The sequence below is a fragment of the Legionella wadsworthii DSM 21896 = ATCC 33877 genome (genome assembly GCF_000701265.1).
GTDB lineage: Bacteria > Pseudomonadota > Gammaproteobacteria > Legionellales > Legionellaceae > Legionella > Legionella wadsworthii.
On record NZ_JNIA01000022.1, the window covers coordinates 1 to 57,671 of the forward strand.

Sequence of the window (57,671 nt, forward strand, 5' to 3'; positions counted from 1 at the left end):
TGGGACGTGAAGTCATCTCTATCTACTCGCGCGAGGGTAAATCAAGTTTTGAACATTGGACGATGAATTCCTCTCGCCAACGTCCCGCGGCTCGTCCGCGGGATCCAGAAGATTTACCTTAAATTCCCAGACCCCGCGGACAAGCCGCGGGGCGTAGGCAGTGATTTTGAAGAGTTAGATTTGATTAAGAACCAGTGCCCTGCCTTGTAAGTTTATTATTTGATCGACATAATCCTAAATGGCTAATTAGAGTCGCTGCAAATCATTCATCAATAGGTGGACCAAGAGAACGCAAAAAACAATAACGACGAGTCGATGCAACAAAAGCTCCATAGGTACGGACACTGCTTTCCCCCTGATTTTTTCAATAATCGCGTAGACGATTGAGCCCCCATCAAGTCCTGGAACAGGAAACAAATTCACTACAGCAACCGCGAGGCTTAAACTGGCAATAAAAAACAGGAATACCACTACACCTTGGGTCAGCGATGCCACTGAAGCAGCGAAAATACCAATAGGCCCTAGTAAAACTGAAAATGGGATCACGGCAGTCAATAATTGTTTTAATATCATGATAAAAAAATAAATCATGTTCACGATGAATGAATTTGCCCGATGGATTGCATCCATAAAAGATGAAGCACGCAATATACTTTTGGTCGCATTTAAATCAGGTTTCATGCCCAACTGCGTCAATAAAGATCCTTTGACTCCATGAAATTGTTCATGGCTTAAATCAAGCATTCCTTTTGATTCTTTACCATCTGCTCGTAAGAGGGTCACTGGGATGTCTTTTTTTCCCCACAGAATTATGAGTCTCATGCCAACGTCGCTCCAAGTGGGAGTCGGTGAATTGCCTATGGAGACGAATTGATCGCCAGGTAATATTCCGGCTTGAGCTGCAGTACTGTTAGGCTGTACTTCTTTGATTTGAGGCAAAGTGTAACTTAGCCCTATACTATAGACGAGGACAAAAGCCAACCAGGCAGTAATCAAATTTGCAACCGCTCCAGCTAATAAAATAAGAATACGCTGCCAAACGGGTTTTTTATCAAAACATATCGAATATTGGGCGGGTTTAACGGGGCTTATACGGGTATTTTCCAATTGGACGTATCCTCCTAATGGAAAAAATGCCCATACCCATTCACATCCGCTTCGGCTTTTCCAATGCAATAGGGGTTTACCAAAACCTATGGAAATTTTTTTGATTTTTACCCCGAAAAAACGCGCTACTATTGCATGCCCACCTTCATGAATCCCTACCACTAAAATTACAGTTAGAATTATGGCGATAATGGCCAAAAGCATAAGCTACTCCTTCATCTTGGGCGTGTATTATCCACTATTAATTCTAAAACGGGCGTTCCTTTTTTTCCATTTAACTCATAACCTTGGCGGTATACTTCAAAAACACGGTAGGCCTGATTGGATTCACTATCCACTAGTTCAACATCATCGCCTTGTTCATCGATTAGGGTAACGGTTAAATGAATCTCACGGAATCCGGCAATATGATATCGCTCTTTAAATAATTCTAAAACACGCGCCAAACTTTGTGCCGCTTCTTCACCACTATGCTGCCCTTTTAGGATTATATCCATGATTCTCTCCCCATAATTTGGGACTTTGTATTAAACCCTCTACTCTTGTTAGCGACCAAATAAAAATGTACTTTAATTTAACAATAGCTTCTTTTATACCAAGGGTAAAGGTAAAGCGGTAATTTAAGTTACTCTATAGATATTCGGTATGATGCGACACAAATAAAGAAATAAGAGACGTGCACTACAAATTTAATGCTCAATCGTTTACAATCCCACCATTAAACCCTTAATCATTTCAAATAATTTATCTATGGTGTTTGTTGCTTGCGGGCTGAATCATAAAACTGCTCCAATAAACGTGCGTGAAAAAGTCGCCTTATCTCCGGCTACCCAGGATTCCTTTATGCTTCGCTTATTAAAGCTACCGGGAGTCCATGAAGCGGCTATTTTATCTACCTGTAACCGCACAGAAATTTATTGTGAAACTCAAGATCCTCAGTCCATTGCACATTGGCTTTCTAAGGAACATCAAATACCATTGAATTCCTTATCCCCTTTTTTATACATGCATAAAGGTTATCAAGGCATCAAACACCTATTGCGAGTGGCCAGTGGGCTTGATTCGATGATGATTGGAGAACCTCAAATTCTCGGGCAAATGAAACAAGCCTATCAACATGCCTGCAGCCTGGAAACAATAAGAACTGAACTACGCCCTATTTTTGAATATGTTTTCAGTGCATCAAAACGTGTGCGTACGCAAAGCGGTGTCGGCAATAACCCTGTTTCAGTGGCTTATGCAGCAGTACAATTAATAGGGCAACTTTTTACAGAATATAAAACGCTGAACGTTTTTTTAATTGGTTCAGGTGAAACCGCTGCCTTAGTTGCAAAATATTTACGGCAGCAAGGTGTTGAACGTTTTATGGTTGCAAGCCGAACATTGGAAAATGCCGAAAAGCTTGCTCATTCATTTAATGGTAAAACGGTTCCAATTACCAACATCGCCGATTATTTACCTCAGGCAGATGTAGTGGTTTCTGCGACAAATTGTCCCGTTCATTTTATCGATAAAAATTTGGTGGAACATGCCCTCCAACAAAAAAATAAGCCCATGTTCTTTTTAGACTTATCTGTACCTCGGGATGTGGAAGACCGTATTAAAGAATTAGATCAAGTGCAACTTTATAATATTGATGATTTGCACTTTATGACCACCCGGGGGATGGAAGAAAGACGCCATGCCGCGTTGCATGCAGAAAAATTAATCGATGATGAATTAAATAAATACATACGTAAGCATCGTTCCCTCAAAGCAAAAAAAGTCATTTGCGATTACCGCAGCCAAATGCAAGACCTGGCACAAAAAGAACTGGAACGCGCCTTGAAAAAACTATCTGCAGGACAATGCCAGCAGCTTGTTTTAAATGAATTTAGTGAACGTCTCGTTAATAAACTGACACATAATCCCACTGCCGGCCTGAGGCAAATCGCTAAAGATGGACGTGAAGATTTATTTACCTTGGCACAATACCTTTTTAATACAACGACACATCGATCATCTTATGAAGAAATCTCTTGAAGTCAAACTGCAGCAAATGCTCGAGCGGTATCAGGAAGTAGGTCGCTTATTATCTGAAGCATCTGTAATAGCTGATCAGAATCAATTTAAAACACTTTCCAAAGAATATGCTCAATTGGAACCTGTGGCGACATGCTATGAAGAGTACATGCAAGCTAAAGAAAATGTGACATCCCTGAATGAAATGCTCGAGGGTGAAGATAAAGAACTGGCATCAATGGCTGCTGAGGAATTAGAGGATTGCAAAAACCAGGTGGAAAAGCTTGATGAGCAATTACAGTGGCATTTAATTCCCAAAGATCCCGACGACGAAAGGAACGTTTATCTTGAAATTCGAGCCGGAACCGGTGGTGATGAAGCGGCCATATTTGCAGGAGACCTGTATCGTATGTACAGCCGATATGCCGAAGGCCGAGGATGGCAACAGGAATTGATTAGTGCCAATCACGGGGAGCATGGTGGATACAAAGAAATTATTGTGCGCATTAGCGGCAATGCGGTTTATTCCCAACTTAAATTTGAATCAGGAGCACACCGTGTACAACGAGTTCCTGAAACGGAATCTCAGGGGAGAGTTCATACTTCAGCATGTACTGTAGCAATTATGCCTGAAGTGGAGGAAATTGATGAGATTCAAATTAATCCAGATGATTTACGCATAGATACCTACCGCTCTTCTGGCGCTGGAGGCCAGCATGTTAACAAAACCGATTCGGCCATCCGTATCACGCACATCCCCACAGGAGTCGTCGTGGAATGTCAAGATGAGCGCTCCCAGCATAAAAACCGTGCTAAAGCCATGTCCTTATTAAAAACACGTTTGTTGGATGCAGAACAAAGCAAACAGAAAAAAGAACAAGCACAAACTCGCAAATCGCTTGTGGGTACCGGAGATCGTTCCGAGCGAATTCGTACCTACAATTATCCTCAAGGACGACTTACAGATCATCGGATAAATTTAACCATTTATCAATTAAGCGATGTCATGGAAGGAAACTTAAGTTTGGTTGTTGAGCCCTTAAAGCGTGAATACCATGCAGAGCTCCTCGCAGAGCTGGGACGAAATGATTAGTATTCGAGCAGCTCTGGGAAATAGCCCGGATCTGGAAGCAGAAATCTTACTCTGCCACATTTTAAAAAAAAACAGGGCTTATCTTTTTGCTTATCCTGAAACAGTATTAACACCAGAACAATGGCAAACCTTTCAAGATTTAATGACACAAAGAGCAGAAGGAATACCTATTGCCTATCTACTTGGCGAACGTGAGTTTTGGTCGCTCCCACTCAAAGTGAACGAGCATACTTTAATTCCCCGGCATGAAACCGAACGGTTGGTGGAATTAACTTTAGAACTTGTTCCGAATCAACCAGACACCTTGATACTTGAATTAGGGACAGGAAGCGGCGCAATTGCCATTGCGCTTGCTAAAGAGAGGCCTAACTGGCATATCGATGCTGTAGATATTAGCCAAGAAGCTTTATCTGTTGCAAAGCAAAATGTACAAACCCATCAATTAAATAATATCACATTATATCAATCCAACTGGTTTAGCCATCTGCCCCGCCGTCAATACCATGCTATAGTCTCTAATCCCCCTTATATTTCAGAATATGATCCGCATTTACAGCAAGGCGATCTTCGATTTGAACCACGAAATGCTTTAGTGAGTAGTCAAGAAGGACTAGCTGATCTACAATGTATTATTAACCAGGGTTACGAGTACCTTTTCCCAGGTGGATTATTGTTACTTGAACATGGATATGCTCAAAAATTTCAAGTACATACTATACTTAATAAATTACAATATAAAAATGTGCAGGGTTGGCAGGACATCGAGGGAAATGACAGAGTAAGTGGGGGTTGGCGATAATTTTATTGATGATACAATAGTTTTTTGGTATACCTAACCGCTTTCTGAAAACCCCAAGTTGTACTCAAAATGGGGACGGAGGCTTTAATGACCGAACAATTAATTGATAAAACCAATGAGAGACGACACAACGTGAAAAATGACGCGATAGGCAGTATGGGAATTACCCCCTATAAGGAAGCACCAGGGGAAGAATATATGAATGAAAAACAGCTGGCACATATCGAAAAGATATTGCTTGCTTGGCGTCAGTCGTTGATGGAAGAGGTTGATCGGACCGTGACGCACATGAAGGATGAGGCGGCGAATTTTCCTGATCCTTCAGATAGAGCCAGTCAGGAAGAAGAATTCAGTATTGAATTACGTACTCGTGATCGGGAGCGGAAGCTCATCAAGAAAATTGAAGATGCTTTGGAGCGCTTGAGAAACGAAGATTTTGGCTATTGTGAAGCTTGTGGTATTGAAATAGGTCTGAAACGTTTGGAAGCAAGACCCACTGCAACTTTGTGCATTGATTGTAAAACGTTATCTGAAATCAAAGAAAAACAAAATCAAGGCTCTTAGTTAAAATTTTAATTCTCTAACAGAGGTTTGAGGCATTCTGCATCTAACCTCTGAATATCACACCACAGAATTACAACAATTTTTTATATTTGGGACTCGCTGTTATGCGAGCTATTTCTAAATTCTTTTTTAATTGGTTTATGCTTCTGGGCATCGGACATCTAGTGCGATACCTCAGACACCAAAGGTTGTAGAAATTGATTGTTTGGATTGAATCCATATAAAAAGAAATAAAATCAAAAATGCTTTTCAATTTCCTGTAAATGCCGCATTACTGAACCCTTATTTTTTTCAAAGACAGCAGTAGCGTTTTGAACCATTTGTTGGCGGAACTCCGCCTCTTCATATAGTTTAATAATCCCGTCGATCACTTCTTTCGCCTCATATACTATCAAAATCCCCTGAGCAAGCTGTAATTCATTGCAAATGGCTTTAAAATTATGGATTTGATTACCACTTAACACAGGTATTTTCATGGCAATGGGTTCCAATACATTATGTCCGCCCACTGGCACCAAACTCCCGCCAACAAAGGCACAATCGCTGATATGATACATTCCAAGCAGTTCACCCAAACTGTCTAAGACTACCACTTCATTTTCAGGATTTAATGTTTTGATATCTGAGCGTAACCCCGTTTTAAAACCCATCTGCTCACATAACTGGTAAACACTCTTGAATCGCTCTGGATGTCTGGGTGCAATAAGTAATATTACATTGGGAATTGTTTCCTGCAAACGTTTGAGATGGGCTAAAATTTGAGCTTCTTCATTCTCATGAGTACTTGCTATAATCACTGTAAAACGATCGGCCCCCCATTTACTTTTTAAATCAAGAAACAAGTTGCTGTTTTTTATATTCGTTTGCAAATCAAATTTCATATTTCCCAAAACCTGAACTATATCTTCTTTGGCGCCTAAAGTGATATAGCGACGAGCATCCTCTTGGCCTTGAGCTAAAATACTAAAAAACTGATTTAAAATAGGTTTGATAAAAAATTTAATCTTTTTATACCCCCTTAATGAATGATCGGATATCCGTGCATTGGCTAATAATAGAGGGATTTGTGCAGCGCGTGCTTCATAAATTAAATTCGGCCATATCTCTGTTTCCATAATCACGCCTACGCGAGGTTGAATTTTGTTGAAAAAACGTCGGAGTATATTAGGAAGATCATAGGGCAGGTAATGATGTGCTACTTTATCACCAAAACGATTTTGAACTCGTTCAGAGCCGGTGGGGGTCATGGTAGTGACCAATAAAGACCAATTTTTCTCCAACATAGCGTCTATTAAAGGGATAGCAGCAATCACTTCGCCTAAAGAAACTGCATGAAGCCATACATCATATGGTTTATGATCAAAGTTTCCCATGAAAAAACGTTCTTGCATTCGCTCTCGGTAAGCAGGTAAGCTTCTTCCTTTCCACCACAGACGAATAAATAAGAATGGGGTAAGTAAATACATTAAAAGAGAATAAAAAAATCGCATATAAAACCAAACTCAAAAGACGACAGTATATACTTAATATGTGGTATAAAGCGATAAAATCTATTAATTGAGGGATCCTTATCCATGTCATTCCGGGAATTCTTTACAGTTTCAAGTTGGTGGGGCAAGATTATTGGCGCAATCTTTGGCTATTTAATCGATGGCGCTGTAGGGGCTATATTTGGCCTTTTAGTTGGCAATTTTTTTGATCGGGGTTTATACAGTTATTTTTCTAATCCTCATTGGCTCTACTATGCAGAAAAGCGCAAAGCAATTCAAAAAGCTTTTTTCGATGCGACATTTTCCATTATGGGCCATTTAGCAAAAGCAGATGGGCGTGTCAGCGAACGAGAGTTGGATATGGCACGCTTATTTATGGATGAAATGCGTTTAAGTTATGAACAAAAAAAGAATGCAAAACAGTTATTCAATGAAGGAAAACAAACGCAATTTAATTTAGATGCCGTGCTAGAGGAATTAAAAAAAATCTGTAAGGACAATCGAGATCTTTTGCGCTTATTTATTGATATACAGTATCGAGCAGCTCAAGCTGATGGACTTGATTCGAATAAAATCAAAGTACTTGATAAAATTTTTTCAAAACTGGATTTTGCACCGCTTCACAAACAATATCGCTTTTATGAAGATTTCGGTACGAGCTATTCTTCAGATGAAGAAAACAACGAGAAACAACAATCACAACAGTCACAGCAATCCCAACAATCACAAAGCTCCTATTCTTCAGACTCTTATTCATCTTACAGCAGATATAATTATCGGCCGAATAAAAGCAACCTGGATTATGCTTATGCCATTTTAGAGATATCACCAGAGGCCAGCAAGCAAGAAGTGAAAAAAGCCTACAGACGTTTGCTAAGCCGGAATCATCCCGACAAATTAATTTCCCAAGGCTTACCTCAAGAGATGATAAAAATGGCCAATGAAAAAACTCAAAAAATTGTCAAAGCCTACGAACTGATTTGTACCAGTAAAGGGTGGTAAGTTTTTACGAATACATTATTGGCGGGGGGGAAGGTTTTAACTTGGGTAACTTCACCATCCATCCATGAATGAATGAAAAGAGAAGCTGGCTACTTTCATTATAGTCATGGTGAGCACCTGGTATTTCTAGAGCCAAATAATTCTTTTTATTGTTTTTATACTCTTTCTTCCTTTGTTCCACTTCTTCTTTAGTTTTAACTAAATCAAACTGACCTACTATATCAAAAACCGGCATATTTAAATCTGTTTTCTCTTGAATTGGGGGTATATTGTATGCAGACAGAAGAATCAAACCTTCAATTTCAGGAACTGGTGGTTTTTCTAAAAAATCGAAAGTACGTTTTAACTGTTCCCCATAGTGCACAAGAATTACACGTTGGCTTTTTTTAGCCCGTAATGCAGCGATTATTTCTGAGAATTGTTTCTCCCAAGGAACAGAAGCATTGTTCTTTCTATTGAGAAATCCTACATTCCATCCATATTGTGACAATTCTTTTGCAAGACGGGTTAATAAAATTGAGGATTGCTGTTGGACATCCCCATTTATCAAAAGTACTGAGCCATAATTCTTTTTTAATGCCGCCCAATAAGGTAAATCAATGCTTTGGCCATCAATTTTAATCTCGAGGTTGCCTGCAAAAGCAGTAGATAAGATTAAAAAAAATATCAGAACTATCCTTGTCATGTAATACATCTTAATCTCGCCCGGGATAACCAAAAGAATTGTGTAGTCCAGTACAGTGAATCAGAAAACGGATCCCCCACACTGCTTTAATGCGGTTCCACCTGCCTTTACCCATAATATTTTTGACTAATCAGCCAGTTCTATACCTGCATCATCTAACATGGTTCGTGCTCTTTCACCCAAAATTTTATGAGCCAGCGCTGTTGGATGAACTAGATCAAAAAATAAATATCCGGTACATGCATCTGAATTGATGGAAGGTTTGACCGATGCAACCATCTTTAAAACAGAATTTTTGGTTATATCATCCACTACTGAATTAACGCAAGTCTCTGTTATATTGTTAAATCCATAATCTTGAGGATGCGCCATCATTTCATCAAACGCTTGATACAGATCATAATACAACCATTCTACATCAGGATACTCATGTTTCAGATCATCAATGGATTTACTTAATAAGTTATTATGTTCTCGTGTATAAGCTGTCATGGTTTCAACTGAATCAAATTCAATGGCAGCAGGAGTCCGCCCTAAATCTGGTAAATTAACCACTAAAATATGTTTCGCGCCCTTTTGTACTAAACGTTGCATACTGTGGATAATACCGGTGTTCACATTATGTAGTGTTTCATCCATATCAGAAGGAAATGCCAGATAGTTATTTGCGCCTATCCATATCACATAAAGACTGTCCTCACTTGCTTTATCCTGATGATCGGATAAATAATCATTCACCTCCCTTCTTAAGGTAAACAATACTTCATCATCCCCTTCTTCCTCGGAGACACCAGCGCCACCATAGGCATAATCTAATAAATGAGCTGAGGGATTTTCAGGAAAATAAGAATTAATGAGATGCTCAATCCAAAGGGGACCATTAGAAAACCGGCCTTCAAAATAAGGGGGTGAAGGAGGTAACTGGAATTTCATAAATCGATATAAATTACCGTTATCAGACAAACTATCCCCAAAAACCACTATATTATGAAGAGGTGTAGCCCAAACAAGCCCAGAAAATAATAATGCCCCTACGGTTGCTAACAGTTTCATGAATACCCTTAAGTTCTTATCCTAAAAAAAGCAGTGACATCTATCATGAATGGCTACTGCGCTGAATTTTGAAGAGTGTATCTGGTTATTTTAAAAACAAAGCCATCCGCATTATAGTATGAAAGATAATTCATAAGCAATTTTTTTGCTTTTCGGTAATTCACGATATTTTATTCTATTTTTCAACAACTTAGATTGGATTCATTCGACAAAAAACCCTTTAAATCAAAACGGCGCTCCCTTCATGGGTATAAAAACAATGGAAAAAGATTTTTCGATTGCCCTGTCTTGAAAAGGTATTTATATTATTATTTTTGCCACGGAGGCTTGGATCATGTCTTTTAAACAAACTTTTATACTCAAATGCCTGGATTACATGGAAAAAATTCTTGCGGATGAGCAGGAACTAGAGCAATCAATATGTCATTTTATTGAAGATAAAAATCCAGGTTCACGTTACCAACTCAATACAAAAATAACTGAAGCGTCTCAATGGTCTGAACAGGATAAATTAAATTTGAGTGCTGCTGTATTTGAAGCAATAGCCCGTACTACCCAATACTTTTATGTTGAAGATGATGAACGGGCCCAGGAAATCAATAAGGGCAGCTCAGTTTTTTTGGAACAATATTTATTCAGCTTAACTGAGAATACCAATCCAGAAAATCGTTTAATGTCGGTAAAAAACAACATCCGACGTATTAAGGATGAGATGAAAAATAAAATGGAGCACAATCTGGAAAACCCTTATGCGTTTTTTTCTCCAATTACATCGGGTCTGGTGTTAATGGCTGCGGCGACAACAGTGGCATTGTTGGCTTATAGATCATAAAATTTTTAAAACGACAGGTTCTTTGCCTGATTAATTATTTGTCTTTAAGACTAAGTTTTGTCAAAGCGGTGTTTTTTTCGCCTTCATCCACTGCGGGTAAAACACCACTTCGCCACCTCACCAGCTGTTTGGGTTTTTAATGTAACCCCTGCTGTTATCTCAAATATATCGAAAGATTTCTAATTGCTTGAGAATTAAGCACTGCCAATTAAGGTTATTTTAAGCTGTCGACCACAAACCCAGGCTTTGGTCAAATCACTCATGACTTCTTTAGGCATACCTCTAGGCAAACGTACTGTGGAATGATCTTCATGTATTTTTAAGCCAGTAATGTGTTTACTGTTTAGTCCAGCTTCATTCGCTATAGCACCCACAATATTACCAGGTTTTACACCATGTATTTTACCCACATCAATACGGAATAAATCTTGTCCTGGAACTTCCTCATAGGATTTTTTACGCCCATCGCGAGGACCTTTTTTGTCTGCGGCATAACCCTTCCGATCATCTCCTCGAGAACGCTCAAATTTACCGCCGCGTTCTACTCGTTCGACTCGGCCTTCTTTCTGTGAACGCGTTTGTTGCGGTGCTGCCCGTTCTTTTTGCCAAGGTAAATCTTTGTTTAAAAGTAAAGCGAGCGTTGCAGCAACATCCACAGCAGAAACATCGTTTTCTTTTATGTATTCTTCAATAATACGTTTGTATGAGGGTAAATTCTCATGTTCTAAACGTTCCGTAATGTTAGCCATAAACCGTTGTTGGCGTGCGACTTGAATCATATGGTCATTAGGTATGGATACCTTGGTAATACGCTGACGTGTATGGCGCTCTACACTGGTTATCAATCGTGATTCTTTGGGTGTCACAAATAAAATGGCAACTCCAGAACGCCCGGCCCTGCCTGTTCGACCAATGCGGTGAACATAAGTTTCATTATCATGCGGTAAATCATAATTAATGACATGAGTGACTCTTTCCACATCCAGACCTCGTGCAGCTACATCAGTAGCGACTAGAATATCAATTGCCCCCTGTCTGAATTGGGCAATAATACGCTCGCGTAAAGCCTGGGTAATGTCTCCATGAATGGCCATAGCACGCAATCCCTCTTGCTGTAATACTTCAGCAACCTCTTCGGTACTGCTTTTAGTACGGACAAAAACAATAACGCCCTGATATTCTTCTACTGCAAGCACGCGCAATAAGGCATCAGGCTTTTGATGTCCTGAAGCGAATAAAAAGCGCTGCTCAATACTTTTTACTGTTGCAGTCTCAGAACGGATTTCAATAGAGACAGGATCATGTAAATAGGTATTGGCAATTTGACGGATACGGTGGGGCATTGTGGCTGAAAAAAGACCTATTTGTTTCTTCTCAGGCAATTTTGCCATTATGGTTTCTATGTCCTCAATGAAACCCATACGTAACATTTCATCGGCTTCATCAAGAATAAAAGTACGTAAATTATCGAAATGCAAGGTACGTCTTTCGATATGATCTAAAATACGGCCTGGAGTACCCACAACTACCTGAGCACCACCTTTTAATTGTTTTAACTGACGGCCATAATCTTGCCCGCCGCATAAAACAGCCACAGTGATACCGCGTTGATTCGCACTTAATAATTCAAATTGTTCTGCAACTTGAATGGCTAATTCACGAGTAGGAGCCAAAATCAAGGCTTGAGTATTTTGAATTTTTGGATCTAAATTTTGTAAAATTGGCAAAGCAAAAGCTGCAGTTTTTCCTGTTCCTGTTTGCGCCAAGGCAATTGCATCCCGTCCTTCCATAAGCAAAGGAATAGTTTGGACTTGAATTGGAGATGGGGTGGTAAACTTCATATCCTCTAGCGCTTTATTTAAAGCATCTGAAAAATTAAAGGATGTGAAGTTTGTTATTTCTTGAGACATAAAAATCCTGATCGGTTAAATGATAACCAATAAATGGTTAAATGATACTTATTTGTACAGTATAATAACAAAATAACCAGAAAAATGCACTATTTTTATGAAATTATCGAATAAGGATCATATAAAGTGATTATTTATAAAAGGTTTGCTGGTCAGTTGAACTTAACGGCACTAAGTTTAAATTTATTCAAGAGATTATACCTTAATTTGCATATGCCATCACCTGGTTTCGCTCGAGCAAATATAATCAGGATAAACAGATAATTAGGCTTAGGGAATAGCATACTAAAGAAGATGAATGTTTCTAAAGAAGATGAATGTTTGATTGAACGCAAAAACCCCCATCCAATTGAGGTCTGGCCCTCTTGGTTGCAAGCAACCAGCTAGGATGGAGGTGTTTAAAAGAGCTGGCTAAATCAAAGCCGCCAAACGACATGCTTGATCTATGGCATGACGTGCATCCAATTCTAGAGCTTTATAAGCACCCCCTACCAGGTGCACGGATTTCCCTGATTCTTTTAAAGGTGCAAATAATTCAGCCAACTCAATTTGCCCCGCGCAAATAACGACTGAATCTACGGGCAAGATCTGAGGCTTATTTTCAATTTGTATGTGCAATCCCTCATCATCAATTGCATCATACTGAACTCCTGATATCATTTTAACGTGTTTGTGCTTCAAGCTTAAACGATGAATCCATCCCGTAGTTTTACCGAGGCGTTTACCCATTTTTTCTTTTTTTCGTTGTAATAAATAAACCTCGCGGGGGCTTGGGGTAATTTCTGCAGGTTTTATGCCGCCACGATATTTACCGTAAATATCAATACCCCATTCATTATAAAACTGTTCTTCCGGAACAGGGTGTTCATGGGTCAGGAACTCTGCAACATCAAAACCGATTCCCCCCGCGCCTATAATTGCGACTCGCTTCCCAGCCTCTTTTTGTCCAGTAATCACATCGACGTAACTCATGACTTTGGCATGTTCTATACCCTTGATATGGGGAATTCGCGGCTTAATACCACTGGCTATCACAATCTCGTCAAAATCCTGTAGTTGAGCGATTGTTGCTTCGGTATTTAAGAGAATAGTGACATTGAATTTTTGTAGCTGATAATTAAAATAGTCCAATGTATGTTGGAAAATTTCTTTACCAGGAATTTTTTTAGCCAGATTAAATTGCCCCCCTATCTGATCTTTCTTTTCAAATAAAGTGACCTTATGCCCACGCTCTGCCGCAACCGTAGCAAATGCCAGCCCTGCAGGACCTGCACCAACAACGGCAACTGATTTGGGTTGCGGTGTGACTTCATAAATTAATTCGGTTTCATTACAAGCACGCGGGTTCACGAGACAAGAAGCTGTTTTGTTTACAAATACTCGATCAAGACAAGCCTGATTGCAAGCAATACAGACGTTTATCGCTTCACTTTCTCCCTTTTTGGCTTTTTCAGCAAATAACGGATCGGCCAGGAAAGGTCTTGCCATAGACACCATATCCGCGATGCCGGATTCAATTAATTCATTGGCTAATTCCGGCGTATTGATACGATTGGAAGTAATCACTGGAATAGTCACTTCAGGTTTCAAATGATGCGTTAAATGGGTAAATGCTCCAGCTGGAACCATGGTGGCTATTGTAGGGATTCTTGCCTCATGCCAGCCTATCCCTGTATTAATTAAAGTAGCGCCCGCCTTTTCAATTGCTTGGGCCAGTATCACGAGTTCCTCCCAATTACTGCCCTCAGCAATTAAATCCAGCATGGACAAACGAAAAACAATGATGAATTTCTCGCCTACTGCTTCTCGTACACTGCGAACAATTTCTATAGGAAAACGAATGCGATTTTCATAAGAACCGCCCCACTCATCCTGCCGTTGGTTCGTGTGAGTCACGATAAATTGATTAATTAAATACCCTTCACTACCCATGATTTCAATTCCATCATAACCCGCTAATTGCGCCAGTCGGGCACAACGTGCAAAATGTTTGATGGTTTTTTTAATGCGGTATTGACTCATAACCCAAGGTTTAAATGGACTAATAGGCGATTTGATGCCGCTCGGTGCGACAATAAATGGGTGATAGCCATAGCGGCCGGCATGCAAAGCCTGCAGAATAATTTTACCACCCGCTTCATGTACGGCATGGGTAATTAATTCATGCCTTTGTTGCTCTTTACTGTTGGTTAACTTGGCTGCAAAAGGCGCCAGACGCCCTGCACGATCCGGTGCGAAGCCACCTGTGGTAATTAAGCCGACTCCCCCTAACGCCCTTTCACGATAAAATTGCGCCAAACGGTTTAAACTTTCTTTATCTTCTTCAAGCCCTGTATGCATCGAGCCCATCAATATTCGGTTTTTGATCTGTGTAAAGCCTAAATCTAAAGGCTTAAATAAAGCTTTAAATGGGGTGTTGTCAATTCTCAATTCCATGAGCACTCTCACAAAGGACATCAAAAGCAAAAGTATAAACCCAGTTTCGCTCTTTTCACAGAGAATAAATGAGAAACTTATTCCAATACACCAATCATCATTGATGAAGGACTATGAATAAAATCAGGGATTTATCCTGAATGGAGCATCTTAACTGGAAAGTTGTTTTTCTCTAAAAGAATGGCGTATTTGAAAACGATTGGCGATGAATGCACCCAATAAAGTAATACCACACCCAGTAAGAGAAATGATGGAAGGTTGTTCATTTAATAGAAGAAACCCCAATAATGTAGACACTATAGGAAGTGCATACAGCATAATCGCAGCGGTGGAAGCAGATAAATATTTCAATACATATACCCATGCTAAATAAGCAAGTGCAGCAGGAAAAATTCCCATATAAACAATGGCAGCAGTAGTTTGTAACTCAGCCAGGGCAATCTGGTGTATCAGATCCGGCAGGAACATGGATAACAACAAAGTGCCGCCCCACATAATCCAGGAAATAATGGCCACAGGGTGATAAGTACTGACAAATTTTTTTTGAATGATGGTTAATATCGCACCCATGAGCGCGGAAACCAAAATTGCCACTACTCCCAGCTGCATCCCGGGTTCTGAGTTCTCCCCAACAGTCAATATCCCTAACCCCAACAAGCTGACAGTCATTCCCAACCAAACACCTGGTGCGAGTTTTTCACGTAGAAAAATCATGGATAAAATAACAGTTAATACAGGCATCAAACCCATAATGAAGCTGGCTATACCAGCAGAGACACTCAACTCTCCATAATTCAAACAAATATTATAGATGCCTATTCCTGCCATCCCGGCAATAAGTAATTGAAAACGATCACGCCAGGCCACTTGTTTTTTGATACCAAGGCTGTAGTAGATGATAAGCATACACAAAGAAGCAACTAAAAAACGTAATAGGGCAAGTGCTCCTGGCGAGTACCCGTTTAAGCCATAACGTATGCCAACGAACGCAGAAGCCCATAAAATAATAGAAAAAATAATGACACAGCTTACTTTAAAAGATTGCATGCCTCACCATTATCGAAAAAAATTTATTGTATCAGAAATGACTCAAAAGGATTACTAGACTATGGACTTAGGGTAAAAAATAAAAGATTTTTATTAATCAAGTAATATAATTACCCATAAGGTTTAATTTCTGCCACATCAATCACTATAAAGATCATCATGTAAATTTTCTTGGCAATTTCTTTTTTATCATCTACATTTATAGAAGGGCCTGTTCCTACTGAGGATAACCTATGGATGACCCTTTTTCCGCTTTGAAAAAAGCCCTTGAACCCGTTTGTTCTTTGATGCCGCAAAGAACTTATACAGAAATAAGGCAACTTAAAGAGGCTGCTGATAATTATCGCCCTGATGAAAAAAGTTCGTTCATAGAACTGGTAAAAACATTAGGAGAAACATTACGGTACTTTGAAAATAGGGGGATTCATGTTGAACCTATTTTTGAACCATTAAAAAATTTGATTGATGAACTGGCACAACAACATGATATGGCAGCGGTCGACTGGGGTATTTTTCTTTCGAAGCCTAAAAATTCGTCCCGATTCCAATTTCAGCAACCGCAACATGATGGCGAGTTCGTTCCCTGGCTCGACGCAATGTCTCAACAAATACCCGATCAAGAAGATTCCAGCTTGCATTCAAAATTAATTGCGCATAAGGAGCGTCTGGGATTTACTCAAAGATTGATTTCTCACTTAAAAAAAGATCCAGAGTTTCTCTCGCGGTTGATTATGGAATCAAAGGATAATTTTACGCAGATTTCAAGAACTCGCTTAATTTTGTATTTAACCGACGTACAATTAGCCCAAGCTATCATTAAATACTTACCTCATTTTCTTCAAGAAAATTTAAACTTGAATGAAATTTTATCTAATGGACGTTCGATTTCTACAATTTTACGTAATTCAGATGCAAAAACAATTTTAGATAATTCTGAATCTTTTCAATTATATCAAAATGAGGCAGATAAAAACCTTAAAGATAATGTTCAATATATGGACGAAGATTATATGAAGGCATCATTTAAATAAAATAATGCCCTTATATGAAGTTATCCTGGCTGCCAGCAACCAGGCAAAGATTTAAATTTTAGTGATATTAATCCAGCAGACCCAAAGACTTCACTGTATCGCGCTCTTGTCTTAACTCTTCTAATGTTTTATCAAACATCTCTTGCCCATAGTCGTTAAAAGATAAGCCTTCAACTACTTTTAATTCATTCTGCTCACGCCGGCAAGGGAATGAGAAGATTAAACCCTCATCGACACCATACTCACCTTTAGAGCTACGGCACATGGAGAAAGACTCTCCACTTGGCGTATCATTCACTAAATGACTCACACCAGAAATAATTGCATTTGCAGCAGAGGCAGCTGAAGAAGAGCCACGTGCTTTAATGACTGCAGCACCTCTTTGTTGCACGGTGGATACAAAAGTATCTTTCAACCAAGACTCATCGATAACTTTCGCGGCAGAAACGCCATTAATTTTGGCATTGTAGAAATCAGGATATTGGGTTGAAGAATGATTACCCCAAATGGTCATTTGGGTTACTGCAGTAATATCCACATTTGCTTTTTTGGCCAATTGGGTACGGGATCTTAGTTCATCCAAAGTGGTCATAGCATAAAATCGATCATTGGGTACATCTTTAGCATTATTCATTGCAATGAGACAGTTTGTATTGCAGGGATTACCCACAACAAAAACGCGCACGTCATCACTGGCAAAATCGTTAATTGCTTGTCCTTGTTTGGTGAATATTCCTCCATTAATTTGCAATAAATCAGAACGCTCCATCCCTTGCTTGCGGGGTACAGACCCGACCAACAGAGACCAATTCACTCCATCCATAGCCACTTTTAAATCGGAAGTACAAACCACACGTTTTAATAAAGGAAAGGCACAATCATCTAATTCCATGGCGACACCTTCCAGGGAAGGAAGCGCCGCTTCTAATTCAAGTAAATTTAACTCAACCTCAGTATTTGTACCAAACATTTGTCCCGAAGCAATGCGAAACAATAATGCATAACCTATTTGTCCAGCTGCCCCAGTTACAGCAACTCTAACTCGTTTATTAGCCATGTGATTTCCTCTTATTTTTCAAGGTAATCATTGAAATTCTCTCTTTCTTAATAAGAAAAAAAGCATAGAAATGATTACATTTTTTGTTTGAAAACTCGCAACATGATACTATTGCATTCCCAAACAAGCCAGTCCAAAAGAGTAATGATTCCTTTATCGTTGTATATTCATATTCCTTGGTGTATCCGCAAATGCCCTTATTGTGATTTTAATTCCCATAAAAGCCCCGAGGTATTGCCGGAAAAAAATTATGTCCTAGCGCTGATTGCTGATTTAAAAAATGATTTGCAACATGTAGAATCTCGAGAAATTGGCTCTATCTTTATTGGCGGCGGCACACCGAGTCTTTTTTCCGCCGAAGCTTATGAAATTTTAATCACAGAATTAAGACTCCTTCTGACCTTTTCACCAGATATCGAAATCACACTTGAAGCAAATCCTGGCACCGTAGAGCAGCAACGTTTTCAAGAATACCGGCAACTCGGTATCAATCGCCTGTCATTAGGAATTCAGAGTTTTAATCCAGAACACCTGCGTGTATTAGGCCGAATCCATGATGCACAACAAGCGCACCGCGCCATTGAATCAGCCCGTGTTGCGGGCTTTGACAATTTGAATCTTGACTTAATGCATGGCTTACCCCAACAATCTGTCTCCCAAGGACTTGATGATTTACAATGTGCCCTTACCTATCAACCCGAGCATTTGTCCTGGTATCAGCTGACCATTGAACCCAATACAATATTTTACAAACAGAAGCCTCCTTTGCCGTCCGAAGACGATGCCTTTTTTCTTGAAGAGGAAGGACTCGCCCTGCTTCAGGAATCTGGATTTACACGGTACGAAATATCTGCTTTTTCAAAATTAAATCGCCAAGCACGTCATAACTTAAATTATTGGTTATTTGGTGATTATTTAGGCATAGGCGCTGGGGCTCATGGCAAAATTACGACATCAAAAAGCATCCACCGAACGCGCAAATACAGACAACCGAAAGAATATCTTGATCCAGACAAAAATTTTTTAGCAAGTATGGATAGGGTCAATACAACCGATCTTGTTTTTGAATTCATGCTGAATACGACCCGGCTTGAACAACCCATCCCCCTAGATCTTTTTGTACAAAGGACAGGACTGCCGCTCGACCATTTGCTATCAAAACTGAAGATTGCGGAACATCAAGGGTTAATTACCTTAACAGAGAAGCATTGGCAAGTAACGCCTTTTGGCAGGCGATACACTAATGATTTACAATCTTTGTTTTTATAATTTCAGTGAATATCGATTTCAATTCATACCTTTATTGAACATACGCTCAATCTCTTTACCCAATTTTGTTTTCCTTGAAGCTGAATTCCTGACCCTTTAGGAATGACAAGGATTTAGAATAAATATATGATATTTATCAATGCTTGAGGACACATCGTTGGCTACTTGCTTGTCCATTAAGATTAATTGATAATTAAATTATTTTCCCGAACAAGGAGCAATCGGTGATTTTATTTATATTTTTGGTGGTTCTTGCCTATTTAATGGGATCTATTTGCTCTGCAGTCATTGTATGCAAGACTTGTTCCCTGCCAGATCCCCGTATTGAAGGTTCAAAAAATCCTGGGGCTACCAATGTCTTGCGCATAGCTGGTAAACAATATGCGGCTATGGTTATGGTGGCTGACTTGCTTAAAGGTACAATCCCTGTCCTCATTGCCAAGCTTTTAGGAGCAAGCCCTGCTACGGTTGGGTTTACCGCTTTAGCGGCAGTTGTTGGGCATATGTATCCTGTTTTCTTTGATTTCAAAGGGGGAAAAGGAGTAGCCACTGCGATTGGGGCGCTCTTAGGATTACATTTTATAGTAGGCATTTTAGTCGCCGCCACCTGGTTATTGGTCGCTAAATTCTCACGTTACTCCTCTTTAGCATCCATTACAGCGATTGGGTTCGCTCCCTTTTATTCCCTATTACTTATACAGCGTTTGGATGTCTTCATGCCTTTATTTATCATGGCATTATTAATTGTCTACAAGCATAAAGATAATATTGTGCGTCTGATTGATGGCAAAGAATCGAAAATCAAATTAAAGGAAGATGTTTTAGATGCCATGATGGAAGGTAAAGCAGAACACCATGTGGTACCCCATAAAAAGGAAACTAGACCTCCAGAAGCAGTCATAGAAATTGAAGAAGTAATCGTCACTGAAACAATCGTGGTAGAGCCGCCAACACAAAAAACAAATAAAGCAACTACAGCAAATAAAACACCTAAAAAGCACAGTAAAAAGGTGGAAACGCCGGAAAAGAAAACCCAAGACAGGAAGGCTACTGCTCCCAAAACCAAAGAAAAAGAAAAACCAAAAACAAAACCCAAAGCAAAACCAAAAACCAAGGCAAAAACAAAAAAGCCTACAGAATAAGAGAAATAATTTCCATCACCCAAACCATTTCCTGAAAATTCAGTTCCCTGTTTTTTCAGGAAGAAAACTTTAAGCTAAAGGCCATCTTGCTTTTACCTCTATTCCGATATTGGAATCTTTTTCCCCTTGTAACATGCGTAAACATCCAGCATAAGCAATCATGGCGCCATTGTCAGTACAATATTCTAAAGCTGGGAAATAGATTTTCCCGCCGATGCTTTGTATCCATTCACTTAATCCCATACGCAATGCTTTATTTGCCCCTACTCCACCCGCAACCACCAATTGCTTGCATCCGGTTTCTTGCACAGCCCGCTTGCACTTAATCATCAGCGTTTCTACCACTGCCTGCTGAAATGCTTTGGCAATTTCAGCACGGGCGCGCTCATCTTTAGCGCTTTGATTCCAAGTATTTAAAGCAAAAGTTTTTAAGCCACTAAAACTAAAGTCCAAACCTGGTCTGTCCGTCATTGGGCGCGGGAAACGATAAGGAGTGGATGGACATTTATCGGCAAGCGCAGCGAGTACTGGGCCTCCGGGATAAGGTATGCCCATAAGCTTCGCTGTTTTGTCAAAAGCCTCTCCCACGGCATCATCAAGAGTATCCCCAAGAATATGATAGACCCCCAAATCCTGAACCGCTACCAATTGGCAATGACCTCCGGATACTAAAAGCGCAATAAAAGGAAATTCGAGAGATGGGGTTTCCATTTTTGCGGCTAAGAGATGCGCCTCCAAATGATGGATTCCTAAAGCAGGAATCTGCAATCCATAAGCCAAACTTTTGGCAAAACAGGCACCCACTAGTAATGCCCCAATTAAACCAGGCCCAGCAGTATAGGCGATACCGTCTAAGGATTTTTTATCAAGCCCTGTCTGTTGCAGCACTTTGTCCAGCAAAGGAATTAAATAATTAATGTGATCTCGTGACGCGAGTTCCGGGACCACCCCACCATGTACTCGGTGTGTGTCTATTTGTGAATGCAAGGCATGTGCGAGTAAACCTGCATCAGAATCATAAATCGCAACGCCAGTCTCATCACAAGAAGATTCGATCCCTAAAACTAACATGAAACTTTACCTAAGATAGTTATCAAACGTAAAATTGTATCACATGAATGTAATGAATAGCCGCTCAAGCCATTAAGGATCAAAATAAAGCCAAATAGTTGGTTAAATTTAACACATATTATGGTATAATAAAGCTATCTTTGACTTAGATGCAACGAATAAGCCCATTTAAAGTGAATATGAGCATCATTTGAAGCATTGGGATGTTTGATATGGCCTATACGAAAACCGATGAATTGTTTATTGAAGAATTTCAAAAGCAATATATTGCGCACTTAAGTAAACCTTACGATCCCCTAAATGACGAGAATGCAGCTCAACACCTGCTCATTCAAGCATCACCTGGTGATTTCGGAAAAATATCAAGAATATTCGATCAGTTAGCTGGAATCCCCAGTGTCTCAAGAGAAGAGTTCCATGCAAGAATGGCGGAAGCAGGAAGCATCGAAGTTTATATGAGGCCTATCATTGACAAAGTTGCAGAGCTTTTATTAACCCCTGATAAATCAAAACTTAAAGACGAGGTTATCCAAGCAATTGGAGTTGGGAATTATTGTCGTTTAGTACAAGGGAAAAATATTTCTGAACAGGAAGATCGGATTAAGATTGTTGCCAATATAGATCCCGATGTCAGCGAAGTAGAAACAATAAAAGCCAAAAAAAGATTCGTTCAGGCTGAAAGAAATCTTGCAGCATCTTGTCTTCAATCTATTTTGGCTTGTTATTCGGCTGCCATTTATCAAAACAATGTGCTCTCCCAGGAAAAAACAAGAGGTCAGCTTGGCGAACTGATTAAAGCGCTAAAAAATAAAATTCAAATTGTAGATGAGAGTGTCGGTAAAGGTTTTTTTCCTAATGGCTGGCAACACCCTGAATGGGTCTCTGACAAGATTACTCTTTCCGAGTTTGATGAGGAAGCAATAAAACTAATGCGCCAAGGTCAAAGTATTTTAGAAGAAGATTCGCCTGATAAAGCGGCATTATGGAAATTATTAACTCATTGCGATGCCTTATATAATCGCGGTAAAGAACTTCTCCACGAATCAAATACTGAGCTAACAAGAATAACAGATCTATTGCAAAATCTGGGATTTCGCATTGCCAAAAATGGAGGATCCATTTTCGATTTAAAAGAAGTGAAAATTCCTACCCCTCTTGAATTGAAAGAAAAAATTAATGTTTTAACAGAAATGCTTACCTTATCCGAAACTAAAATTGCAGTATTATCACCTTTAAGTCAGCCACTGGCTGCTTTAAAACAGGATCTTATCGATGTCAAATCACACTTGGATTTATTTGAGAAAGATTTTGCTCATGAAATCAACAATAATTTAGTAATACCCGGATTTGATGAAGATGTCCTTAGAAGATACAATGAATCCATTGTCAATTTTTTAAGAGCAGTGGATACGGAAGCTGTTAAAAACAATATTCAACCTTATGAGATGTTCATTCTCAAACGTATTGTCAATGTTTTGAGTGGCGGCTTTTTCTTTTCTGATGAAAGAAGACTTGAAAATCAATCCATAGGAATAAAAAATGAACTCCTTCAAATGAGAGAAACATTTTCAGACGAAGCTGCAAGTGTAGAACCCCCACTGCTATAATTTTTAATGTATCCTGTGGCCCTATAAGAATAATAAAAATTTGTGCTTAAAACTTGACGAATGCTTCAACTAGCACTAGAATTGCCCACCTATTAGATCAATTTACCAGAGGACTAGTTTAATGCCTACCGTTCGCGTCAAAGAAGGCGAAAACCCAGAATATGCACTGCGCCGTTTCAAGCGCTCTTGTGAAAAAGCCGGTATTTTAACCGAATTACGCCGTCGTGAATTTTATGAAAAGCCAACAGCTGAGCGTAAGCGTAAACAAGCCGCTGCAGTAAAACGTCATCTGAAGAAAATTTCTCGTGATATGACTGCAAAACAACAAGGCGGAAAACGCCGACGTAAATAGGATTTGTTTTTCCTGTTTTATTCAAGGCCACATATACTTCGCATAGTCCCTGATTAATAGATTATGATGTTGTATTTCGTGGCCTTTCGCTTTTCAAACGTTTCAACTTGACATGAAAAAGCGATTTGTCCAAAAGAGATGACAGAGCCATTCCTAAATAGGAGGCTCATTAAAGTTTAAGGAATAAAAAATGACTATTAAAGAACGTCTCAATAATGACATCAAAGATGCAATGCGTGCTAAAGAGAAAGAACTCTTATCCACACTCCGTTTAATTACTGCTGCTGTGAAGCAAGTTGAAGTCGATGAGCGAATTGAAGTCGATGACGAGCGTATGCTGGTCATCTTGGATAAGATGAGCAAACAACGCAAAGAATCCATCTCGCAATATGAAAAAGCGAATCGAAATGATTTAGTTGCCCAAGAACAATATGAACTGGAAGTCATTAAAAAATATCTGCCTGAACCTTTATCCGCTGCAGAAATTGAACAAATGGTGCAAGACGCCATTGCTTCAACTGGCGCTGAGAAAATGGCAGATATGGGCAAAGTCATGGCTCTTTTGAAACCCAATCTGCAAGGACGAGCAGATATGGGTCAAGTGAGTGCCATGATAAAGGCTAAGCTAAGTTAAGGATCCCCATGTCTGGCTTAATCCCGCAGCCATTCATTGATGATCTTCTCCACCGCACGGATTTGGTTGAATTAATTGACAGCTATGTTCCCTTGAAAAAAAGAGGGAACAGTCATACTGCTTGCTGTCCTTTTCATCATGAAAAATCCCCTTCCTTCAATGTTGTTGCCAAAAAACAATTTTATCACTGCTTTGGCTGTGGGGCCTCAGGCAATGCCATCAGCTTCATCATGCAATATTTGAATCAAGGATTTGTTGAGGCAGTAGACACCCTGGCCATTCGGGCAGGCCTCACTGTCCCCAGAGACAAACCCAATGAAAAAAATAATTCATCTCAGGATCTATATAAGCTCTTGTCGCAAGTCAATCTTTATTATCAGCAACAGTTAAAGCATGAAGGCCATCTAGCCATTCATTATTTGAGAAATAGAGGTTTAAGTGGCGAAATTGCCAAATTGTACCAGCTTGGTTATGCAACTGAAGGATGGCATCATCTTGAGAAAGCTTTTTCTCGGAATCAACGCGAATTGCTTGCAACCGGCATGTTGATTAAAAATGACGAAGGAAAAATCTATGATCGGTATCGAAACCGCATCATGTTTCCTATCCATGATCGTCATGGCCGTATTATAGGTTTTGGCGGACGTGTGCTGGATAATGAGCAAAAACCGAAATACCTGAATTCACCCGAAACTGTCATTTTTCAAAAAAGTAGAGAATTGTATGGGCTGCATCAAGTTTTAAGCCAGCAAAAGAACATTGATTCAATTATCATCGTGGAAGGCTATATGGATGTCATTGCCTTAGCACAACATGGTATTAGAAATGCTGTAGCCACCTTAGGGACAGCAACGAGTACCTATCACATTCAACTGCTTGCCAAACATACCAAATCACTTATTTTTTGTTTTGATGGAGATAATGCTGGCAGGCAAGCTGCATGGCGAGCGCTTGAAAGCAGTTTACCGCATCTAAATTTAGGACTTGATGCCAGTTTTATGTTTTTGCCTGATGGACATGATCCAGACAGCCTAATTCGTAAGGAAGGTAAAGACAATTTTTTAAAGCAAATCCAACAGGCAATACCGCTCCATCGATTTCTCTTTGATAGTTTAGCGAAAGATCTTAATCTGCTTCGTCCTTCAGGAAAAACTCAATTACTTAATTCGGTCAAACCTTTTTTACAAAAAATGGAAGAAGGTTCCTACAAGCAATTACTTATTGAAGATTTAGCCCGTTTAACCCACATTGAAACCCATCGCCTGAATCAATTGCTTACCGAGGAGTCTAAAGAGCCTCAACACGAACAAACCATGAATATTGCACGCACCCCCATGCGGGTTGCCGTAGCGCTCCTGTTACAACATCCAGAAATTTATATGAAAATCAAACAGCACATCAATCTTGAGCTTCTTGATCCTGCAGAACATGAGATTTTACTAAAATTGTACCAGCAATTAGCATCCAACCCCCAAGCGAATACCGCCACGTTGATTGAGGCATGGCGAGATCATTCGATGTTTGAATCCATCAATAAGCTCGCAGCGTGGGATCATTTGGTTCCAGAACAGGAATTGGTCAAAGAATTCATTGATATCATGTTTTTTTTGCAAAAACAAAACCGAGAACTATCCATTCGCCAGCTCATTAATAAGTCACGCCAACAAGGATTAGATGATTCAGAAAGAATCAAATTACAGGAGATGCTCAAAGCCCGCCATTTATAATGCCAGTTATAATCCAGGTCGTTCTGGGGCATTATTTTGTTGCTGTACAATTAATTCAGATAATTCTTTTCTGGAAATCATAATCTCGAATGTGTTTCCCTTTCTCTCTTCCCGAACGTAAATTTTATATTGATTCGCATCTTTAGTAGGAGAAATGTCTTCAATTGTACTAAACGTTCCCAACCGATCAACAGCGGGGATCCCGGTATTTCCTGGATTAAAATTAAGATATTCTACCAGGCTCTCAGCATTAAAAAGAATAGATGCCCTTTCTAATGATGATTCCTTTGGATTGTTCATACTATAGGTAAAATTCATAAGATATAGGAATTTGTCGGCAGGAATAACAAATGTTTTGGGCTTGTCATCCCTGCCCATATAATTAGACTCAGCTAATATTTTGAAAGAATAATTACCCTTTTCTCCCAGACATTGAATTTTCGTAAATGCATAGGAGGGGTCTACATTAATTCCTAAGTATTGACACACCAGCCTCTGATTTCGATTCATGAAGTTGGAAGTTTCTACAAGATATTGAGATAGTTCAGAAGCATCGGAATCCGCATGAAATTTTTCCCTCACGACAACCGGAGTTTGCGCAAGCTTTGGCGCTTTTAATTGAGTAATAAAGGATTTAAATAGGGTTTCATAGTAATAACTCGCTGCAATTTCTGGCTGTAACCCCATTTCTTTAAAAGCTTTTTTATTTTCAACAAAATTTTCCAAATCCATTTTTAATATATTCTGACATGCGACAAGACGGATTAAATTAATTTTGGTATTTGAAGAAATCATCTCTTTACCCATTAACACACTTCCACTACCTATCCCCATTAAGTCTCCATCAAGAATCAATTTACTCTCCCACCCTGCATATTTACATAATTTTTTAAGGGCAATAATCTTTTCCAGCTGCACTGAGGAATCTTTAAAAAAACCGCTGCGCGTACCAAATTGATGGGGCTTACTATGCTCTGCCTGGGCACATATTTCTTTGGCAGTCACATACAAGATACAATACGCCTGAAGCTCGGGAGGTATTTTTTCATACAAGGAACTCTTCAGTAATTGTTCCAGTGAATTGAATGCTTTTACCGGTGCCAAATCATTATCATCCAGTATTTCAGAAAGAATGTTCAGCCCTGATTCTATTTTTTCAAGATCACTTCGTGGATCATCTTTGAGAGACTTTAAAGGAACATAAGACAATCTATCGGCATCATACTGAATAGGAAACTGAAGGGGTAATGGTGTTCTTTGAATGCAGAATTGATCGATCTCACCCGTGACGTCATTTAATTTAACCGCTATATGATGTCCCTCGTGACGCAAATGGTTGATGATGTCTTGCAATCTGCCTTCACAACCTTTAAAAGTAAATTTATCAACGACTAAAATTCCGTTCGGTTTTAATTTATTATAAGCCTGTACTAGCCCATCTGCAGGGTCAACTAAATGCATGAAGGTTTTACTGGAAAAAATATAATCAAATTCAATTTGTGCAATGCCTTCAAAATTTTTATATTCGCGATCACCCAAATATTCTGCGTTTCCGGTGAGATATTGTGGATCAGGGATACTTTTATCATCGATAACCCGTTCTTCACTTGCTGAGATTCCATAGACCGTCACTTTGTGATCGTATTGGCCTTCAATGCCGGTATCATTTTTTGCTATAAAAAGTCCTGATGCCGTACCTATATCGAGAATGGTCAGATCTCGAGTATGAGCAGCAGAACCTATAAGCTTTTTGGTATTTAATACCTCCCCACCCTGAAATTCAAAACTGTAACTTTCAGAACCAGTCCAAACATATCCCCTTTTCATTAACGTAATCTTGGAATAGGCGCTGTCAATTTGCTTAATAAAATGATCGGGTTTACTTTTCATAGGAACACCTTACAGAAGAGCCCACAATAGGCAAATCGCTTCTTAACATCTTAATTATAGGCTCATATATTCAAATTGGCCTTAATTGGAACAAATTGATTTATTTGAAATGTGCTAAAATTTTTAAAAGAAGTTGTTAAGGAAAAGCGATGAAAAAACTACTGGTATGTTGCAGCCTCCCGGTTTATAATTATACGATTTTGTAATCCTAAAGAAGCAATCAATCCCGTAAGTGCTATATGCTGTAGATTCCATTGTTTTTTTTAGGATTGTATCCAATTGTCCCTAGAGAAGTGCGTATGACCATAAATGATCAAGAACAGCAAAGCTCACAGATAACCAAAGTCATTAGCCTCGGCAAGGAGCAGGGTTATTTGACTTACAGTCAAATCAATGACTTGCTGCCTAATATTGTCGACACAGAACATTTTGATGTCATTATCAGCATGCTTGAAGGCATGAACATCAAAGTGTTTGAACTGCCGCCCAGTGAGGATGAATTGGCGCTTCTGCTTAATACAGAAGAAGTACCAGACATTGAAGAAGCAGCGATGGTACTTGCTTCTGTCGACAAAGAAACAGGTCGGACAACCGATCCTGTAAGAATGTACATGCGCGAAATGGGTACCGTCGAGTTGTTGACCCGTGAAGGCGAAATTCGCATTGCCAAACGCATTGAAGAAGGCATATACCAGGTACTTAAAGCTTTGGCTCATTATCCGGAAACTGTTCAGCTTGTACTGGATGATTATGATCGTTTTAACGCGCAAGAAATCCGTCTTAACGAAATTATCAGTGGTTTTGCTGATGTTGACGAGGAGATCGCTCCTGCTGCGAGTATTGGTTCCATGCTGGATGAAGAGCAGCAAGTAGGTGAACTGCTGTTAGATGATGAAGAAGATGAAGAGGGTGAAGGCGGCGGCCTTGGGGAGGTTGATGATGGCCCCAATCCAGAACAAGCCAAAATATATTTCGATGAATTACGCGAAACCTATGAAAAAGCAATGGTTGCTTTAAAAGAGTTTGGCAGAGAAAATGCGAAAACCCTGAAAGCGTTAGAAGCCATGTCTGAGTCTTTTTTAAAACTTAAACTCACTTCCAGACAGGTTGATCGTTTAACGCGTCATTTCCGTCAGCTGCGTAATCACATTAGAGAATTTGAGCGCGGCATCATGCGTTTATGTATTGAAAAAGCGCGGATTCCCCGCAAGTTGTTTATTGATACTTTCCCAGGTCAGGAAACCGATCAGGAATGGCTTAGCACCATTGTTGCCAAACATGGGAAAAAACTTGATTTAGAGCGTATCCAGGATTATACCGAGGAAATTTTGCGCATCCAGGCACGGTTGATCGCCTTTGAAGTGGAATATGGCTTAACGATTTCGGAAATTAAAGACATTAACCGTAAAATGTCAATTGGTGAAGCTAAAGCCCGTCGTGCCAAGAAGGAAATGGTGGAGGCAAACTTACGCCTGGTTATTTCGATTGCCAAAAAATATACCAATCGAGGGTTACAATTCCTGGATTTGATTCAGGAAGGCAATATCGGTTTGATGAAAGCAGTCGATAAATTCGAATATCGTCGCGGTTATAAATTTTCTACTTATGCAACCTGGTGGATTCGCCAAGCAATTACTCGTTCTATCGCAGATCAGGCACGTACCATCCGTATTCCGGTACACATGATCGAAACAATTAACAAGCTGAATCGCATTTCCAGACAAATTCTCCAAGAGACTGGCCGAGAAGCAACACCTGAAGAATTGGCTGAAAAGATGGAATTAAGTGAAGACAAGATTCGTAAAGTCTTAAAAATTGCCAAAGAACCGATTTCTATGGAAACCCCGGTAGGTGACGATGATGATTCGCACCTGGGTGATTTTATTGAAGACAACAACATCGAATCTCCAATAGATATGGCCACCGCAGAAGGACTACGCGAAGCAACTCTGGAGATTTTGGAAACCTTAACACCCAGAGAAGCCAAAGTACTGCGCATGCGTTTTGGTATCGAAATGAATACCGACCATACACTAGAAGAAGTGGGCAAACAATTTGATGTGACACGTGAACGTATCCGCCAAATTGAAGCCAAAGCGCTACGCAAACTACGCCACCCATCTCGTTCCGAGAAACTGAGAAGCTTCCTCGAAGGTGATGAAGGTTAGTTAATCCAGCTAGAAAGAGAAAGAAAATAGGTTTATGATCCTATTTTCTTTTTTCCTATCCTCTCTTAAACAGGAAAAGAAAATCTCCAAAAAAATCACAAAAAAAACTAGAACATAAAGCAATTTAAGTTTAAAATGACACCCTCTCCGGGCCCATAGCTCAGTTGGTTAGAGCAGCGGACTCATAATCCGTTGGTCCTAGGTTCAAGTCCTAGTGGGCCCACCAACAAAATTCTTTAAATTCAATAAGTTAGAACATAACATCTCTAATTAACCCAAAATAAATGGCATAAATTTTGTGGGAATATGCCCCACAAAAATTACATCACCAATTATTTGAAGATAAATAACCTCTTGTTTTATATAACACTTAATGATTAGAAGCAGCGGACTTTAGTCCTCCAATTATTAATATACAATCCGTCAAAGGATGGGATGTCATCCTTTAGGACTTTAAGAATTTTCTTTAAATTAGAGAACTAATAAATTATAGGGAGAAAACACAACGTTTAATACGCAAAGTAAATCATAATCAATTGGATTTATTAAATAGAGGTAGCAGATAATCCTGATTACCCTTTCCATATAAAAATGATTAAACGAAGCGATAATTCTCTTTATTAAACTGCAAGAGCGATTTTTGCTTTTGGTAATGTATTGATTTAACCAAAACGACTTCTCGCTCACTTTCAATTTCACGTTGCTGTGGCTCTATATGAATCACGTGGGCGAAATGTCTACTGATTGAACCTCCACCAGCAATATATTCCAGAGATTCCAAATTAACTTCTTGATTGACTTGGCTGAGTATTAATACTCTCAAGGTATGCTGTTGAGCAATTAATTTCAATTCACGAACAAAATCATGATATGGATCTATTTCTCCATGAGATACAATGGCTTGTAAATAGTCAATAATTAATAAAGAACCAGGTTTATCTTTTTTAATTTTTTCTATTAAAGTATTTTGATCAAAACATTTTTCTTCTACTTCCATATATTGGTCTTGTTGCAAATCACACTCTAAATTTTGACATGAAATTTTATTTAAACGCTCAAAAATGAAGGATGCATTAACATGCATAGAGTAATATTTAACTGGTAATTTTATTTGTGCTGCATACAAAGCCAGATTAAGAGCAAAAGAGAGTTTTCCTGCACCCTCAGCCGCGGATAACAATAACATTTCTCCAGGAAGAAATGATTTCCAAATGGATTCAACATTATTCATGCGTACTGATTTAAAATATTTATGCAGCAAACTCCAATGAGTAAATCCGTATTCATTGGCAACAAGATCAAGCGCTTGGCTTAGTGGAATATTTTTCGTGGAAGCTATTTTTTTTGCTGATAATTTAAGAGATGTTATTGAAGGAATACTTTTAGAAAAAGACATCATTTCGATCCTCATATTAACGAAAAATAAACACTCCCTTCCTAATATTTATTTTTCTAAATATAAAAATCGAATTTCCTACTCTCTAAGAGTTTTGCACTGGAAGGGGGCTCGCTTAGGAAAAGCGTTATTGCCTAAGTTATAAAAAATAATTTTACTTGTCAAATAAAATGAAAAATTGCACTAAATGCATGGAAACAACACCAGGCAGATACACAAAGATCACTTGCTCAAATCAAATAATTCTACTATTCTAGAGTTATGGACATAAAAGAATCTCTAAAAATATTTGATACCCTTTCGCAAGAAACCCGTTTGCAAGTGTTTCGATTGCTTGTTCAGGCAGGACCTGAAGGGTTATCAGCAAGCGCAATTGGTGATGGGCTAGGTATCTTACACAATACATTGTCATTTCATTTAAGCCATTTATCAAATGCTGGAATTGTCACCTCTTGCCGTAAAGGGCGTTATGTTTTTTATTCAGCCAATTTTGAGTTAATGCGCGATTTTATCGCCTTTATGGTTCAGGATTGTTGCAGCAAACAACAAGTCAAGATTCAGCAACCTGATACAAAAAATTGTCTGGTTATTGAATTAAATAGTTGTTGTCCTTCTACAAAGGAGTAAATCATGAAACGTTTTCATATTCATATCGGTGTTAATAATCTTGCTGATAGCATCCGTTTCTATAATGCTTTGTTTGGAAGCAAGCCTGTCAAAGAGAAATCAGATTATGCCAAATGGATGCTGGACGATCCGCGCATCAATTTTGCAATCTCAACACGTGCTGGCAAGCATGGGGTAGAACACTTGGGTATTCAAGTAGATGATGCTGCTGAATTAGAAACATTAAGAAAACAATTTTCAGAAGCTAATATTTCAACTCATAGCGATGGTGAAACAACCTGCTGTTATGCTAAATCAGAAAAATCATGGGTCAATGATCCGAATGGAATCGCATGGGAGGCTTATCATACTATGGAAGATGCTCAATTTTTTTCTGGTGAAAAAACAACTGAAAGCGTTTGTTGCATGCCAGAAAAAAGCACAGCAACCTCTTGCTGTGATACAAAAACAACTGGATGTTGTGGCTGATGAATACCCAACCGATAAGATTATTATTTCTTTATACTGGTAATTCCTGTCGGTCTATTATGGCTGAAGCTATAACCAATCATTACTCCAATGGACGCTATCTGGCTTTCAGTGCAGGTAGCGCTCCGACTGGAAGTGTACATCCCAAAGCAGCAGAAACACTTACCAATCATGGTATAAACCCAAATGCGCCTCGTAGTAAATCCTGGAATGAATTTAAGTCAGAGTCTATTGATTTAGTGATTACAGTATGTGACCAAGCAGCTAGCGAAAATTGTCCCATTTTCCCTGGACAGCCCCAAAAACTCCATTGGAGTATTCCTGATCCAGCTAAAGTAAAAGGCTCAGAAATTCAAATTAATGCCGCATTTGAAGAAGCATTTAGCCAACTGAAACAACGGATAGAAAAGGAGTTGCTGTCATGAGCACATGCAGCACCAGACGTCTTTCTTTTTTAGACAGATATTTAACTTTTTGGATTTTCCTGACCATGGCCACGGGCGTTGGGATAGGTTCACTCTTTACTGGAGCACCCCAATTCATCAATTCCTTATCTATTGGTTCCACCAATATTCCCATTGCGCTCGGGCTGATTTTAATGATGTACCCTCCCTTAGATCGGGTTAAATATGAAGAATTATCGCTGGTATTTAAAGATTGGCGAATTCTATTGTTGTCTTTAATTCAAAATTGGCTTATTGGTCCATTTCTCATGTTTGGGCTTGCTGCGTTATTCTTGCATGGTTATCCCGAATACATGACGGGACTTATTCTCATTGGTCTGGCACGGTGCATTGCCATGGTGATTGTCTGGAATCAGCTTGCTGAGGGAGATAATCAGTACGTTGCAGCCCTGGTGGCCTTTAACAGCATTTTTCAACTGTTGTTTTTTAGTATCTATGCCTGGTTCTTTCTCACAGTTCTACCACCACTAGTAGGCTTGGCTGGGCAAATAGTTCACATCAATTTCATGACTATTGCAGAAAGTGTCTTTATTTATCTTGGGATTCCTTTTTTTGCTGGTTTTCTAACTCGCTTTGTATTGATAAAACAAAAAGGATTGTATTGGTATGAAACCAATTTTTTACCAAAAATCTCTCCTATAACCCTCGTCGCCCTGCTGTTTACAATTCTGGCAATGTTTTCTTTGAAAGGATCTATGGTCTTACAACTTCCATTTGATGTAATTCGCATTGCTATTCCACTGACGATTTATTTTGTAATCATGTTTTTTATCAGTTTTTTAATGGGAAAAGTTATAGGTGCGAACTACGAAAAAACAACAGCTGCTTCATTCACCGCAGCAAGCAATAATTTTGAATTGGCTATTGCTGTAGCAATTGGCACGTTCGGACTAAATTCTGCCATTGCTTTTACAACGGTCATTGGGCCATTGGTTGAAGTACCTGTTCTTATTTTACTTGTGAATGTTGCATTTTGGCTGAGAAAACGCTTGTTTTCAGAAAATTCAATTCAGCAAGAGCAATCATTCAAAGATTCTATCTCTTAGATTATATTATTTTCATGCCTTTGATCAGCAGCTTGTGATTTATTATGTTTTTCTATACAATGTACGACTATTTATTAGTCAACTAAAGATTATTTTGAGAGATATGTTCGTTACGCCGCCTTAGCCACTCCCCACCTTTTCAATCAATGGAAACATCTTTTTACTTACTAAAATACCCCTAACCAATTTAGTAAATTAATATTTTCTTACTATCACCAAAGAACAGGACAAAATTTTATATGTTATTTACTTCGACACGTCAGGACTGGCTAGGCAATGTTCGTGCAGACCTATTGGCAGGTATTGTTGTTGCTTTAGCTTTGATTCCTGAGGCAATAGCCTTTTCAATTATTGCAGGTGTAGATCCTAAAGTAGGGCTCTATGCTGCTTTTTCCATCGCTGTAGTAAGCGCATTTGTAGGAGGTCGTCCAGGAATGATTTCTGCTGCTACAGGTGCTATGGCATTGCTTATGGTTACCTTGGTCAAAGCACATGGTTTGCAGTATCTGCTGGCAGCGACACTTCTCACTGGCATTTTTCAGATAATTGCCGGTTATTTGAGACTAGGTAGTTTAATGCGTTTTGTGTCACGCTCAGTGGTCACTGGCTTTGTGAACGCCCTGGGTATACTCATTTTTTTAGCACAATTACCTGAGTTAACGAATGTCTCTTGGCATGTCTATGTTATGACAGCTGGTGGGCTAATAATTATTTATCTATTTCCTTATCTTAATAAAACAATCCCATCACCTTTAGTGTGTATTGTTATTTTAACTGTTCTCTTTATACTCTTTGAAATACCTGTTCGCACAGTGGGTGACATGGGTAAACTACCTGATACATTGCCTGTATTTTTATGGCCGCAAGTCCCATTCAATTTTGAAACATTATCCATAATCTTCCCTTACTCTTTGGCTCTTGCAGTAGTTGGACTTCTGGAATCAATGATGACGGCAACAATTATAGATGATTTAACAGATACACCCAGCAATAAAAACAGGGAGTGTAAGGGACAGGGAGTAGCCAATATTGTTACTGGATTTCTAGGTGGAATGGCTGGTTGTGCCATGATTGGACAATCCATTATTAATATCAAATCCGGTGGCCGAGGACGCTTATCCACTCTAACTGCTGGTGTTGTACTTCTACTCATGGTGGTCTTTTTAAGTGAATGGGTCTCACGCATCCCAATGGCTGCTTTAGTAGCAGTGATGATTATGGTATCAATCGGTACATTTTCCTGGGACTCTTTAAAAAATCTTAGGAAACATCCCCTCTCGTCAAATATCGTCATGGTAGCAACCGTGCTGGTAGTGGTTGCAACTCATAATCTGGCATATGGTGTCTTTATTGGTGTATTACTCGCATCGTTGTTTTTTGCCAATAAAGTGGGGCGATTTATTGTAGTTCACTCCGCTTTTGATGCTGAGAATAATTCTCGAACTTACAAAGTTCTGGGCCAAATTTTCTTTGCTTCATCAGAACAATTTATGCAATCATTTGACTTCAAAGAAGGGGTGGATAACATTATTATCGATGTAACTAACGCCCATTTTTGGGATATTACCGCTGTTTCTTCGCTTGATAAAATAGTTATTAAGTTTCGTCGAGAAGGCACAGGTGTTACGATAATTGGCATGAATGAAGCCACGGCCACACTAATTGACCGCTTTGGTGTACATGACAAACCCGAAGAACTTGAAAAATTAATGAAAGGTCACTGAGATAAGGAGTCTCTCATGTCAAATCGAATTATTGCCTGCATTGACGGATCAATATCATCAACAGCAGTCTGTGATTGGGCCTCTTGGTCAAGTACTAAATTAAACAAGCCATTGACCCTTTTACATGCATTGGAAAATCCATCAAAAGTAGCTGAGCCGAATCTTACAGGCAATATTGGCCTGGGTAGCCGTGAAAAATTATTGGAAGAATTAGCTACCATTGATGAACAACGTAATAAAATTTCACTACAACAAGGAAAACATATTTTAGAAGAGGCACTCCTCCGAGTGGTTGCTGATAACACCAAAGATGCTATTTGTTTACAACGACATGGAAGCCTTATTGAAATACTCCAGGAACTTGAAAAAGAAGCCGCATTGATTGTAATTGGTCGGAAAGTAGAGCAATCGGGAAAAAAAACCTCACAAATAGGAGGCCAATTAGATGCGATTATCCATACGCTACATTGCCCGATGCTGGTAACGATTCCTGAATTTAAACAGCCAAAGGAAGTAATGATTGCTTTTGACGCCAGCAAGACTGCGTACACAGTGCTGAACAGCATTATTAAAAACTGTCAATTATTGCAAGACCTAAGATGCCATTTAGTGATGGTGAATAAATCGAGTTATCAGCAAGATTTCCGTTCAGCTCAAGTACAATTAAAGAACGCGGGAATCGATGTAGTTGCTTCATTATTGGAAGGGCAAGTAGAGTCTACTCTGAGTTCCTATATTGAAGAACAATCTATTGATTTGTTAATTATGGGAGCCTATGGGCATTCACGAATACGTCAGTTTTTTGTAGGTAGTACTACAAATCATATGCTTCATACAACTAAAATACCATTGCTTTTAATACGATAAAGCTGTTTTTCAATTAATACTCAGTCTTAGGATAATTGAAATAAAAAATAGGAAGCCAAATGAATCAAGGAGAAGATGGAACAAAGAAAATAAATCATAGTATAGGTCTATTATTTATTATTCTTTTGGTTTCTTCTCTAGGCCAGGTAACCTCTGATTTATATCTACCCTCCCTGCCAAGCATGGCACAAAGTCTTTCTGTAAATATAAACTGGATTCAGTTTACTATTGCTATCTGGCAGGCGAACTCCTTTGTTAATTGGTTTATCCATTAATTTCATTGGCAGTTTAATCTGTTGGTTGTCTCCTAATATTTATCTTTTATTTCTTGGTCGATTTATTCAAGGTTTGGGCGTGGGCGCTGGCTACTCATTAGCACGGCCCATATTACGAGATCTTTTTGAAAAAGAAACATTGGCGGTTTATAACTCCTATTTGGCGATTTCAACTGTGGTCATTTTAACAACAGCCCCAATCTTGGGGGGATATATTCAACAATATGCTGGCTGGCGATATAATTTTTTATTTTTAAGTATTTATGGTTTTCTTATTCTCTATTTTTTTTATCTTAATACTCCTGAAACCAGTAAATTTCATCACCAAGATAACTTTAAGATTAAAGTGATAATAATGAATACAAAAATCTTACTTAAAAGCCCAATTTTTTTAAGATTTTCATTATGCCCCTTGTTAACTTATGCCGGAATTTTAGCCTGGATTACAGAAGCTCCTATTGTCTTACAGGAAATAGTAGGACTTACTCCTGTTCAATTTGGGTGGATTTATATTTTTTCTGGAATTGGATTTGCTTTAGGTGGATTCTTGAATATGAAATTCGTCATAAAAGCGGGGATTGAACGTATGATGAATATTGGTTTTTCATCACAACTTGTCGCTGGATTACTGATGTTGCTCTTTTATCTATTTGGATATATTAATACTGCTGTCATTGTAATGCCTATTCTTCTTTTTATGATGGGTTCAAGTTTGGTCTTTCCCAACTCATCTGCAGGTGCACTTACACCTTTTCCTAAAATAGCGGGAACAGCAGGAGTTTTATTTGGTTTATGCAAATTCTCGGAGGAGCTGGCTCAAGCAGTCTGGTTGCACTCTCTCATGACCAGAACCAGCTACCAATTGCGATAGCTTTCATTTTGACTGCATTGTTATCCATACTGATTTTTCGCTTCTTTAACTTAAATGCTCCATTACCATAACATTAACTTAGTAAAGAATAGTAAAATTAATTTACTAGATTATATTGCGTGAGGCAAAAATTATTTGCCTTTAAGATCTTTTTTCTATATAAAAATGACTGTGGGGAATTTGCGTATTTGAGTACGACACTGTTATACATCGTAGGACATTTGTAGTGGTTTCCTGCGATTAAAATTATAATAAAATCAATTACTTATTTTTAAATTGACGGGCTCATAATCCGTTGGTCCTAGGTTCAAGTCCTAGTGGGCCCACCAATAAAATCAAGTAGTTACGAGTAGTTTTCAGAAAGTTCGAAAAAGTCATGTAGACGCAATGTAGATATCAAATAGAACTGAAGCCCTTCCGTAATGCCCAAATAAAGCTTTGCGTAAATCCTTGAAAGATCTGTATACATAGATTTTGGATACCAGGATTATTTCTTTAGCAAGTAATCCATTTTCTTGTAAAGGGGTAAACCACTCTAATATTTCTAAAATAAAACAAGATTTTATTGAAGATATTAACAATTATATGGGACAAAAGGGACAGTTGGGGCATAGGGGACATTCTTAAATTAAATTAATAGCATCAACGATTATGAAGTAAAGCTTTTTCCTTCTGTTTGTTATAGATTCTTTTTGTTATAGATTCTTTGTAACTATTGATAAAACTCTGGAACTTGATTTTTAACTTGACTGGCAACGGTCTTGGTTAATAAATGTTGTGACAGGTTTCAGGCTCACCAATTTGAGGATGAACTGGATTTAAATAACGCTAATTGAATATAAAGTCCTTTTGTCCCATTTACCCCCACCAGCATATTATGAAGTGGGGACGCTAGGAATACAGCAGTGGCAAGAGTTCCCACTATTTTCATTTGACCTCTCAATTTTAATACCCATGTAATCTAACGAACGAGCCCTAAACTACTTTTAATATTTTCTCAGATCTTACTGCGATAACAGTAATTTCCATGAATTAAATAAATTAAATATAGCAAAAAAAAGGAAATCACATGAAATTACCGCCATAACAGTATTTTATGACGAATTAATGCAAATAAATGCAATAATAAATTTATTAATCTAATTTTTACTGCTATAACAGTAATATATAATTAAATTTAGGGTGTTCCATGCCTACACACGAGATTGCCAATTTAGTTCATTACTACCGAAAACAAAGCGGCTTATCGCAGCAAGATTTAGCCCGATTAGCCGGTGTCGGTAAAACAGTTATCTATGATATAGAAAAAGGCAAAGAATCGGTGCGCTTGAACACTTTGCTAAAAGTGTTCGATGTTTTAAATATCCAAATGAAATTTGAAACGCCATTTCCTCAAACAATGGATAATATTACATGAGAAAAGCATATGTATCAGTGAATGGCATTACAGCTGGGATATTAGAAGAATTACAGGGTGGATCCTATCAATTTACTTATGTTGATGATTATCAGGGCTCCCCTGTTTCCCTCACGATGCCATTAATAAACAAGAGCTATCATTTTGATGGATTTCCCCCCTTTTTTGAAGGTTTATTACCTGAAGGCATTATGCTTGAAGCATTATTACGTAAATATAAAATTGATAAAAATGACTACTTTAGCCAATTGATATTAGTGGGCCAAGATGTTGTAGGCGCAGTGACTATTGAGGAAATAAGATGAAACACTGTCCTATTACATATGAAAAAATCAGTGACCAGGAAAGCTATTCGCAACGTGGATTGCATATGCTTTCTCCTCAATTAAAAAACCTTAGTCCATTAGATTTAAGTGCTGATGAGCAGCGCCAGGAAGCAATTGCTCGAGTAGGGAAAATGTCTGTCCAGGGCGTCCAAAAGAAACTAAGTGCCAAACTAAAGATTAAAGAGGGGTGTTTTGAAATTGTTGATCAATATGGTCATTATATTTTGAAACCACAGAGTGATATTTATCGAGAATTGCCTGAGAATGAAGCCATTACAATGTTCCTTGCAAAAACTATAGGCCTCGAAGTTCCGGTTCATGGCTTGGTTTATTCTAAAGACAACAGTTTCACTTACTTCATTAAACGCTTCGATAGAATAGGCCATAATAAAAAGTTAGCTTTAGAAGATTTTGCACAGCTATCCGGTGAAGATCGACATACAAAATATAAAAGTTCTATGGAAAAAGTGATTACAGTCATACAGCAGTTTTGTACATTCCCAAAAATTGAATTCGTGAAATTATTTAAGCTGACGTTGTTTAACTTCCTGGTCGGCAATGAAGACATGCATCTAAAAAATTTTTCCCTGATTACTAAGGATAGAAAAATTTCCATATCACCAGCCTACGATTTACTTAATTCAACCATCGCTCAAAAAAATACCAAAGAAGAGCTGGCTTTACCTCTAAATGGAAAAAAAAATAATTTAACAAAGAGTGATTTTCTTAAATATTTTGCCATCGAAAAATTAGGATTAAACCAGAAGGTCATCGATGGGATCTTACAAGAGTTCTATCAGGTGATACCAAAATGGCAAGAACTGATTGGTTTCAGTTTTTTATCTCAATCGATGCAGGAAAAATATCTCGAATTGCTAGAGCAACGATGCAAGCGATTCAATTTTTTGATTAACTAATATCCACAACCTAAAGATTTAAATTTGATCATGTTAAGAGAATCCGATTTCTTTAACATAATTTTCCCTATATGTTTGTCACTTTCAGATGGATTCCTTCATCATCAAACTTAAGATATTATTAAGCCAATGCACATTCATGCATGAGAACGAGCCAAGCTTTGAAATTTGAACTAAAATAATCTAATTAGCTATATCTTAATAATCCAATAAAAGCATTTATGCTTAAATAACTTAATCTTTATAAACAGAAAGCCAGTCAGATAAACATGTTGATAGTTGGCAGAAATTTTTTAATCGCTAAACTTATTTCAATCAAGGATACAATATTATGAAAGGATTCATAGAAAATATAGAACAATTAGCGCTAACTAATACTAATTTCAGGCAAGTCTTATATACCGGGCAGCACACCCAATTAGTTGTCATGAGTATTGAACCGAAAGAAGATATTGGAATGGAAGTACACCAGATAGTTGATCAGTTTTTAAGGATTGAAAAAGGTGAAGGAACAGTTGTAATAGATAATATGGAATACATGATCAAAGATGGTGATGCAATAATAATTCCAGCTGGAGCTCAGCATAATATTACTAATAGCTCGGATACCGAAGAATTAAAACTCTATACTCTTTATTCGCCACCTCACCATAAGGACAAAACTGTTCATAAAACAAAGGCCGATGCAATAAAAGACGAATCAGATCATATATAACATTATTGAGCTGCCTGTCATTAATCGAGCATTTGCTATCGGCATTCTAGGCTACTCATTAAGCACGGGCCATATTACAAGATCTTTTTGAAAAAGAAACATTGGCGGTTTATAAATCCTATTTGGCGATTTCAACTGTGGTCATTTTAACACCAGCTCCAATCATGGGCGGATATATTCAGCAATATGCTGGCTGGCGATATAATTTTTTATTCTTAAGCATTTATGGTTTTCTCATTTTCTACTTTTTATCTTAAGACTCCTGAAACCAGTAAATTTCATCACCAAGACAACTTTAATCAAGTCTCAATTTATGCTCAAGTAAAAATTAGCTCCCTTTTTTCACGGGTTTTCTTAATGAATCCGCTCAGCTCATGGAAATATACCAGATCATAAAGCAACCACCGTTTACCGAATTGAATCAGGATATTTGACTTTACATCCGTCGCAATGATCAAAAGCTCAATAAATACGCTAGTTGTGCACTTATAGGTCATGTGAGATTAAATTAGTCTATACTTTTTGTATACCGTCACTAATGAGCCTCACAGATGTACAGCACTCTAAATGCTAACCCCTCAGATTCCTATGATTTGATCATTGTAGGTGCAGGCCCGGTGGGGCTAGCTGCAGCATATGAAGCAGCAAAAAATAATAAAAAAATATTAATCATTGAAAAAAGATCTGAAAGCACGGCAGCCATTAGACCGCAAGTAGTTGTTTTAGAACCCGCTAGAAAAACGCAACTGATGAATATGATCGGACAAGGAGAACACCTGGATGAGAGCGATATTTCTTTTTTAGATTCTTTGAGTACTTCTGCCGAAATCAAGCTTGCAACCGTTCAAAGATTCATTCTCAATCGAATCAAAAATCAGGGTAAATCGGGAGCAATAGCACCTGTCGAGGTTTTATATGAAACCACATTACCTCAAGGAAAAGATAAACTCGATTTTAAGAATGGAATGGCAACCATCAGTACAAACGGTGTAGAAAAATCAGTCCGCTTCGGCCATTTGGTTGGGGCAGATGGTGCCAGTTCATCTACTCTGGAGCTGGTTAATGCAACACTAAAAGATTCTGAAAAGATTGCACGCAAAACACCTAAGGATATGCAGCATTTGGAGGGTACCTATCATTTAGGCGCTTATGTCAAAATTTCATTAAAAAATGGTCAGGAAATACAATTACCGGAAAAAGAATTCGTTTCATCTTTTCTAGAGAATAAGCACGATGAGGGATTGACAGAAAACCAGCTTTATTTTTTAAGATTTGATAAACGTTCCCATGAAAAAAGCAAAAAGCTTTTTGTAAAATTAGGTTTTATAGGTGAAATACCCAAGCATTTATTTGATGAAATACAAACATTAAACAATGAAATAAGCCGTTTAAATGCAGGTATAAAAAAACTGCAGGAAGAAGAACAAAATGGTTCTTTCCATCAAGCTTCACTTGCTCATCTAAAAGAACAAATCACTGCAAAAAAAGAGCAGAGACAAAATATAGCGATAGCTTATGTGAGAAGATCTGCTGCAGATTATTTAGGATTTAAAGAAAGCGATCTGGAAGTAACGATCACTTCAAGCAAGAAACGGCCAGAAAAAAATAGTTTGAAAGTTTTAACTTTCCAGGGAGGGAGTAAGCAGGCAGATAAAGCAGTTGTCCAGGCAAATGGCCATGGGTTTTATTTAATAGGTGATGCTTATTTTACCCCAAACTATCCCGTTGGGCATGGCCTTAATAATGGCTTGGAGGCCGCGAAATTATTAGGGGATGTCCCCAAAGCGACTCCTGGTACAAATCCTGATTTATCATCCCACGCTTCCAAATACAATACACTAAGTGCAAACAACGCCAGGTTTTCGCGTCTTATCATGCAAGGTATCCGGTGGTTCAGGAAGCTGGGTATCGGGCGCGATATAGTCGCAGATCTGTTAGAACATGCTGTAGAGAAGCGCGAAAAAGGTGATAAGGTCGATTTAAAGGAAAGCTTATCCCACACTGTTTTAGCTAATGTAAGGAGAAAAGCAGACAGTATAGAGCAATTTCTTAAGAAAAAATTTGATGAACCTTCTATTTCGAAATTATTAAGAAAAGGACACCTGAGTTATGACATTGGCTTTATTTCTGAAGATTGCCCTGAGCTAACCGGAAAAAGCGCACAAGAAAAATTAGAATTTCTTCAAAAGCTTTCTGAGCAAAATAATGGGATTCCAATTTTTATTAAGTCTTCAGAATCAGGGAATTCTCCTGCACGATATTCATTATACCGTTTTAACAGGAATACCCGTGAAAGTCAGCTGGTAGATTTTGCAGATGAATCCTTAATTATAAAATTTAATCATATTCTGAATAAGAACGGGATTGAGTTCAAGGATGAATTAAATGTGATTTCCAATGAAAAGGTAACGGGCGAGCTGATAGATGCAGTTCTATCTAAGACTGATTTAACGGATCCTACCATGCCCCTTAATTTCCTTCCTGCAGATGAGGAGATTGAAAAGAGAATACAAGAATGGGAGGCTTTTTTAGAAAATAACCCTTCTATAGTTAAACAGTATCGAGTTGAAATATCTGAGCAGTTAAATTTACTCGCAGAAGTTATCAATAAGTACCCCGGTGAAGAGGTAAAAAAACTATTTAACAACTTCCATAAAAATTTTAAGGATAGAGTCGCAGTGCATGATAATGCACTCATAGCGTTGGCTAAGAAGGGTCCTAATAAATGGGATGCATCAGGTCGCGCTCCCCTGTACCATGCTTTACAATACGGTGACCTAAGTACGATAACTGCCATCTTGCAGGCTGGGGCAAACCCGAATAAAGCCTGTAAATACGATTTTGAAACAATTTTTACAAGAAGGGTTTTTGAAAAACCAGAAATTGCAAGGGTGTTGCTGGCTCACGGTGCCAATCCTTTTAACGAGGCTACAACCTCATATTTTATGGTTTCTTTTTTAGGAAACAGAGACTCCAGTTATTTTAGTCCTAAATTCGGTATCGAATGTCTTTTAGCCCTGGCTGACCCTAATTCCAAAATCCAAAGATCAGCGGTTACAAAAATAGCGGAATCTCAAATATTAGAATTAAAGAAATTTCTTGAAGACAATTCAATTTATGAACAATACTTGGATAGACCCTATATAGAAATCGCTGCTAAAAGAATCAGTGAATTAACCAAAATTCCGCTGCCAGAGAGTAAAGAAGATCAGATAAATTTAATCAATAAATTTGTTGATCAATCTTTGGATAATATGCTAAAAGCCAAGAAAAGCTTCTTTAATGTGTCAAGTAGTGGATTCTTCCATACATCAAAGAAGAGTCCTAAAGAGGAGCATGCTCCAGAGGTGAGTCAAGAAATTCAAAGTAAAATGTAGTACTTTATGTGCCCTCCCCAGAGTTATTTTCTTATAGGTGATTTATAGCTTCCTGCAAGAATAAATGGCTCGATTAATCCCAGCCCTTCTGCATCAAATTCTAAGTAGCGCCGTATGTCATTTTGGAAAGCTATTTAATTGGGGCAATTTGCTCTTACTGTAATGTTAAACTGGCATTTGGTTTTTCTAATAAACAAGTTTCCAATAGATGTTCACCATTTTTTGCTAATTCCTCATCATGTTTCAAACCATATTTTTTATAGATCGCATGAATTAATGATTCATATTGATCATGATCCTCTCTGTCATCATAAGCGTAAAGAGGATGCCTGGAGTTTTTTAACTGGAGCAGGTAAACATCATTTTTTCCACGATTATTCAATGCAGAGGCGATGTTCCTGGTACTTTGCGGTACAACAGTAGTATCTATTTTAGAAGTAATAAATACCACAGGAATATTTTCTGGAAAATTTTCGACTAAACTTAGTGGTGATGCACCATCGTTCTTATAACCAAACATTCCATTCCGACTTAAAAATGTAACAGCAGAACGTACCCCTGATACCCATAAGTTTGCTACTCTATCATTTCCTACGTAATGTTTTGCCATGTTTTTCATGACATTTTCCATTGAATCAATTGCCCCTTCTAAAATGACTAATTTCACTTCAGGGTATTTATAAGTGGCAAACGCACAAAATGTGGCTGCTGTGCCGCGAGAAACTCCCATTAAAACCAAATCATCATTTGTTTTATTTTCTTTCCAACTTAAATATTTCTTATGATGGGATTCAATATCTGACTTTTGCCCATAAGACATTTGTGGAAAGATAGGTGAATGATAAGCTACGGACTCTTTAGTCGGATTTGATGCGGGTTGTATTTTCACTCCATAATAATAATTTCTACTCCATGCACCGGCAGTAAATACCCATTTCAATGGATTGATATAATCTAAAGTCGTGGCATAAGGTTGCAAATTAACATCCGCTATCTCAGGGCCAACATGAACATTGGAGATTATACGAAGTGGTTTAAGATTATTTCGCCCTTCGCTCCACATCATTTCGCCCGTCGAAGCTTCGACAATTTGGTCAGTATAATTTAAGAGCTGTGTTTGAGTGGAATTGGCTCCTTGATAGTAAATTGCATCAAATGGAGTGAATATTTGAGTTTTAGCTTTGGTTTCGGTCTCAGTTTTTAAGAACATGCTCTTCCCTAATATTAAAAATGTACGTCATTGAAAAATTAACTTGAAATCAAAACAAAAAATCTTTTAAGTAAGAATTCAGTCCCTTCACTCAACTTTAGTTATTTAAAACAATCAAGTATACACTTCTTCTTGGATCCCATGCAAAAAAGTGGTTCATAATCAAAGAGCAACCCTCAGGAAATGTCGGGTCATGGACCCGACTTACAATTATCACCTTAGTTAAGGAAAGGGACGAACGCTTTCTTTATCAACACACGTTGCCTGCGTATTTCTGCTTTCCCTAGAACTTAGAGTGCTCGTAAAAAAAGAGGGTGAAAAGTTAGAGTTTCTAAATGCCTCTGAAATGACTTCTCGTTCTTCTTTAGATACAAGCTTTACCTGATTCTGTGATTCTAGATTTTGAGCCATTTGCACCGCTTCAAAAAATTTGGAAAGACAAAGTTCCAATTTACTTCGATATCCTTGCAATGTGTCGGATATTCAACAATGGGAGTTTGAGTTAATGGGCATTTATCCAATAATTTATCATGATGAAAATCCCATCTGCATCATAAATTTGACCCGTTTCTGATAGACAGTAGGGCTCTAGAAATAACTCTTGTGTTAAATGTGAATTATCCCTGAAGTTAAAAAAGTAACTCCCTATCATTATACCCATTTTATAAGCATGATAGTTATTGAGTATGCTCCAAGTAAAGTGATAGCTATTCCAGCCAACAACATAATGAGCCGGGGCTGAAGATGGCGTGCAAGATAGGCAGCAAAAGGGGAAGCAATAGCTCCACCCGAGATCAGTCCAAGAATAATGGGCCAATGGGTAATGCCAATTGTAAAGAAGAAAGTTGCAGAAACACTTAGTGTGATTAAAAATTCAGCCAAATTCACTGTACCTATGGTATAAGAAGGCGAGGTTCCCTGTATCAGTAATGTAGAATTAACAATGGAGCCCCAACCGCCTCCTCCGACTGCATCTAAAAACCCCCCAAAAAATCCCAGAGGGGTCAACCCACGAGCATGATTAGAAGGGAGAGCACGCCTTGTTTTTAAACGCTTGACCATAAAATTTTTGATGAGTTCCATGATATTTCCACCCTGGAATGCTCGATATAAAATATAGAACCCTGTAATGATCAAGTAAATCGCAATAAAAGGTCTTGCTATATTTTCTGCTGCTTTGGTTAGAAGAAATGCACCAAGGATGCTTCCTAAAACACCGGGGATGGCTAACTGTCTAATTAATTTATAATCAATATTTTTAAACATCGCATGAGATAAGCCCGATATACCGGTAGTAACAATCTCAGCGGTATGCACTGCGGCACTAGCTACTGCAGGAGGAATACCATAAGTCACTAAAATACCTGTCACAATGACTCCATATGCCATTCCCAAAGCACCATCGATGACTTGCACTATAAAGCCTACCAGTGCGAAGACTAAAAATTGCTCCATTAAAATATCCTTTTAATAATTTTTATATAGCTTATATATGGACCTTTATGGATTAATAATTCAATCTTTTTTATTTCTCCATAATTTACTCATAATCATTGTGCAACTGATCGCCAAAATGATTATTAAAAGCGTAATTAGTATAGGAATATCTACGAGATCATGCAGTAGCATTTTTATTCCAATAAAACCTAAAATCAAGGCTAATCCGTAATTAAGATAACGAAATTTATTTTCTATATGCGCCAAAATAGAATACATCGACCGCAAACCCAAAATTGCAAAAGCGTTTGATGAACACGCGATAAAAGGATCTTGAGTTATCCCTAATACTGCTGGAATGCTGTCAATTGCAAAAATTAAATCGCTCACTTCAATAAAAATAAGAGCAACAAACAGGGGCGTTAAGTAATACCTATTATTTTTTTTAATTATAAAATGATCGTCTGAGATTTTATGGGATATTGGAAAGAATTTATTTAAGGTTTTTAAAACGTAATTATTGGCAACAAATTGTTCATCATTAAACAAAGTAAGGAATTTGGTTGCAGAATAAATAAGTAGGATGCCAAATAAATATAAAATCCAATGAAACCTGTGAATAAGCCATATTCCAAATACAATCAGTAATATTCTCATGAAGATTGCACCTAACACGCCAAATAAGAGTAGACGACGCTGATACTGCAAAGGAATAGAAAAATATTTGAATATCATAATAAATACAAAAATATTATCCATGGATAATGATTCTTCAATCAGATAGGCAGCAAAAAACTCAAGGGCTTTCTGTTCCGCTATATGGCTCGAATAGGTATAGGATAGATAGAGCCACAAAAAGGCGTTGAAAAGTAAAGCCAAAGTCACCCAGATCGCGACCCAAATGCAAGACTCCTTTAGCGTGGGCTCTTTTTTCCTTTTAGCCAAAAGAAGAATATCAATAGTTAATACAATCAGTATCAAAACAATAAAAAATGTCCACAACCACCATGTGCCGATAGAAAGCATTTTTATCTTCCTGAAATTATTGGCCTTCTTAAGAAAAGACGATATCTCTTATCAATTATTTCCCTCTTTGCACAGTATTTCTTGCCCAAGTATGGTTTTTACTGATTGTATATATATATTAGACTATTACTATAGATTCCTTAGATTGACATGTAACAGAATTATTGAAACGGAGGTTATCAAAATTAATGATGGGGGATTACCAATTGAACATAGGTACAGAGAAGGGTTTTGATTAGGAAAAATAAGAAACGTCGGGCCAGGGACCCGACCTCACCTACGCAAATTCAGACTTTGCTGTAAATTCCGGTTTGCGCTGCTTTGGATAGGATTTCACATGCCAGAGTGGCAGCATCATTAACAGAGGAATCAAGCAGCAGACAAACAATGTCAGGAAGAAATTATCCCAGCCATAATTTTTTATAATAGCACCCAAAGGAGCGCCAGCCAGCATAGCACCTAAACAGTAAGCAAAAAATCCAGCAAAACCCGTTGCAGTCGCCGCAGCTTTTTTATGCGCTAACTCGGCACATGCCATACCGATCATCATTTGTGGTCCGAAGATAAAGAAACCAAAGAAAAAGAGAAACAAAGAATCAAGAAATGGTGTATATCCCCGGGTCAATGTAAACAGCAACAAAGTGACAAATACTCCAGCAGTAAAGAGAATATTGATTGGATTGCGTTTGCCTTGAAATATTTTATCAGAAGCCCACCCGGCAGTTAGACTTCCAAAAAATCCTCCAACCTCAAACCATATGACACAACTACCTGCTGTGATTAAGGAATAATCCTTCGCTTCTGTTAGGTACAACATGCTCCAATCATTAATGGCTGTTCTTACAACGTAAATAAACAAATAAGAAACAGACAATATCCAGATATAGGGGTTGCTTAATACATAATTCCACAGAATTTCTTTAACTGAAAGTTCTGTTTTTTCCTGGTGGTGATTTGAGGTTCCCGAAAAATCACCCCGATGTTGCTCTATAGCAGGTAAACCCAAAGACTGCGGTGTATCTCTTAAACGATTAATTAAAAAGAGACCCCCAACAATGCAGATGATTCCAGGAACAAACATGGCTGAACGCCAACCGAAATACTGCGCGCACATTGCAACAATTAGGGGAATTAACGCGCCCCCAACGTTATGCGATGTATTCCAAATACTCCACCAACGGCCTCGCTCGGATTGCGAATACCAATGAGTTAATAATTTGGTACATCCGGGCCATCCCCAGCCTTGAAACCAGCCATTTAATCCCCAAAAAATAGCAAAAAGCCACCAGGTGGAAGACAACCCAAACAAAATATTAGTAATTCCTGTCAAAATGAGCCCAATGGCCATTAAATAACGTGGATTTGATTTATCCCCAAGAATGCCACTTAAAAATTTGCTGATGCCGTAACTTAAGCTCAAAATGCTAGCAATCATTCCCAATTCAGTTTTGGTCATTCCCAAGGCGCTTTGTAATGCAGGCATCGCGAAAGTAAAACTTTTTCGCGTAAAATAAAACAAAACATACCCAATATACATGGAATAAAACGTGCGAATACGCCAATAGCGATATTGCTGTTTTACAATGGTTTTATCCTGAATTTCATGAAGATAAGGTGCAGGTTTTAGAAAATTAAAAAATCCCATGATTGTCCATATCATGATAAAAAAATACGATTAGAATGTAACTCAGACAGTATGTCAAATCCTTTCTTATGAAAATGATAACGATTTATACCTATTGATTATTAATTTTTAAAAAATTAATGGAAATCTTCCGAAATTATAAATAAGCTACGCAACTTGTATTAAAAAGGAATTTGTCCAGATGAAACAAATAATAAAACTATTAGAACAAGAACAAGAACAAATCGATTTTTCGCTCTATAAGCGTCCTGAAATCATTAGGGTTTTAAGGAGAAAATTCCGTACGCAAAAAGAATGGATTATTGCTTCTTTCAATCAATATGAATTCAGTGAAGAAGAATCGAAAACAGTCCAAAAAGCCATTCTCAACGGGGATCTTCGAATAACAGATATCCTGGTACGCCCATTATCCCATCATATTTGGAGTTTCCTTACCTTTAAGTGGGGCGAGATACTTGCGGGTGGAAAAAGATTGTCCAAGCAGGAAGTCTTACAAATTGCCCACTTCTCCAGCAAAGGTCAGGAATTTGCAAGAACCCCTGCACAAGATAGAAATAGGCTCATTAAAGGAGTGCCCTTAGTCATTGGCAAAGTCGTTACTTCAATGGCCCTTTGTATGGTATTTTGCCTGGGGCTATTAAGTACCTTAGGCGCTCCCTTTGGCGCCAGTCTCGTCCTTGCAATCGTACTCTCACTATGCAATGGGATAGTCTGTTTATTAAGCCGAGGTAAAGCCATGCTGGATAGTGCGGGCTTTCAACCGGGCAAACAAAAAACATTTCCTACTCCTGAGGACAATGAAAAAGAAAAAACAGTCCTTGATAAAGGACAGAAATTATTTTTTGGGATCGTGACGCTGTTGGCATGTATTTCAGCAGGTATTTCTGGATATGCTGGTCTGGTAGGCCTTCTTACTTTTTTAGGCGCAGGCCTGCTCATCTCTAACCCTTTGGTTATGCTAGCGACCATTGGTTTATCATTGATTGCCGCCATCTCTTTTTATTCGTTTCAAGCTGTAGGTATACGGGAAAACTACACCAAATTTAAAAATTTATTTATTGAGGATTATAAAAAACCTTATGGCTTGTTGCGATGTATTTTATTAGGGGTTGTCAGTACGCTTTTCCTAGCTGTTTATGCGACCCTCACCTGGTTTACCACAGTGTCTGGCGTGAACAAGTTTTTAAATGCCGTAGGCGCGACGCCAGAAACCCTTCTCGCCCATTTTATTGCCGGAATATGTACTTCAACAACTATGGTTGTTAATACCTTTTCACAAGTTTATAAAGTCTTTAATCCAAAAACCTATGTCGACCTTAAAGAAAAATTTGCATCTATCTATCAGCCGCCAGAAGAAAATCAAACAACCGCACAAAAGATAAAGCATGGTGCCCTGAATATGCTTAAATTATGTGCTTTAATCGGTGACTCCCTTGCTTATTCTGTTGCCGGGGGGATACGAAGTGGAATTCATATTGGTGAAACTCTGGGTGAATCAATTGGGGCAAAATTGGCATTGACCGTCACCATGGCCATCTTGTCTCCAATTGTATTAGTGTTCGTCTCGGTAGCTTTTACCTGGCCTGCTGTTTTTAATAAAAAAAATGCGCATCAAAATTCCTCACCGATGGAGAATCCCGCGGTGGAAAAAATGAATCAGAGCCCTAATCCAGATTCATTACAAAATAAAAATAGATTACCTACAGTAGACAAATCCTCCCAAAAGAATACGAAAAAGAGTCAAGCTGGGTTTAGATTTTTTGATTTGAGCTCGAGTGAAGAACCCAATTATAAACCCGCTTTAGAGGGAAGAGCAGTTTTATCTTCCTCCGCACCTTAACAAATGCCAATTGGAATCTTTGAGAAAAGTATTGATAAACTTAAAGATGACCCTCCCTGGAATACGGCCAATAAGGAGGTTGGGTCATTATTACAATAGGAGATTAATCTCCTGATATAAGAAGACCTAGTCAACTGATTTACTAATCAAAATGGATAAGCACGAACCAAATGACTGTTGAGATACAACTTATTTAATTTGGGTGGTCCAAAAAAATGTTACCCCCCAATCCCTAATTACTTTGACGAGACAATTAATGGCATTGCGGGGTTTTATCACCTAATATTTCTGTTTTATTTTCAAGTTCCTCTATAGCATGAAGAATGTAGTTCAGTTTTTTAAAAGAGGGTCTGGTTGCTTGATATGTAGCAAAGAACGAATTTTCCAGCATTTTTCTTTCATCAAGAACTACCCATTTTATTAATGCACAGGCTTTTTTTACTTCATCGATACCTAGCTGAGGATTACTGAACACATCAATAGCATCAGCCAGATTCCTGTCTGCTTCTTCATACTTTCTTAACCGTAGATATGCGATACCCAGCATGAATTGAGTAGAGGCTATATCTGCTATATTATTCTCCTGAGCTGACAGTTCCTTATAAATCGCTAAAGAATTTTTTAGGTTGTCTATTGCAGATGAGATACGATTTTGTTTCAGATGAGAAAAACCAATTTGCTGCTTGATATCGGCTATGAGATATTTGTCTTGCACACAATCAAATAAAGTAAGGGCTTTATTCAAATAAAATTCTGCATCATCATATTTTTTCGCTAAATTACAGATAATCCCTATTTGCAATAAAATAGAGGGGCACTCTTCTGAGGCTCCGGCTAAATTTATCGCTTTAAATAAGCTCTCTAGCGCTTCTTCATATCGATACTCTTGTCTAAGACTTTCAGACAAATAAAAATACATTTGAACCCCGGATTTAATAAGCACTTCGTCTTTTTTATCCGGAGAAATTGATTCAAATAGTTTTAAAGCCTTATGGAGCTGGTCAATGCTCTCAGGATAATGTTGCTTTCGCAAATAACAGACGCCAAGATATATGGTGGCATGAAAATAGATTTGCAGATTAGCTTCTGGAGTTGTAACACTCAAAGCCTGTACCAGATGAAGTTCAGCCTCTTCTAAATTGCCTAAAGCAAGATGACTTTTCCCTAAATAAAAACTCAATTCAACTTGTTCCTGAATAGAAACAGGCTTTGTTTTCAAATTCACTATTTCCAGATATCTTCCTTCTTTATCCAAATCTTTTATGTTTTTTAGTGGCATACTTACTATTCCATGACATATCATATGAACCCACAACAATAACACCATGTTGCGTGCAAATTATTGCTTCAAATTAATTGCCATTGCCATTCCCTCACTTCAGGTGAAGAGGAATGGCAAAAAATAAATGATGAAACGTTAATTGAAGCCCTTAGGAATAAACAGGAATTGGCTCAGCCCCGTCATCCTTTTCTTGTTCTATTAAATCCTGATTCACTACAGACAGAAATCCAAACATGCTAATCCCTGTTAAACCATTAATCCCGGATGACAATCGTCGTGATTTCTTTTCTGTGGCGGGGGTTTGTTCCAAGCCTGTTGTATTTTGTGGGATTATATCATTATTTCCTTGAACTTGGCGAAATTTTTCACCCTCTTGCTGAAAATTGATCAATGCAGCAAGAAATACCCACTTATTGTTTTGGCAAACCGAACAACAAGGAATGAGCGTTACTTTTTGGCCAAATCCAATAGCCAGCTCAACATTCTTGGATCGCTTATTCACCGAAGCATTATAATCATCCCGAACAGATACTTTTGCCAAGGTTCTACCGCGCATGTCTTTTTGATATTCAACTTCCGTTTCTTTTTTGTAGTTAAATAAGAATGCATTAGAGCATCCTTCAATTTGTAAGCTCGCTCCATATTCCATATATAACTTGCTCAGTAATGAACCCATATCATATTCAGCACAAGTTCTTGTGTTTCTGGATAAGGCATTGATTATTCGTTTAAAACTTTTGCTGGTATCCATAACAACTGCATAAAAGTATTTGCTATTTCTTGCTTTCTGATATTTATTCAAATCTTTCGCAAGATTATCTAATAAATCTAAAAGTTTTTTATCACCTCCATGAGAATCTCGGGAGAGTGCAATAAAGCAGACATTTTTATCGTATAATGTACAGGTCAGAAAAGTAATACAACCCGGCCAAACATTGTCATTACCACTAGAAAGGTACTGTTGTTTTTGATGGAGGAGATTTTCAACTTCATTTAAAATCTCCTTTTGTTGGACCAGGGTTTTAAAAAACTCTTTCACACAGTTGTTGCTGTCTTTTGTTTGTTCAAAATAACTTTCTTTTCTTAAACTCACATTTCCTAAACAAAACAACTGGTTTTTTAATTCATCAGACCAGGAAGATTTCCTTAACTCTGTAGCAATCTGGCGAATTTCACTTATTGGATCAGGTCTTCTTATTGCTGGTGCAACTGAGAGGATGGGCACCCGTTTTTGATTTTTACGAATATCTAGAATATCCCCTCGCGATGAGGTATAAGACTGTCTTTCTGTTGGTACATCAGTTTTTTCTTCAAAATCTTCTTCTTCTTTTAAAGAGGAAGATTTCTTTTTAACATTGCCTTTAATATCCCCTCTTTTAGAAGAGGCTAACGACAGAGCTTGTGAGGATTCATCCACCTTACCCAAATCTTCTTTGGAGGATATCGATGAATCCGAAGTCGGCTGATCTATTGATGAAGGCGTTTCATCAATGCTTTGAGCAAATAAAGTATATGGAGGCAGATGCTGGGTGGATTTCATCATCGGTGTAGGGATACTTTTTTGGGGAGATGCCTTTTTATCTCTGAGCTGAGATTTTTCATTTTTTCGATACATGACAAGGGACGGAAATTAATTGAACAGTTGAGTCATTTTAAAAGCCATTCCTTAACGAAATATTAACAAGCCTTACAAATTTTAAACTACAGTAAATTCATTAAACTCATTGAATATTTTTTAACTATATTGAATGATTTTTAATCAGCCCTTGCCGTCAAGCTCACCCTGGAGTGACAACCTGTTGCTTAAATGACTGCATTTATATTTCGATGATTAGGCTGTCTTCCGAGTTTACAATCGTTTATTTTAAAGATGAGATCGTAAAGCAGTTCATTATAATTGTAATTAACTTGGGCTGCTTTTTTGCTATAGCATTCTTTGCTTCTCCACCTGCTTGTCATTTCAGCATTAACCATCATCCAGAGTGTGATTTTAATTGGGCCCTACCGGATGCCTCGGACAAGCCGAGGCACGTAAGGCGTACAGGCAATGCTCAACACCCTGATGTTTTAAAAAATCTTATAGAATATTTGGCCTAATGAATAAAATTGTGATAAATCTATCTAATTGTAAAACCATTTAAAGATCAATTGCTTATCTAATTAATGGACGATTCAAACTATAAGGAAATTGTTAATGTTTAAAAAGCATTTTTTGTATTTTATTTTATTATTTTGGACTGTAAGTACTCATCTATATGCTTTGGATAATGTAGCGCTTCATGCGCATGCGTGGGCAAGTTCAGAAGGCTTGCCTGCTGCAAATGCAGTAGATGGAAATCCTAACACCCGTTGGGGTTCAATAATGGGAATTGATCCGTCCTGGATTGCAATTGATTTAGGGCAAACTTACCAGATATCCAATGTCACTATAGACTGGGAAGCAGCCAATGCCGAAATTTATGAGTTGCAAGGTTCGAATGATGCAACACAATGGACCACCATAGTTCGTAAAACCGATGGGGTGTTCGGTAATCGTACGGACAGCCTGGATGTTTTCGTCAATTATCGCTACATACGGGTATACGGTACGAAGCGCAGTGCAGGTAATAAATGGGGTTATTCCATATGGGAACTAAAAGTCTATGGAACAACTACTGCAGCGGCACAACTTCCTGTTGTTAGCGCAGATGCAAGCACCGAACTCCAGCCTGCAGCTAATGCGATTGATAACAATCCCAATACACGTTGGGAATCTCAACATGGTGTCGACCCTTCCTGGTTACGTGCTGACTTAGGTAAAACTTATAATTTATCGAGAGTAGTTATTGATTGGGAAGCAGCAAACGCGGCAGTTTATCAAATTCAGGGTTCAAAAGATAATACCAATTGGACCACACTGGCTACCAAAACTGACGGGGTATTTGGTAATCGAACGGATACTGTAGATGTTTCTGGTCCTTACCGCTATGTACGTATTTATGGCACAAAGCGCAGTACGGGAAATCAATGGGGATACTCTATTTGGAATCTAAGAATTTTTGGCTCGGAAGTTACTGATAATCCTCCAGAACCACAGGATTATGTCCCACTTTACAATGAAAATACAGTTTTAGATCCTGAAACGACAATAAATACACCTACCTCTTTAATCACTCGCTTTGTGGACAGGGCAAGGGATAGACATGCGCGTGAAGATGAATTTAAAGCTTATGACCATTATTTAAGTTTTTACTGGATTCATAGAACTGCGCAGATTGAAATTATCGATGAAGTTGCTAAGGGAGGAAATAAAATAACATTCAATGTGAAAACAGAGTGGCCTTTAGGAGCTCCAGAATTCAGGGCTTTTTATCGTGGAATTAATACGGTAGCTGAATATTGGCATAACGTCCTTATGACCAGGAATCCTACTGATCCGCTAAGATACTCCACAGTAGTTACGACCAATCCTAAATATAGACGCCCCCTTCAAAAAGGAGATCGTGTAGAAATTGAAGTGAGCCAATTTTTAGATAATCCGCCCGAAGGAAGAGCTAATTATTATGGTACTGTTTATTTATATATTGTTGGTCAAGGAATTGCTCCCTGGATGCCAGTGGGTGTTTTTGGGGACCCTTCCACTGAACGTGAGGATTCATATCCCCTTCCTGTATCTGCATTATTAGGTGGAAATACAACAATTCATCAACAAACCTCCAATGAACCTACACATCTTTTTAAACAAATGGCAACAAATACCGCACCTAAAAACGGTCAGGTGTTTATGATGGGCAGACGTGTTCATCATACCAATACCTTAACTGGTGCTCATATTGAACAGCCTAACCCCACTTTTCCTGAGTTAGCCAATAAAACAAAAGGTAATTATATTAATAATTCTTGTGTAAGCTGTCACCAAAACAACGGTCGGGGGCTACCGCCAGCAACCGGTACAGTACTAAATAATTATACCGTTAAAGTGGGCGATCAAAATGGCAATATTCATCCCAAACTAGGTCGAGTATTGCAGCCAAGATCGACCAGTGGTACACCAGAAGCTACCGTTTTAATTCAGAATTGGATTGAAGCTCAGGGTTTAAGACAGCCTAACTTTCAATTTACAGGTATTACACCGGAAAAATTTTCCGCTCGAATTGCACCACAAATTGTAGGAATGGGTTTATTAGAAGCGATACCTGAAAGTGCTATTGCTGAGCAAGCCGCTTTAAGCACCTCACAAGGCTTGGGCGGAAAGATGAACATTGTTACAGATATGGTGACAGGCGAACCTCGCGTGGGGAGATTTGGCTGGAAGGCAGGCAAGGCGACTGTGAAACAACAATTGGCCGAAGCTTTCAATGTAGATATGGCGGTCATGACTTCGATACGGCCCACACCTGAATGTGGCTCCCAACAAACAAATTGTGGAGAGACAGGAGAACAACTCACCGACCAGTATCTTGATGCATTAACACATTATATCTCTTTATTAGGAGTAAGAGCTCAACGTAATTCCCAGGATCCTAAAGTAAAACAAGGAGAGCAAGTATTTAAAGAGGCTGGATGTAGCGGGTGTCATACTCCTACTTATACCACGAGTGCCTTTCACCCTCGGACTGAATTGAGAAATCAAATTATTCATCCATATACAGATATGCTTCTGCATAATATGGGTCCTGGCCTTGCCTCAACATTAAGTGAAGGTAATGCTAGTGGTGCGGAATGGCGTACAGCCCCTTTATGGAATATCGGTCTAACTGCAGGAGTGAGCGGTGGTGAGGCTTACTTGCATGAT

Annotated in this window: 48 protein-coding genes and 1 tRNA gene (1 of these 49 running past the window's edge); 30 read left to right on the forward strand and 19 right to left on the reverse strand. The window is 38.4% G+C overall.

The features are described 5' to 3' along the window. Window positions 1–246: 246 nt before the first annotated feature. Together BU07_RS0100585 and BU07_RS0100590 are read right to left on the reverse strand one after the other, a co-directional pair. Window positions 247–1,311: a M50 family metallopeptidase gene (locus BU07_RS0100585; RefSeq protein WP_031562600.1), complete on the reverse strand. Its 1,065-nt coding sequence runs from the start codon at window positions 1,309–1,311 to the stop codon at window positions 247–249. Between the two features lie 11 nt (window positions 1,312–1,322). Beyond that, on the reverse strand, window positions 1,323–1,604 hold the full coding sequence (locus BU07_RS0100590) for a hypothetical protein (protein WP_031562602.1): 282 nt from the start codon (window positions 1,602–1,604) through the stop codon (window positions 1,323–1,325). A gap of 253 nt (window positions 1,605–1,857) precedes the next feature. On the opposite strand from BU07_RS0100590, the gene hemA reads away from it, so the two are divergent. From hemA to dksA, 4 genes are all read left to right on the forward strand, one after another. Further along, window positions 1,858–3,129, forward strand: coding sequence for a glutamyl-tRNA reductase (gene hemA, locus BU07_RS0100595; RefSeq protein WP_031562604.1), 1,272 nt, complete (start codon window positions 1,858–1,860; stop codon window positions 3,127–3,129). After that, a complete protein-coding gene (gene prfA / locus BU07_RS0100600; protein WP_031562606.1) occupies window positions 3,113–4,201 on the forward strand; it encodes a peptide chain release factor 1 in 1,089 nt (362 codons plus the stop codon). Before hemA ends, prfA begins: the two co-directional genes overlap by 17 nt. Next, a complete protein-coding gene (prmC, locus tag BU07_RS0100605; protein ID WP_031562608.1) occupies window positions 4,194–5,000 on the forward strand; it encodes a peptide chain release factor N(5)-glutamine methyltransferase in 807 nt (268 codons plus the stop codon). Before prfA ends, prmC begins: the two co-directional genes overlap by 8 nt. Window positions 5,001–5,087: 87 nt before the next feature. Further along, complete coding sequence (gene dksA / locus BU07_RS0100610) at window positions 5,088–5,564, forward strand: RNA polymerase-binding protein DksA (protein WP_031562609.1); 477 nt, start codon at window positions 5,088–5,090, stop codon at window positions 5,562–5,564. A 236-nt stretch (window positions 5,565–5,800) separates the two neighbouring features. On the opposite strand, the gene waaA is transcribed toward dksA, so the two are convergent. Continuing rightward, a complete protein-coding gene (waaA, locus tag BU07_RS0100615) occupies window positions 5,801–7,054 on the reverse strand; it encodes a lipid IV(A) 3-deoxy-D-manno-octulosonic acid transferase (RefSeq protein WP_031562612.1) in 1,254 nt (417 codons plus the stop codon). A gap of 84 nt (window positions 7,055–7,138) precedes the next feature. Here waaA and djlA point away from each other — a divergent pair, with 84 nt between their 5' ends. Further along, entirely contained in the window at window positions 7,139–8,056 is a 918-nt protein-coding gene (djlA, locus tag BU07_RS0100620; RefSeq protein ID WP_031562614.1) for a co-chaperone DjlA, read from the forward strand. 4 nt (window positions 8,057–8,060) lie between these two features. Here djlA and BU07_RS0100625 read toward each other — a convergent pair whose 3' ends face one another. Further along, the gene (locus tag BU07_RS0100625) at window positions 8,061–8,741 is read right to left on the reverse strand and encodes an alpha/beta hydrolase (protein WP_051635425.1); all 681 of its coding nucleotides are present in this window, start codon (window positions 8,739–8,741) and stop codon (window positions 8,061–8,063) included. A gap of 126 nt (window positions 8,742–8,867) precedes the next feature. Then, window positions 8,868–9,794: a GDSL family lysophospholipase PlaA gene (gene plaA, locus BU07_RS0100630; RefSeq protein WP_031562617.1), complete on the reverse strand. Its 927-nt coding sequence runs from the start codon at window positions 9,792–9,794 to the stop codon at window positions 8,868–8,870. Between the two features lie 334 nt (window positions 9,795–10,128). On the opposite strand from plaA, the gene BU07_RS0100635 reads away from it, so the two are divergent. Further along, a complete protein-coding gene (locus BU07_RS0100635) occupies window positions 10,129–10,626 on the forward strand; it encodes a hypothetical protein (RefSeq protein WP_031562619.1) in 498 nt (165 codons plus the stop codon). 194 nt (window positions 10,627–10,820) lie between these two features. On the opposite strand, the gene BU07_RS0100640 is transcribed toward BU07_RS0100635, so the two are convergent. The 3 genes from BU07_RS0100640 to BU07_RS0100655 form a co-directional block, all read right to left on the reverse strand. Next, the gene (locus BU07_RS0100640; RefSeq protein WP_031562620.1) at window positions 10,821–12,536 is read right to left on the reverse strand and encodes a DEAD/DEAH box helicase; all 1,716 of its coding nucleotides are present in this window, start codon (window positions 12,534–12,536) and stop codon (window positions 10,821–10,823) included. 411 nt (window positions 12,537–12,947) lie between these two features. Beyond that, window positions 12,948–14,972, reverse strand: a complete 2,025-nt coding sequence (locus tag BU07_RS0100650; RefSeq protein WP_031562622.1) for an NADPH-dependent 2,4-dienoyl-CoA reductase — start codon at window positions 14,970–14,972, stop codon at window positions 12,948–12,950. 150 nt (window positions 14,973–15,122) lie between these two features. Beyond that, window positions 15,123–16,019, reverse strand: coding sequence for a DMT family transporter (locus BU07_RS0100655; protein ID WP_031562624.1), 897 nt, complete (start codon window positions 16,017–16,019; stop codon window positions 15,123–15,125). A gap of 233 nt (window positions 16,020–16,252) precedes the next feature. On the opposite strand from BU07_RS0100655, the gene BU07_RS0100660 reads away from it, so the two are divergent. Then, window positions 16,253–17,050, forward strand: coding sequence for a hypothetical protein (locus BU07_RS0100660; RefSeq protein ID WP_031562626.1), 798 nt, complete (start codon window positions 16,253–16,255; stop codon window positions 17,048–17,050). Window positions 17,051–17,117: 67 nt separating this feature from the next. Here the strand turns inward: BU07_RS0100660 and BU07_RS0100665 are convergent, their stop codons facing one another. Further along, a complete protein-coding gene (locus BU07_RS0100665; RefSeq protein WP_031562628.1) occupies window positions 17,118–18,107 on the reverse strand; it encodes a malate dehydrogenase in 990 nt (329 codons plus the stop codon). A 144-nt stretch (window positions 18,108–18,251) separates the two neighbouring features. On the opposite strand from BU07_RS0100665, the gene hemW reads away from it, so the two are divergent. Beyond that, the gene (gene hemW, locus BU07_RS0100670) at window positions 18,252–19,376 is read left to right on the forward strand and encodes a radical SAM family heme chaperone HemW (RefSeq protein WP_031562631.1); all 1,125 of its coding nucleotides are present in this window, start codon (window positions 18,252–18,254) and stop codon (window positions 19,374–19,376) included. Between the two features lie 224 nt (window positions 19,377–19,600). Then, window positions 19,601–20,518, forward strand: a complete 918-nt coding sequence (gene plsY, locus BU07_RS0100675) for a glycerol-3-phosphate 1-O-acyltransferase PlsY (protein WP_051635426.1) — start codon at window positions 19,601–19,603, stop codon at window positions 20,516–20,518. Between the two features lie 69 nt (window positions 20,519–20,587). Here plsY and tsaD read toward each other — a convergent pair whose 3' ends face one another. Continuing rightward, window positions 20,588–21,589, reverse strand: a complete 1,002-nt coding sequence (gene tsaD / locus BU07_RS0100680; RefSeq protein WP_031562635.1) for a tRNA (adenosine(37)-N6)-threonylcarbamoyltransferase complex transferase subunit TsaD — start codon at window positions 21,587–21,589, stop codon at window positions 20,588–20,590. 212 nt (window positions 21,590–21,801) lie between these two features. Here tsaD and BU07_RS0100685 point away from each other — a divergent pair, with 212 nt between their 5' ends. The 4 genes from BU07_RS0100685 (at window position 21,802) to dnaG (ending at window position 25,909) form a co-directional block, all read left to right on the forward strand. Beyond that, window positions 21,802–23,196: a hypothetical protein gene (locus BU07_RS0100685; RefSeq protein ID WP_051635427.1), complete on the forward strand. Its 1,395-nt coding sequence runs from the start codon at window positions 21,802–21,804 to the stop codon at window positions 23,194–23,196. Window positions 23,197–23,317: 121 nt separating this feature from the next. Beyond that, entirely contained in the window at window positions 23,318–23,548 is a 231-nt protein-coding gene (gene rpsU, locus BU07_RS0100690) for a 30S ribosomal protein S21 (RefSeq protein ID WP_010652681.1), read from the forward strand. A 190-nt stretch (window positions 23,549–23,738) separates the two neighbouring features. Next, window positions 23,739–24,182: a GatB/YqeY domain-containing protein gene (locus BU07_RS0100695; RefSeq protein ID WP_031562640.1), complete on the forward strand. Its 444-nt coding sequence runs from the start codon at window positions 23,739–23,741 to the stop codon at window positions 24,180–24,182. An 8-nt stretch (window positions 24,183–24,190) separates the two neighbouring features. Then, entirely contained in the window at window positions 24,191–25,909 is a 1,719-nt protein-coding gene (gene dnaG, locus BU07_RS0100700) for a DNA primase (protein WP_031562641.1), read from the forward strand. A gap of 6 nt (window positions 25,910–25,915) precedes the next feature. Here dnaG and BU07_RS0100705 read toward each other — a convergent pair whose 3' ends face one another. Continuing rightward, on the reverse strand, window positions 25,916–27,799 hold the full coding sequence (locus BU07_RS0100705) for a methyltransferase domain-containing protein (protein ID WP_031562644.1): 1,884 nt from the start codon (window positions 27,797–27,799) through the stop codon (window positions 25,916–25,918). A gap of 299 nt (window positions 27,800–28,098) precedes the next feature. Here BU07_RS0100705 and rpoD point away from each other — a divergent pair, with 299 nt between their 5' ends. Further along, window positions 28,099–29,967 carry an RNA polymerase sigma factor RpoD gene (gene rpoD / locus BU07_RS0100710; protein ID WP_031562646.1) on the forward strand — a complete coding sequence of 623 codons (1,869 nt, stop codon included), beginning with the start codon at window positions 28,099–28,101 and terminating at the stop codon, window positions 29,965–29,967. 149 nt (window positions 29,968–30,116) lie between these two features. Next, window positions 30,117–30,193 (forward strand) — tRNA-Ile (locus BU07_RS0100715). A 369-nt stretch (window positions 30,194–30,562) separates the two neighbouring features. Here BU07_RS0100715 and BU07_RS0100720 read toward each other — a convergent pair. Continuing rightward, window positions 30,563–31,366, reverse strand: coding sequence for a DnaB-like helicase C-terminal domain-containing protein (locus BU07_RS0100720; RefSeq protein WP_162173971.1), 804 nt, complete (start codon window positions 31,364–31,366; stop codon window positions 30,563–30,565). A 258-nt stretch (window positions 31,367–31,624) separates the two neighbouring features. Between BU07_RS0100720 and BU07_RS0100725 the strand changes: the two genes are divergently transcribed. The 13 genes from BU07_RS0100725 to BU07_RS0100785 all read left to right on the forward strand — a co-directional run bounded on the left by BU07_RS0100725 (window position 31,625) and on the right by BU07_RS0100785 (window position 44,457). Further along, window positions 31,625–31,990 carry an ArsR/SmtB family transcription factor gene (locus BU07_RS0100725; RefSeq protein ID WP_031562651.1) on the forward strand — a complete coding sequence of 122 codons (366 nt, stop codon included), beginning with the start codon at window positions 31,625–31,627 and terminating at the stop codon, window positions 31,988–31,990. Window positions 31,991–31,993: 3 nt separating this feature from the next. Further along, window positions 31,994–32,458: an ArsI/CadI family heavy metal resistance metalloenzyme gene (locus tag BU07_RS0100730; RefSeq protein ID WP_031562653.1), complete on the forward strand. Its 465-nt coding sequence runs from the start codon at window positions 31,994–31,996 to the stop codon at window positions 32,456–32,458. Further along, window positions 32,458–32,883 (forward strand): arsenate reductase ArsC, encoded by a 426-nt coding sequence (locus BU07_RS0100735; RefSeq protein ID WP_031562655.1) that lies wholly within the window; start codon window positions 32,458–32,460, stop codon window positions 32,881–32,883. Before BU07_RS0100730 ends, BU07_RS0100735 begins: the two co-directional genes overlap by 1 nt. Beyond that, window positions 32,880–33,968 carry an ACR3 family arsenite efflux transporter gene (gene arsB / locus BU07_RS0100740; protein ID WP_031562657.1) on the forward strand — a complete coding sequence of 363 codons (1,089 nt, stop codon included), beginning with the start codon at window positions 32,880–32,882 and terminating at the stop codon, window positions 33,966–33,968. The genes BU07_RS0100735 and arsB overlap by 4 nt, the downstream gene beginning before the upstream one ends. A gap of 239 nt (window positions 33,969–34,207) precedes the next feature. Next, complete coding sequence (locus BU07_RS0100745; protein WP_031562659.1) at window positions 34,208–35,692, forward strand: SulP family inorganic anion transporter; 1,485 nt, start codon at window positions 34,208–34,210, stop codon at window positions 35,690–35,692. A gap of 15 nt (window positions 35,693–35,707) precedes the next feature. Then, on the forward strand, window positions 35,708–36,559 hold the full coding sequence (locus tag BU07_RS0100750; RefSeq protein WP_031562661.1) for a universal stress protein: 852 nt from the start codon (window positions 35,708–35,710) through the stop codon (window positions 36,557–36,559). Between the two features lie 59 nt (window positions 36,560–36,618). Next, window positions 36,619–36,834: a hypothetical protein gene (locus BU07_RS17335; protein ID WP_051635428.1), complete on the forward strand. Its 216-nt coding sequence runs from the start codon at window positions 36,619–36,621 to the stop codon at window positions 36,832–36,834. Continuing rightward, the gene (locus tag BU07_RS16585) at window positions 36,812–37,705 is read left to right on the forward strand and encodes an MFS transporter (protein WP_051635429.1); all 894 of its coding nucleotides are present in this window, start codon (window positions 36,812–36,814) and stop codon (window positions 37,703–37,705) included. Before BU07_RS17335 ends, BU07_RS16585 begins: the two co-directional genes overlap by 23 nt. Window positions 37,706–38,894: 1,189 nt before the next feature. Continuing rightward, on the forward strand, window positions 38,895–39,122 hold the full coding sequence (locus BU07_RS0100765) for a helix-turn-helix transcriptional regulator (RefSeq protein ID WP_031562663.1): 228 nt from the start codon (window positions 38,895–38,897) through the stop codon (window positions 39,120–39,122). Further along, window positions 39,119–39,427 carry a HipA N-terminal domain-containing protein gene (locus BU07_RS0100770; protein WP_031562665.1) on the forward strand — a complete coding sequence of 103 codons (309 nt, stop codon included), beginning with the start codon at window positions 39,119–39,121 and terminating at the stop codon, window positions 39,425–39,427. Before BU07_RS0100765 ends, BU07_RS0100770 begins: the two co-directional genes overlap by 4 nt. Continuing rightward, window positions 39,424–40,365, forward strand: a complete 942-nt coding sequence (locus BU07_RS0100775) for a lpg2370 family Dot/Icm T4SS effector (RefSeq protein ID WP_031562667.1) — start codon at window positions 39,424–39,426, stop codon at window positions 40,363–40,365. Before BU07_RS0100770 ends, BU07_RS0100775 begins: the two co-directional genes overlap by 4 nt. Before the next feature lie 331 nt (window positions 40,366–40,696). Continuing rightward, window positions 40,697–41,080, forward strand: coding sequence for a cupin domain-containing protein (locus BU07_RS0100780; RefSeq protein WP_031562669.1), 384 nt, complete (start codon window positions 40,697–40,699; stop codon window positions 41,078–41,080). Window positions 41,081–41,631: 551 nt separating this feature from the next. Continuing rightward, on the forward strand, window positions 41,632–44,457 hold the full coding sequence (locus tag BU07_RS0100785; protein ID WP_031562672.1) for an FAD-dependent oxidoreductase: 2,826 nt from the start codon (window positions 41,632–41,634) through the stop codon (window positions 44,455–44,457). Between the two features lie 154 nt (window positions 44,458–44,611). On the opposite strand, the gene BU07_RS0100790 is transcribed toward BU07_RS0100785, so the two are convergent. The 5 genes from BU07_RS0100790 to pgtP form a co-directional block, all read right to left on the reverse strand. After that, window positions 44,612–45,667: a prolyl oligopeptidase family serine peptidase gene (locus BU07_RS0100790; protein ID WP_031562674.1), complete on the reverse strand. Its 1,056-nt coding sequence runs from the start codon at window positions 45,665–45,667 to the stop codon at window positions 44,612–44,614. Window positions 45,668–45,889: 222 nt separating this feature from the next. Beyond that, window positions 45,890–46,078 carry a hypothetical protein gene (locus BU07_RS17340; RefSeq protein ID WP_133134440.1) on the reverse strand — a complete coding sequence of 63 codons (189 nt, stop codon included), beginning with the start codon at window positions 46,076–46,078 and terminating at the stop codon, window positions 45,890–45,892. Window positions 46,079–46,318: 240 nt separating this feature from the next. Next, the gene (locus BU07_RS0100795; protein WP_031562675.1) at window positions 46,319–47,122 is read right to left on the reverse strand and encodes a sulfite exporter TauE/SafE family protein; all 804 of its coding nucleotides are present in this window, start codon (window positions 47,120–47,122) and stop codon (window positions 46,319–46,321) included. A 60-nt stretch (window positions 47,123–47,182) separates the two neighbouring features. Then, window positions 47,183–48,130, reverse strand: coding sequence for a TerC/Alx family metal homeostasis membrane protein (locus tag BU07_RS0100800; RefSeq protein ID WP_031562678.1), 948 nt, complete (start codon window positions 48,128–48,130; stop codon window positions 47,183–47,185). A gap of 277 nt (window positions 48,131–48,407) precedes the next feature. Next, a complete protein-coding gene (gene pgtP, locus BU07_RS0100805) occupies window positions 48,408–49,775 on the reverse strand; it encodes an MFS transporter (RefSeq protein ID WP_031562680.1) in 1,368 nt (455 codons plus the stop codon). A gap of 181 nt (window positions 49,776–49,956) precedes the next feature. On the opposite strand from pgtP, the gene BU07_RS0100810 reads away from it, so the two are divergent. Further along, window positions 49,957–51,615 (forward strand): hypothetical protein, encoded by a 1,659-nt coding sequence (locus BU07_RS0100810; RefSeq protein WP_031562682.1) that lies wholly within the window; start codon window positions 49,957–49,959, stop codon window positions 51,613–51,615. 253 nt (window positions 51,616–51,868) lie between these two features. Here the strand turns inward: BU07_RS0100810 and BU07_RS0100815 are convergent, their stop codons facing one another. After that, on the reverse strand, window positions 51,869–52,894 hold the full coding sequence (locus tag BU07_RS0100815; RefSeq protein WP_031562683.1) for a tetratricopeptide repeat protein: 1,026 nt from the start codon (window positions 52,892–52,894) through the stop codon (window positions 51,869–51,871). 151 nt (window positions 52,895–53,045) lie between these two features. Then, entirely contained in the window at window positions 53,046–54,440 is a 1,395-nt protein-coding gene (locus tag BU07_RS0100820) for a hypothetical protein (RefSeq protein ID WP_133134441.1), read from the reverse strand. Between the two features lie 651 nt (window positions 54,441–55,091). On the opposite strand from BU07_RS0100820, the gene BU07_RS16590 reads away from it, so the two are divergent. After that, on the forward strand, window positions 55,092–57,671 hold the 5' portion of the coding sequence (locus BU07_RS16590) for a di-heme oxidoredictase family protein (RefSeq protein WP_051635430.1). 129 nt of this gene lie beyond the right edge of the window; only the first 2,580 of its 2,709 coding nucleotides appear in the window; its start codon is at window positions 55,092–55,094; its stop codon lies off the right edge, out of view.

Bases quoted from the DNA above. Each gene is read 5' to 3' on its own strand.
- rpsU (WP_010652681.1), top strand. From the start codon at position 23,318: ATGCCTACCGTTCGCGTCAAAGAAGGCGAAAACCCAGAATATGCACTG.
- BU07_RS0100790 (WP_031562674.1), bottom strand. From the start codon at position 45,667: ATGTTCTTAAAAACTGAGACCGAAACCAAAGCTAAAACTCAAATATTC.
- BU07_RS0100665 (WP_031562628.1), bottom strand. From the start codon at position 18,107: ATGGCTAATAAACGAGTTAGAGTTGCTGTAACTGGGGCAGCTGGACAA.
- BU07_RS0100770 (WP_031562665.1), top strand. From the start codon at position 39,119: ATGAGAAAAGCATATGTATCAGTGAATGGCATTACAGCTGGGATATTA.
- BU07_RS0100635 (WP_031562619.1), top strand. From the start codon at position 10,129: ATGTCTTTTAAACAAACTTTTATACTCAAATGCCTGGATTACATGGAA.
- BU07_RS0100655 (WP_031562624.1), bottom strand. From the start codon at position 16,019: ATGCAATCTTTTAAAGTAAGCTGTGTCATTATTTTTTCTATTATTTTA.
- hemA (WP_031562604.1), top strand. From the start codon at position 1,858: ATGGTGTTTGTTGCTTGCGGGCTGAATCATAAAACTGCTCCAATAAAC.
- BU07_RS0100775 (WP_031562667.1), top strand. From the start codon at position 39,424: ATGAAACACTGTCCTATTACATATGAAAAAATCAGTGACCAGGAAAGC.
- BU07_RS0100800 (WP_031562678.1), bottom strand. From the start codon at position 48,130: ATGCTTTCTATCGGCACATGGTGGTTGTGGACATTTTTTATTGTTTTG.
- BU07_RS0100815 (WP_031562683.1), bottom strand. From the start codon at position 52,894: ATGCCACTAAAAAACATAAAAGATTTGGATAAAGAAGGAAGATATCTG.
- BU07_RS0100585 (WP_031562600.1), bottom strand. From the start codon at position 1,311: ATGCTTTTGGCCATTATCGCCATAATTCTAACTGTAATTTTAGTGGTA.
- prmC (WP_031562608.1), top strand. From the start codon at position 4,194: ATGATTAGTATTCGAGCAGCTCTGGGAAATAGCCCGGATCTGGAAGCA.
- BU07_RS0100685 (WP_051635427.1), top strand. From the start codon at position 21,802: ATGGCCTATACGAAAACCGATGAATTGTTTATTGAAGAATTTCAAAAG.
- BU07_RS0100780 (WP_031562669.1), top strand. From the start codon at position 40,697: ATGAAAGGATTCATAGAAAATATAGAACAATTAGCGCTAACTAATACT.
- BU07_RS0100695 (WP_031562640.1), top strand. From the start codon at position 23,739: ATGACTATTAAAGAACGTCTCAATAATGACATCAAAGATGCAATGCGT.
- BU07_RS0100590 (WP_031562602.1), bottom strand. From the start codon at position 1,604: ATGGATATAATCCTAAAAGGGCAGCATAGTGGTGAAGAAGCGGCACAA.
- tsaD (WP_031562635.1), bottom strand. From the start codon at position 21,589: ATGTTAGTTTTAGGGATCGAATCTTCTTGTGATGAGACTGGCGTTGCG.
- BU07_RS17335 (WP_051635428.1), top strand. From the start codon at position 36,619: ATGAATCAAGGAGAAGATGGAACAAAGAAAATAAATCATAGTATAGGT.
- arsB (WP_031562657.1), top strand. From the start codon at position 32,880: ATGAGCACATGCAGCACCAGACGTCTTTCTTTTTTAGACAGATATTTA.
- BU07_RS0100650 (WP_031562622.1), bottom strand. From the start codon at position 14,972: ATGGAATTGAGAATTGACAACACCCCATTTAAAGCTTTATTTAAGCCT.
- pgtP (WP_031562680.1), bottom strand. From the start codon at position 49,775: ATGGGATTTTTTAATTTTCTAAAACCTGCACCTTATCTTCATGAAATT.
- dksA (WP_031562609.1), top strand. From the start codon at position 5,088: ATGACCGAACAATTAATTGATAAAACCAATGAGAGACGACACAACGTG.
- prfA (WP_031562606.1), top strand. From the start codon at position 3,113: ATGAAGAAATCTCTTGAAGTCAAACTGCAGCAAATGCTCGAGCGGTAT.
- BU07_RS0100810 (WP_031562682.1), top strand. From the start codon at position 49,957: ATGAAACAAATAATAAAACTATTAGAACAAGAACAAGAACAAATCGAT.
- waaA (WP_031562612.1), bottom strand. From the start codon at position 7,054: ATGCGATTTTTTTATTCTCTTTTAATGTATTTACTTACCCCATTCTTA.
- plaA (WP_031562617.1), bottom strand. From the start codon at position 9,794: ATGAAACTGTTAGCAACCGTAGGGGCATTATTATTTTCTGGGCTTGTT.
- BU07_RS0100660 (WP_031562626.1), top strand. From the start codon at position 16,253: ATGGATGACCCTTTTTCCGCTTTGAAAAAAGCCCTTGAACCCGTTTGT.
- BU07_RS0100745 (WP_031562659.1), top strand. From the start codon at position 34,208: ATGTTATTTACTTCGACACGTCAGGACTGGCTAGGCAATGTTCGTGCA.
- BU07_RS0100625 (WP_051635425.1), bottom strand. From the start codon at position 8,741: ATGACAAGGATAGTTCTGATATTTTTTTTAATCTTATCTACTGCTTTT.
- BU07_RS0100820 (WP_133134441.1), bottom strand. From the start codon at position 54,440: ATGATGAAATCCACCCAGCATCTGCCTCCATATACTTTATTTGCTCAA.
- BU07_RS0100640 (WP_031562620.1), bottom strand. From the start codon at position 12,536: ATGTCTCAAGAAATAACAAACTTCACATCCTTTAATTTTTCAGATGCT.
- BU07_RS0100795 (WP_031562675.1), bottom strand. From the start codon at position 47,122: ATGGAGCAATTTTTAGTCTTCGCACTGGTAGGCTTTATAGTGCAAGTC.
- BU07_RS0100730 (WP_031562653.1), top strand. From the start codon at position 31,994: ATGAAACGTTTTCATATTCATATCGGTGTTAATAATCTTGCTGATAGC.
- BU07_RS0100705 (WP_031562644.1), bottom strand. From the start codon at position 27,799: ATGAAAAGTAAACCCGATCATTTTATTAAGCAAATTGACAGCGCCTAT.
- BU07_RS0100765 (WP_031562663.1), top strand. From the start codon at position 38,895: ATGCCTACACACGAGATTGCCAATTTAGTTCATTACTACCGAAAACAA.
- BU07_RS0100750 (WP_031562661.1), top strand. From the start codon at position 35,708: ATGTCAAATCGAATTATTGCCTGCATTGACGGATCAATATCATCAACA.
- dnaG (WP_031562641.1), top strand. From the start codon at position 24,191: ATGTCTGGCTTAATCCCGCAGCCATTCATTGATGATCTTCTCCACCGC.
- rpoD (WP_031562646.1), top strand. From the start codon at position 28,099: ATGACCATAAATGATCAAGAACAGCAAAGCTCACAGATAACCAAAGTC.
- BU07_RS0100720 (WP_162173971.1), bottom strand. From the start codon at position 31,366: ATGATGTCTTTTTCTAAAAGTATTCCTTCAATAACATCTCTTAAATTA.
- hemW (WP_031562631.1), top strand. From the start codon at position 18,252: ATGATTCCTTTATCGTTGTATATTCATATTCCTTGGTGTATCCGCAAA.
- djlA (WP_031562614.1), top strand. From the start codon at position 7,139: ATGTCATTCCGGGAATTCTTTACAGTTTCAAGTTGGTGGGGCAAGATT.
- BU07_RS0100735 (WP_031562655.1), top strand. From the start codon at position 32,458: ATGAATACCCAACCGATAAGATTATTATTTCTTTATACTGGTAATTCC.
- BU07_RS0100785 (WP_031562672.1), top strand. From the start codon at position 41,632: ATGTACAGCACTCTAAATGCTAACCCCTCAGATTCCTATGATTTGATC.
- BU07_RS0100725 (WP_031562651.1), top strand. From the start codon at position 31,625: ATGGACATAAAAGAATCTCTAAAAATATTTGATACCCTTTCGCAAGAA.
- BU07_RS17340 (WP_133134440.1), bottom strand. From the start codon at position 46,078: ATGGCTCAAAATCTAGAATCACAGAATCAGGTAAAGCTTGTATCTAAA.